At 51.8% G+C, this 57,671-nt stretch carries 48 protein-coding genes, 2 pseudogenes and 1 riboswitch; of the genes and pseudogenes, 24 read left to right on the plus strand and 26 right to left on the minus strand.

The window, feature by feature from the left end; all coding sequences use genetic code 11:
* The 8 genes and pseudogenes from QWJ10_RS22190 to QWJ10_RS22215 all read left to right on the plus strand — a co-directional run.
* Positions 1-911 (plus strand): annotated as a pseudogene (locus QWJ10_RS22190) (glycoside hydrolase family 5 protein); the annotation flags it as partial.
* 197 nt (positions 912-1,108) lie between these two features.
* Positions 1,109-1,231, plus strand: coding sequence for a hypothetical protein (locus QWJ10_RS22195; RefSeq protein WP_258019980.1), 123 nt, complete (start codon positions 1,109-1,111; stop codon positions 1,229-1,231).
* Between the two features lie 623 nt (positions 1,232-1,854).
* Complete coding sequence (locus QWJ10_RS22200) at positions 1,855-2,103, plus strand: hypothetical protein (protein ID WP_010798589.1); 249 nt, start codon at positions 1,855-1,857, stop codon at positions 2,101-2,103.
* Between the two features lie 162 nt (positions 2,104-2,265).
* Positions 2,266-2,781, plus strand: coding sequence for a cupin domain-containing protein (locus tag QWJ10_RS22205; protein ID WP_289929687.1), 516 nt, complete (start codon positions 2,266-2,268; stop codon positions 2,779-2,781).
* A 426-nt stretch (positions 2,782-3,207) separates the two neighbouring features.
* Positions 3,208-3,807: a GAF domain-containing protein gene (locus tag QWJ10_RS23210; protein ID WP_354669639.1), complete on the plus strand. Its 600-nt coding sequence runs from the start codon at positions 3,208-3,210 to the stop codon at positions 3,805-3,807.
* Positions 3,780-3,854 (plus strand): annotated as a pseudogene (locus tag QWJ10_RS23215) (hypothetical protein); the annotation flags it as partial. The gene QWJ10_RS23210 and the pseudogene QWJ10_RS23215, both read left to right, overlap by 28 nt.
* A gap of 24 nt (positions 3,855-3,878) precedes the next feature.
* The gene (locus QWJ10_RS23220) at positions 3,879-4,391 is read left to right on the plus strand and encodes a HAMP domain-containing sensor histidine kinase (protein ID WP_354669640.1); all 513 of its coding nucleotides are present in this window, start codon (positions 3,879-3,881) and stop codon (positions 4,389-4,391) included.
* A 102-nt stretch (positions 4,392-4,493) separates the two neighbouring features.
* Positions 4,494-4,730 (plus strand): hypothetical protein, encoded by a 237-nt coding sequence (locus QWJ10_RS22215; RefSeq protein WP_010798593.1) that lies wholly within the window; start codon positions 4,494-4,496, stop codon positions 4,728-4,730.
* A gap of 47 nt (positions 4,731-4,777) precedes the next feature.
* On the opposite strand, the gene QWJ10_RS22220 is transcribed toward QWJ10_RS22215, so the two are convergent.
* Complete coding sequence (locus QWJ10_RS22220) at positions 4,778-5,389, minus strand: NAD(P)-dependent oxidoreductase (protein ID WP_289929688.1); 612 nt, start codon at positions 5,387-5,389, stop codon at positions 4,778-4,780.
* Positions 5,390-5,500: 111 nt separating this feature from the next.
* On the opposite strand from QWJ10_RS22220, the gene QWJ10_RS22225 reads away from it, so the two are divergent.
* Positions 5,501-5,875, plus strand: a complete 375-nt coding sequence (locus QWJ10_RS22225; protein WP_010798595.1) for a helix-turn-helix domain-containing protein — start codon at positions 5,501-5,503, stop codon at positions 5,873-5,875.
* 18 nt (positions 5,876-5,893) lie between these two features.
* Here the strand turns inward: QWJ10_RS22225 and QWJ10_RS22230 are convergent, their stop codons facing one another.
* A complete protein-coding gene (locus QWJ10_RS22230) occupies positions 5,894-6,943 on the minus strand; it encodes a DUF1615 domain-containing protein (protein WP_286786864.1) in 1,050 nt (349 codons plus the stop codon).
* Between the two features lie 338 nt (positions 6,944-7,281).
* Here QWJ10_RS22230 and QWJ10_RS22235 point away from each other — a divergent pair, with 338 nt between their 5' ends.
* Together QWJ10_RS22235 and QWJ10_RS22240 are read left to right on the plus strand one after the other, a co-directional pair.
* Positions 7,282-8,433, plus strand: coding sequence for an alpha/beta fold hydrolase (locus QWJ10_RS22235; RefSeq protein ID WP_289929690.1), 1,152 nt, complete (start codon positions 7,282-7,284; stop codon positions 8,431-8,433).
* Positions 8,434-8,452: 19 nt separating this feature from the next.
* Positions 8,453-8,791 carry a YceK/YidQ family lipoprotein gene (locus QWJ10_RS22240; RefSeq protein WP_219653347.1) on the plus strand — a complete coding sequence of 113 codons (339 nt, stop codon included), beginning with the start codon at positions 8,453-8,455 and terminating at the stop codon, positions 8,789-8,791.
* 99 nt (positions 8,792-8,890) lie between these two features.
* Here QWJ10_RS22240 and QWJ10_RS22245 read toward each other — a convergent pair whose 3' ends face one another.
* Positions 8,891-9,064: a universal stress protein gene (locus QWJ10_RS22245; protein ID WP_289929691.1), complete on the minus strand. Its 174-nt coding sequence runs from the start codon at positions 9,062-9,064 to the stop codon at positions 8,891-8,893.
* Positions 9,065-9,693: 629 nt separating this feature from the next.
* Here QWJ10_RS22245 and QWJ10_RS22250 point away from each other — a divergent pair.
* Positions 9,694-9,879, plus strand: a complete 186-nt coding sequence (locus QWJ10_RS22250; RefSeq protein ID WP_074829373.1) for a hypothetical protein — start codon at positions 9,694-9,696, stop codon at positions 9,877-9,879.
* Positions 9,880-9,953: 74 nt separating this feature from the next.
* Here the strand turns inward: QWJ10_RS22250 and QWJ10_RS22255 are convergent, their stop codons facing one another.
* Together QWJ10_RS22255 and QWJ10_RS22260 are read right to left on the minus strand one after the other, a co-directional pair.
* A complete protein-coding gene (locus QWJ10_RS22255) occupies positions 9,954-10,094 on the minus strand; it encodes a hypothetical protein (RefSeq protein ID WP_010798600.1) in 141 nt (46 codons plus the stop codon).
* Positions 10,095-10,248: 154 nt separating this feature from the next.
* The gene (locus tag QWJ10_RS22260; protein ID WP_289929692.1) at positions 10,249-12,306 is read right to left on the minus strand and encodes a UvrD-helicase domain-containing protein; all 2,058 of its coding nucleotides are present in this window, start codon (positions 12,304-12,306) and stop codon (positions 10,249-10,251) included.
* 708 nt (positions 12,307-13,014) lie between these two features.
* On the opposite strand from QWJ10_RS22260, the gene QWJ10_RS22265 reads away from it, so the two are divergent.
* From QWJ10_RS22265 to QWJ10_RS22275, 3 genes are all read left to right on the plus strand, one after another.
* On the plus strand, positions 13,015-14,436 hold the full coding sequence (locus QWJ10_RS22265) for an OprD family outer membrane porin (protein WP_289929693.1): 1,422 nt from the start codon (positions 13,015-13,017) through the stop codon (positions 14,434-14,436).
* A 337-nt stretch (positions 14,437-14,773) separates the two neighbouring features.
* Positions 14,774-16,321, plus strand: a complete 1,548-nt coding sequence (locus QWJ10_RS22270; protein ID WP_289929694.1) for a TerC family protein — start codon at positions 14,774-14,776, stop codon at positions 16,319-16,321.
* A gap of 223 nt (positions 16,322-16,544) precedes the next feature.
* Positions 16,545-17,552: a TerC family protein gene (locus QWJ10_RS22275; RefSeq protein WP_289929695.1), complete on the plus strand. Its 1,008-nt coding sequence runs from the start codon at positions 16,545-16,547 to the stop codon at positions 17,550-17,552.
* A gap of 48 nt (positions 17,553-17,600) precedes the next feature.
* Here the strand turns inward: QWJ10_RS22275 and QWJ10_RS22280 are convergent, their stop codons facing one another.
* Complete coding sequence (locus QWJ10_RS22280; protein ID WP_289929696.1) at positions 17,601-18,908, minus strand: glycoside hydrolase family 5 protein; 1,308 nt, start codon at positions 18,906-18,908, stop codon at positions 17,601-17,603.
* 484 nt (positions 18,909-19,392) lie between these two features.
* Positions 19,393-19,454: riboswitch (Fluoride riboswitch) on the minus strand.
* Between the two features lie 43 nt (positions 19,455-19,497).
* A complete protein-coding gene (blaLUT, locus tag QWJ10_RS22285; protein WP_197873165.1) occupies positions 19,498-20,388 on the minus strand; it encodes an LUT family class A beta-lactamase in 891 nt (296 codons plus the stop codon).
* Between the two features lie 264 nt (positions 20,389-20,652).
* On the opposite strand from blaLUT, the gene QWJ10_RS22290 reads away from it, so the two are divergent.
* From QWJ10_RS22290 to QWJ10_RS22300, 3 genes are all read left to right on the plus strand, one after another.
* The gene (locus QWJ10_RS22290) at positions 20,653-21,672 is read left to right on the plus strand and encodes a 2-hydroxyacid dehydrogenase (protein ID WP_010798608.1); all 1,020 of its coding nucleotides are present in this window, start codon (positions 20,653-20,655) and stop codon (positions 21,670-21,672) included.
* Between the two features lie 12 nt (positions 21,673-21,684).
* Entirely contained in the window at positions 21,685-23,304 is a 1,620-nt protein-coding gene (locus QWJ10_RS22295) for a lactate permease LctP family transporter (protein WP_289929697.1), read from the plus strand.
* A gap of 61 nt (positions 23,305-23,365) precedes the next feature.
* On the plus strand, positions 23,366-23,725 hold the full coding sequence (locus QWJ10_RS22300) for a DUF5064 family protein (RefSeq protein WP_019364975.1): 360 nt from the start codon (positions 23,366-23,368) through the stop codon (positions 23,723-23,725).
* Between the two features lie 94 nt (positions 23,726-23,819).
* On the opposite strand, the gene QWJ10_RS22305 is transcribed toward QWJ10_RS22300, so the two are convergent.
* Complete coding sequence (locus QWJ10_RS22305; RefSeq protein ID WP_010798611.1) at positions 23,820-24,071, minus strand: hypothetical protein; 252 nt, start codon at positions 24,069-24,071, stop codon at positions 23,820-23,822.
* Between the two features lie 322 nt (positions 24,072-24,393).
* Between QWJ10_RS22305 and QWJ10_RS22310 the strand changes: the two genes are divergently transcribed.
* Positions 24,394-25,227, plus strand: coding sequence for an isocitrate lyase/phosphoenolpyruvate mutase family protein (locus QWJ10_RS22310; protein ID WP_019364974.1), 834 nt, complete (start codon positions 24,394-24,396; stop codon positions 25,225-25,227).
* A 6-nt stretch (positions 25,228-25,233) separates the two neighbouring features.
* Here the strand turns inward: QWJ10_RS22310 and QWJ10_RS22315 are convergent, their stop codons facing one another.
* Together QWJ10_RS22315 and QWJ10_RS22320 are read right to left on the minus strand one after the other, a co-directional pair.
* Positions 25,234-25,614 carry a hypothetical protein gene (locus QWJ10_RS22315; protein ID WP_010798613.1) on the minus strand — a complete coding sequence of 127 codons (381 nt, stop codon included), beginning with the start codon at positions 25,612-25,614 and terminating at the stop codon, positions 25,234-25,236.
* 190 nt (positions 25,615-25,804) lie between these two features.
* Positions 25,805-26,704: a LysR family transcriptional regulator gene (locus QWJ10_RS22320; protein WP_289929698.1), complete on the minus strand. Its 900-nt coding sequence runs from the start codon at positions 26,702-26,704 to the stop codon at positions 25,805-25,807.
* A 93-nt stretch (positions 26,705-26,797) separates the two neighbouring features.
* Here QWJ10_RS22320 and QWJ10_RS22325 point away from each other — a divergent pair, with 93 nt between their 5' ends.
* Positions 26,798-28,033: an aspartate aminotransferase family protein gene (locus QWJ10_RS22325; RefSeq protein ID WP_289929699.1), complete on the plus strand. Its 1,236-nt coding sequence runs from the start codon at positions 26,798-26,800 to the stop codon at positions 28,031-28,033.
* Between the two features lie 2 nt (positions 28,034-28,035).
* Positions 28,036-28,788: an SDR family oxidoreductase gene (locus QWJ10_RS22330; RefSeq protein ID WP_019364971.1), complete on the plus strand. Its 753-nt coding sequence runs from the start codon at positions 28,036-28,038 to the stop codon at positions 28,786-28,788.
* Between the two features lie 152 nt (positions 28,789-28,940).
* On the opposite strand, the gene QWJ10_RS22335 is transcribed toward QWJ10_RS22330, so the two are convergent.
* Positions 28,941-30,137, minus strand: a complete 1,197-nt coding sequence (locus QWJ10_RS22335; RefSeq protein WP_289929700.1) for an MFS transporter — start codon at positions 30,135-30,137, stop codon at positions 28,941-28,943.
* 87 nt (positions 30,138-30,224) lie between these two features.
* Here QWJ10_RS22335 and QWJ10_RS22340 point away from each other — a divergent pair, with 87 nt between their 5' ends.
* Entirely contained in the window at positions 30,225-30,722 is a 498-nt protein-coding gene (locus QWJ10_RS22340) for a MarR family transcriptional regulator (RefSeq protein WP_289929701.1), read from the plus strand.
* Positions 30,723-30,856: 134 nt separating this feature from the next.
* Positions 30,857-32,101, plus strand: coding sequence for an alanine transaminase (gene alaC / locus QWJ10_RS22345; protein WP_289929702.1), 1,245 nt, complete (start codon positions 30,857-30,859; stop codon positions 32,099-32,101).
* Positions 32,102-32,128: 27 nt separating this feature from the next.
* Here the strand turns inward: alaC and ddlA are convergent, their stop codons facing one another.
* The 14 genes from ddlA to QWJ10_RS22425 all read right to left on the minus strand — a co-directional run bounded on the left by ddlA (position 32,129) and on the right by QWJ10_RS22425 (position 55,317).
* Entirely contained in the window at positions 32,129-33,223 is a 1,095-nt protein-coding gene (ddlA, locus tag QWJ10_RS22350; protein ID WP_010798620.1) for a D-alanine--D-alanine ligase, read from the minus strand.
* Positions 33,224-33,358: 135 nt separating this feature from the next.
* On the minus strand, positions 33,359-33,550 hold the full coding sequence (locus QWJ10_RS22355; protein ID WP_010798621.1) for a hypothetical protein: 192 nt from the start codon (positions 33,548-33,550) through the stop codon (positions 33,359-33,361).
* Between the two features lie 373 nt (positions 33,551-33,923).
* Complete coding sequence (gene dld, locus QWJ10_RS22360; RefSeq protein WP_289929704.1) at positions 33,924-35,693, minus strand: D-lactate dehydrogenase; 1,770 nt, start codon at positions 35,691-35,693, stop codon at positions 33,924-33,926.
* 533 nt (positions 35,694-36,226) lie between these two features.
* Positions 36,227-37,393, minus strand: a complete 1,167-nt coding sequence (locus tag QWJ10_RS22365; RefSeq protein WP_289929705.1) for a hypothetical protein — start codon at positions 37,391-37,393, stop codon at positions 36,227-36,229.
* 575 nt (positions 37,394-37,968) lie between these two features.
* A complete protein-coding gene (locus QWJ10_RS22370) occupies positions 37,969-39,771 on the minus strand; it encodes a glycoside hydrolase family 15 protein (protein ID WP_289929706.1) in 1,803 nt (600 codons plus the stop codon).
* Between the two features lie 11 nt (positions 39,772-39,782).
* A complete protein-coding gene (locus tag QWJ10_RS22375; RefSeq protein WP_289929707.1) occupies positions 39,783-40,676 on the minus strand; it encodes an SDR family oxidoreductase in 894 nt (297 codons plus the stop codon).
* Between the two features lie 432 nt (positions 40,677-41,108).
* Entirely contained in the window at positions 41,109-44,327 is a 3,219-nt protein-coding gene (locus tag QWJ10_RS23225; RefSeq protein WP_354669641.1) for an EAL domain-containing protein, read from the minus strand.
* Complete coding sequence (locus tag QWJ10_RS22395; RefSeq protein WP_289929708.1) at positions 44,324-44,782, minus strand: response regulator; 459 nt, start codon at positions 44,780-44,782, stop codon at positions 44,324-44,326. Before QWJ10_RS22395 ends, QWJ10_RS23225 begins: the two co-directional genes overlap by 4 nt.
* Positions 44,779-48,564 (minus strand): PAS domain S-box protein, encoded by a 3,786-nt coding sequence (locus QWJ10_RS22400; protein WP_289929710.1) that lies wholly within the window; start codon positions 48,562-48,564, stop codon positions 44,779-44,781. Before QWJ10_RS22400 ends, QWJ10_RS22395 begins: the two co-directional genes overlap by 4 nt.
* Before the next feature lie 6 nt (positions 48,565-48,570).
* The gene (locus QWJ10_RS22405) at positions 48,571-50,811 is read right to left on the minus strand and encodes an ATPase, T2SS/T4P/T4SS family (RefSeq protein ID WP_289929711.1); all 2,241 of its coding nucleotides are present in this window, start codon (positions 50,809-50,811) and stop codon (positions 48,571-48,573) included.
* A gap of 8 nt (positions 50,812-50,819) precedes the next feature.
* Entirely contained in the window at positions 50,820-51,950 is a 1,131-nt protein-coding gene (locus tag QWJ10_RS22410; RefSeq protein ID WP_289929712.1) for an ATP-binding protein, read from the minus strand.
* Positions 51,943-52,608 carry a GTPase domain-containing protein gene (locus QWJ10_RS22415; RefSeq protein ID WP_289929713.1) on the minus strand — a complete coding sequence of 222 codons (666 nt, stop codon included), beginning with the start codon at positions 52,606-52,608 and terminating at the stop codon, positions 51,943-51,945. Before QWJ10_RS22415 ends, QWJ10_RS22410 begins: the two co-directional genes overlap by 8 nt.
* A 99-nt stretch (positions 52,609-52,707) precedes the next feature.
* Positions 52,708-54,051 (minus strand): HD domain-containing phosphohydrolase, encoded by a 1,344-nt coding sequence (locus QWJ10_RS22420; protein WP_289929714.1) that lies wholly within the window; start codon positions 54,049-54,051, stop codon positions 52,708-52,710.
* Positions 54,052-54,063: 12 nt separating this feature from the next.
* Positions 54,064-55,317: an ATP-binding protein gene (locus tag QWJ10_RS22425; RefSeq protein WP_122044069.1), complete on the minus strand. Its 1,254-nt coding sequence runs from the start codon at positions 55,315-55,317 to the stop codon at positions 54,064-54,066.
* 1,442 nt (positions 55,318-56,759) lie between these two features.
* Between QWJ10_RS22425 and QWJ10_RS22430 the strand changes: the two genes are divergently transcribed.
* Positions 56,760-57,158, plus strand: coding sequence for a DUF2809 domain-containing protein (locus QWJ10_RS22430; RefSeq protein WP_289929715.1), 399 nt, complete (start codon positions 56,760-56,762; stop codon positions 57,156-57,158).
* A 23-nt stretch (positions 57,159-57,181) separates the two neighbouring features.
* On the opposite strand, the gene QWJ10_RS22435 is transcribed toward QWJ10_RS22430, so the two are convergent.
* On the minus strand, positions 57,182-57,562 hold the full coding sequence (locus QWJ10_RS22435; protein WP_019364128.1) for a cytochrome c family protein: 381 nt from the start codon (positions 57,560-57,562) through the stop codon (positions 57,182-57,184).
* Between the last annotated feature and the right edge of the window lie 109 nt (positions 57,563-57,671).

Raw genomic sequence — 57,671 nt, forward strand, 5'->3', positions numbered from 1 at the left:
TCGGCGTACCGGATAACAACCCGCGCTGGAACATCCTGATGGACAATATGCTGGCCTACCTGAAAGAGAATTGCGTACCGGCGTCCTACTGGGCGGCAGGTCCGGGTTGGGGCAACTATTTCATGTCAGTTGAGCCGGTAAATGGGCAGGATCGCCCGCAGTGGCCGACGCTCAAGAAATACATGGATAACACCAGCTGTACGGAAATAGGCCCGAAGAAGGCAGGCGCCTCCACGACGCCAACGCCATCCAACCCGTCTGTGGGTACAACTCCGGTTGCGACCACACCGTCTACGGGTACTGGCTCTTCCACAGCACCGTCGACTTCGGTACCACCGGCAGCAACTCCAGTAACCACCACACCTGTTGCTGGAGCAGACGGTGCAGTTAGTAGCGTAATCAACAACTTTACTAACGCCGATTGGCTCAATGGTGTTTATCGCAAGAAAGCCGGTTTCTCGATCCCTGCTACGGCCGCTAATAAGGCTGCCTTCATAGTAGGTGCTTCGGTGCGACTTGCTAACGGAGAGGTCAGAAAGATCTCTGCTGTCCAGATCGGTACCAATATGGCGGTGTACCTGGAAGGCGCTCCGGTAAATGGATCAATCGTAGGCTATCCTAATAAGCTGGCGTTGGTATCGGCAGTACTCGCCACAAGCCCGATCAATGACTTTACCAATGCTGACTGGCTCAACGGCGTGTACCGCAAGAAGGCTGGCTTCTCGATTCCTGGCACCTCAACCAACCAGGCGGCATTCAAGGTAGGAAAATCTGTACGCCTTGCCAATGGCGAGGTTCGCAAGATTACCTATGTCCAGGCCGGTAAAAACCTTGGGGTTTATCTCGAGGGCGCTCCGGTAAATGGATCGACCGTAGGTTATCCCAAGACATTGGCGGCGCTAGCCAACTAATCGGAGCTATGCATCCAGAGCCTCTTTCGCCAAGAGGCTCTGGAACTTAATCGTTGTCCTGCATAGCAATTGATTCGGTTCATCATAAGTCCTTGAAACATAATGAAAGCATTTATAAGCGTAATAATCAGGCATCCTTGTAGTTACTGTCTTTAATGAACCAACACGTTCATAAAATCAGTTAAATGAATCCGCTATTGAATGCTTTTATAGAATGGCTGCTGAGCGAGCCCAAGCGAACCAGTGATTGGGACTGGTTAGGTGATCTGGAAGCACGTAGCGCTGAAGAGGAGCGTGACGATACAGATGTTACGTTTTAAGCATATTGAGGCGTTATCGGTATGCTTCATTTTCTGCAGCTTGCCGCCGTGTTAAAAGCCTTTATCCGCTTAATATAACGTTAGCCACCTCCTCCCCATGATGCGATCCGTGAGAGGAAAGCTGCCTCAAGCTTAAAGCTTCTGCTTTAGCGGATAACGCCCTTTCTTTTCGACCGATAAGGTTTGATATACAGAGAAGCCTTATCCTTACAACCGAACACCCGCCTTGTCATGGAATGAAAACCAAGCGCTCTTTACTAGCAGGCAACTGGCTAACAACTGGAAGGAGCGGAGCATACTTTTGCTGGAACGGTAATCCAGAGACAGCAGGCAGCACGAAGCCCTGCATTATCCGGCAAACGTCGTTATGATTGCTTTTGCTTAGATAACCCTTCTCACTTGACCACTCTTCATCAGGCGAAGCCAACTTCCTTCGTTAAGATCTCTCCTTCTTCAGATCACGCCGGTTTTCTGACGGGCCCAGCGCCAAGCGTATCAATCACCATTGCAATTGGCGCCTATCGGCCATAAGTGATCGTTCGGAGGATGATGCTCGGAAAAGCATCGTTGCAATGCTATTAAAGTAGCCAGGCAAGCAATCAGACTTGCCAGGTAGTTGGACTATGGAAACGAGTGATCGCCCCGTGAAACCTGACAATGTGGTTCATGAGTACACGTCTGCATTAGTACTGGGCATTCGCTTCGTCTGTGTATTGGCGCTGTCTGCAATGATTGCCGGTAAGCTTTCCAGGCTTATGGGTACTGACAATGTTGTTGTTTATTTCCTGGTATTTATTGCGCTGGTCGTGCTTTTGAACAAGATTCTGGAAAGCCTGTTTGCGCGCCGCAAGTTGGTGCCGGAAGAGGAATGAAATCTACATTACTGCTTCCTATACGATCGGCACCATTGATCGCTAACGCGGTTAGCGATCGCACTTCATGGTATCGCTTGCACAAAGGAGCAAAAACGGAATCCGTCATCGCTCTATGATTGTCTATGCTGCATAACCAGACGCCCCACGGATCTCGCAGCCATGACAACAATTCCCTCCAACAAGGCAGCCGTACTGGCTCAAGCGCTTATTCGCAACCTGAACAATGCGTCGCTGACGCATGAAACCTACAGCCCTTTGTTTGAAAGTCAGAGCGGCAGCCTTTCTGAAGGAACGGCTGCACAAAAGCTTAGTTTTTCGCTGGATATCGTTCCGCCAGGCAAGCGCTCATGTCCCTATCACTTTCACCATGCTCAGGAAGAGGCATTTCTCATTCTGGAAGGCACAGGTACGCTGCGGGTGGCAGGCGAGTATGTGCCGATACAGGCCGGCGATGTGCTTTTTATTCCTGCCGGTCCTGACTATCCACATCAGATCATCAATACGTCTCACGCTGAGTTGAAATACCTATCAATCAGCACGAAAGAGTCGCCCGAAGTCGTGGAGTATCCAGATTCGGGTAAGTACCTTACGACTGCCAGTGCCAAGGGAATCAAGGCGTTTCGCGCCCTACAGAGGACCGAGGCCAACTTGGACTATTGGGAAGGTGAAATCTGAAGACGGCTGTGTTCTGGAGGCCTCTCTATGCCCGAGGTTATGTCGTTAGAGAGGCATTGCTTGCTGCCGTGACCTGTATGGGCGTGCGCTTTTTCCATTTCCAGCCAGCAGCCATCCTGCTACAGGCACGGTCGTTATAGAACGCCGTTCTGCTGATACGGCAGCGCTTCACGCTCAACAGCGCCCTACCGTGTATACCTCCGGGCGCGCCTAAGCCAGGGATGTGTCATGCAGGCGGCTCTTGAGCCATCCGAGGGTAAAAGACGGCAATGGCAAACGACTTTGAAAGTCGTCTCCCTGGCCAGGAGTCTCACCTGAGTAAACTGTATACGTCCAAAGGTTGTCAACGAAACGATAATCGCGTTCACTACCCTGATCTATCGTCAGGGGCAGCCGTGAAGTACGCCTCGCTTCAAGGTATAACTCATGATGCGTACACTCGAGAATGATCTTTCCATCATCGCTAGAATCAGTGCTGTTGGCGTTATTCTCAAGGTCATATCTGAAAGCACCCTTCTTCGTTTTGTCGCAATCGCACGGGTAACTGAAGATTCCTGGACAACCTGTGCCGTATTGGACCTGATCGGCTTTGGGCTCAAGGTAGGCGATCCTCTGGATGTCACCACAACACTGTGCCGCGAAGTCCATGCAAGCCAGGACTCGATCCTGATCAATAACGCCAGTGCAGATACGCGCTACTGCAGCCACCCAACCCCCAAGCAGTATGGTTTTGAAAGTTATATCTCGGTTCCCATCTTCCGGCGCGATGGCAGTTTCTTCGGCACGTTGTGCGCACTAAATCCAGAGCCCGCGAATCTGGACGAGACGAAAACCTTGGCAATGATGAGTTCGTTTACTCATCTGCTTTCGCTGGAAATAGAAACCCAGGAAAACCTTATCGAAACCGAAAGCAAGCTGCTTGATGAAAAGCTGACGGCCAATCCCGAGAGCATTTTCTTGCCCTGGTTGGCCATGATCTGCGCAATCCACTGTTCTCCATTTGTGCGGGTGCACAGCGGCTGCTGAAAACACCGCGCGAGGATCAGGAGCGCTCGCTGGTCGAACTGATCCACTCTTCTGCCCAGCGAGCCCTACGAATGGTGGAAGACATCTTTGATTTCTCCAGAGGACAGCTGGGTAACGGCATCCCGCTAGCCAAGGAGGAGCGCGGCAACCTGGAACTGCACCTTCGGCAGGTCGTCAATGAGCTACAGGCAACCTACCCTGATCGCTACATTGAAAGCGCGGTAAATACATTGGGGACGGTCTATTGCGATTGCGACCGCCTGGCGCAGCTTCTGTCGAACCTGACAGCCAACGCCATTCAGCACGGCAATCCGCAAAGCCCTATTCTGATCCGTGCAGAGGTGGAGAATGGTTTACTGACGCTATCCGTCCATAACGATGGCGAGCCTCTTTCTGAAAACATCCTGTCCGGCCTGTTCCAACCGTATTGGCGTGCCAGCCGAACGACGCTTCAGACCAACCTGCAACAGGGGCTGGGTATCGGGCTGTACATCGTCAATGAAATTGCCCGCTCCCATGGTGGCCATATGAAGGTAAATTCCAACCGAGACAGCGGGACGGTATTCACCTCACCATGCCAGTAAATCGCTAGCAAGCAAGCGCTCTAGCATCGCCTTTCGAGCCGAATGGTAGGAACATCGGCGGTGCTGTACCTGTCGAAGTGAAAACAACGACAGCATGGTTTTATGACAGTGAACGCCTTGAAATACCGCCTTGCCTCGCTCGATCCACCCGTCAAGTACACACTTGAGAGTCGCGGCGATGTATTTGTCATTACGCTCATCGACCCGCGAACGCCTGCCAAGGTTGAGCGGAGCCTGCTTAATCGTCATGCCGCGAATCAGGAACTCATGAACACCATCATTGAAGATGCCATCCATGAGCTCCGTCGCAAAAGTTCTGCCGTTGCACGGGATCTATAAGCGCAACCGCTTACGAGCAAGCGAACGGTAACGATTCTGTCCTCGTTTTAGTACCCAACGGTAAACCGGTTGCGGAGATGCCTGCCTTGCTCCAGTTCGTCAACCATGGCGATTGCATAATCTTCGAATGAAATGTGGCTCCGTCCCTTCTGATCTACCAGCAGGCTGTCTTCACCCAGTCGAAACGCCCCAGTGCGTGGCCCATGTACGAATTCGGCCGAGGGCGAAAGAAATGTCCAGTCAAGCGCTGGCTCCCTTTGTAACCGCTCGAGAAAGAGCGCACCCGCCGAAGCCTCTGGCTTGTATTCCGCTGGGAAATCAGGCGTATCGATTACTCTGACTCCGGGTGCCACCTCAAGGCTTCCCGCGCCACCCACTACCAGATAACGTCTGACCCCAGCCTTTTTTACCGCTGAGATAAGAGTTTCCGGGTTGCTGCTGGTAAACATGACGGCACTGATAACGGCGTCATGACCCTTTAGGACACCCGTCAATTCAGCTTCGTTATTCGCATCGACCGCTACCGGTAGTACGCCTGCTGCCTTTTTTATACGAGAGGCATTTCTGGCAATTGCAGTCACTTGATGCCCTCGCTTCACTAACTCATCCTGAATGCACGAGCCGGCATTTCCTGACGCGCCAATTAATGCAACCTTCATGTATAGTCTCCTTCCGTTAGTTAGTAACTTTCGGAAACCACGTTAATTGGCGCGGTACGTTCCGACAAGAACGCACTTTTTTCTCACTTGGTTACCCTGAGGTGACTGCCAATGAATCAAGCGGCTCTGGCACCCGACACATTTAGCGCTGACTGTCCAACCCGACGGATACTGGATCGAATTGCAGATAAGTGGACGGTGCTGATACTCGATCTTCTGCTGGAAAGCCCCCTACGGTTCAATGAGCTATTGCGCCGAATCGGCGGGCTTTCCCAGAAGATGTTATCGCAGACATTGAAAACGCTCGAGCGGGACGGTCTGGTCTTGCGTACGGCATTTCCCACCGTTCCGGTCACCGTGGAATACCGGATCACCGAGCTGGGCGTTACCCTCGCCGAGACGCTCAAGCCACTTCGGTTGTGGGCAGAGGCAAATATGGAGGCGATCGATCAGGCCCAACTGCGCTACGACAGCACGCCTCGGTAAACCAAGGCGTGCTGCACGTTACTTCGCACGCGCCAGACAGCGCTGGTAGCGCTCCTCGACACGCTTGGCAAACCAGGCGGTGGTTAGTTTGCGGGTAATCTTGGGGCTTTCGAGCGTAATGCCTGGCAATATGGCCCGAGGTAGCGATTTACCCGCTTTCTTCTCAGCCAGCTCGAAAACGCGGGTGTACAATTTGGATTCCTCGAAATCGAGTGTTTCTCCTTTTTCAAGCGCACGTCGTATGGCCAGTTCACTCATGTCCAGTCGTTTGCCCAGCTTACGGACGGCCAGTTCGGTTGCACTCGGCTCCAGTGAGCCATAGCGGATCAGATCGCCGTCCAGCGCAAGAGAAACGCCTGTCAGACTGCTCACTGCCCGCTGAAACGCAGCATTACGGCTCGAATACCAACCGGCATTGTAATCGGCAAATCGGTAGATCTGTTGGGTGTAGCTGACCGGATAGCCAAGCAGGTGTGCCGTCCCGAAATAGACACCGCCGCGTCGGGTAAAGACCTCGTTACGGATCGATCCGTCAATCGTATAGGGATAACCTCTGGATTGGCGCTCAGCGAACGCTACGCTGACCTGCATCGGCCCGCCAGTTTCAACAGGGTTGAAGCTGCCAAAGAGTGTCTTGCCCAGCGGAACCATGCCAATGAAGTCATCAAAGATATCGCTCAGCTCTTTTTCGGTATGCGCCGCAGCAAGTCGCTCGTTATAGGTTTTGCCGTTGGGTGACCGTAGGCTTAATGCGGTACGGACCAGAAAGGCCGGTATATGCAACTTGCCGGCGCGGCGATCGATTTCCTTTTTCGCAATCGAGCCCATGCCTGGCACTCGAGGGTTTGCCTGAAACGTGGACTCCTGCTCAGTCACCGCCAATACGGAACAGATGTTTTCGGTCGTTGGAGGAATTTTTTGCGCATCGAACGCCGTATAAATATCCCTGGCCCAGCCCTGGCGCTCAGACACACTACCAGGCATGAGCCTGACAATCCTGGCTTGTACTTCAGTTGGGCTGGGCGCAGTTACCTGCTGCGGAGAGTGTGTTCCACATCCTGCCAGCATCAATAGGGCTGTAAGTCCAAGAGCGTACCGGCCATAGCGTAAACCGCTATCCAGGCCCCTGGAAATGGAGTGGAATGATACAAGGAACGTGGCCACCGTGGGTGTGAGACGGAGGGTCTGCAAGGATTATGGTTCCCGTGTCGAGGTGAGATGCGTGTGAGACCTGCCCCCTATCGAAAGAATTCCACCTCGATAGCAAACGTAACGGCCTGCCTCATCCTATCGGATATCGGCCTGAACAGCTGAGATCCGGATTGCCAGAGGGCCCATCCATTTTTAAGTTGTCATACTGCTGTCTATACTCTCGCCTCAATAACAACAACAGCCGGAGTCGCACCTTGAATATTCTGAAATCTCTCGTGCTTTGCGGGATCAGCCTTGCCGCAACGGCAAATGCCCAGGCCCAGTCAGCTTCCGCTCCCATTACGGCCGACGCACTTCCCGGCAATTACCTGCTGCTCAAACAGAAGATGACCTATCCAGATAGCTGGCTGTCAGGTCATTACAAGCACTTTTCAAAATGGCGTACCCATGCCCAAACGCTACTGCGCGAGGCGTTGCTAACGCCAGATTCAAAGCGTGCCTTCAACGCTCAGGTTATTGATCAGCAGCAGCGTTCAGGCTACAGCGCTCAGAAGATCAGGTTCACGCTGACTGATGAAAGTCGTGTCAACGCTTTGCTTCTCTTGCCTGATACGCCCGGCCCTCATCCCGCGGTGCTAATGCTGCATGACCATGGGGCGCGCTTTGATATTGGCAAAGAGAAGATGGTCAAACCATGGGGTGATCAAACAGTATCTGCTTCCGCGCAGCAGTGGGCCGACAAATATTTCTCTGGCCGCTTTCCTGGCGATGAGCTGGCCAAGCGGGGCTATGTTGTGCTTTCGGTCGATGCCCTTGGTTGGGGTGAGCGCGGCCCGGTGACATACGAACAGCAACAGGCGCTTGCCAGCAATTTCTTCAACCTAGGACGTTCTCTTGCTGGAACAATGGCCTATGAGGACATGCGCTCGGTTGATTTTCTGGCAACGCTTCCGATGGTCGACGCACGTCGCATCGGCGTTGTCGGGTTCTCCATGGGGGCCTTTCGCGCTTGGCAGTTAGCAGCCCTTTCAGACAAGGTTGCGGCAACTGCTGCCATTTCCTGGTTTGGGACTTACCAAGGCCTGATGACGCCGGGGAATAACACATTACGCGGCCAGTCATCGTACTACATGCTGCATCCAGGCATACCGGCCCGGCTCGATATTCCAGACGTTGCCGGAATTGCTGCACCCCGTCCGTTGTTGCTTTTCAACGGTGGAAAGGACACGCTGTTCCCTTCAGAAACGGTCGAAGCAGCTTACGCCAAGGTGCACCGCATCTGGCGTTCTCAACAGGCCGAGCTGAATCTCACCACACAGCTGTGGCCCGAACTTGGCCACGTGTTTGTGCAGGAGCAACAGGAAGCCGCTTTTGTCTGGCTTGATCAGTGGCTCAAGCCACGTTGATAGAGAAGGAACGATAGGCATGAAGCTTGACACGATTGCCATTGGCGTCCTGGCGCTGGGCCTGACTGGGTGTGGGACCCTCAATACGGTGTTCCAAGACGATGCGACTACCAGCTACAAGCTCAGGCAGCAGAAAACCTATTGCGAGTCCATAAGCCGGGTCTATAGCGGCGTGGCGTACGATTTCTGCTCACTCAACGCTCCGCCCGTTATCTATCCCCCACCTCAGGAAAAACATGCTGTTCCACTGATTGCGGTAGATATGGCGCTTTCTGGTGTGTTGGATACGTTGGTATTGCCTTACACGATCTATCAGCAGAACAAATACGGCAGTATGGAAATCAAGGGCCAGAAATAGTTTCTCCTTTTCCTTGCAGCCAGTAGTACCCGCTCGTAAGCGTTCGGATCTGCACTCGGTTAACCAGGTGTAATCGAGTACAGATGCTTACAGCGTGAACTATGAATCGACCGAAGAACGGCCCAGGGCCAGAATACTGCACGGGGGCGCAGTCAGCAGTGACTCGGCAAAACTTCCCAGCCAGGGCAAGGGATGGTGCTCCGTACGACCAACTACCAACACATCCACCTCATCACGGCTGCAATAGTTGATCACTGCAGCAATGGGCTGCAATCGCCTCCACATAATCAAACATGACCAGGTGCAATGCCGCTCGGCTGGTTTGCGCCAGCGCCTGGGCACGCTTAAAGGCAGCAGTCCGCTAACAGCTGTTGTCCACCACAAGAAGGAGGCGTTGATAGCGATTCATGCCGCGGCTCTTTGGGGCTCTCCCCTACCTGATGCCACTATCGTCATACGCCTGTAAAGCCAAGGCTTGATACATATCAAGGAAATGAAGCAGACCTGCATGTTGCAGGACACCATAAGTCACGGCACGTGATGTCACCCAGGTAGAAGGTGTTTCTCAGCCTGCCCCCAGTTATGGAGATCGGCAACGCCGATTATCCATACGTCGCCAGGTTTCGCATATGACGCAAAGGAGTGCTTAGCTTGGAGGTACGTTCAAGTGGGGCCTACGGAAGTGACTGACAATGGTCCAGGCTACCGCGCTCCGCTCAAACGACAGTCTGTAGTACAGCACGTCGGTTACCTACGTAACCAAGGCCATGATCGCTGGCGGTGAAATAAGGCTGAAATGAAAAGAGCGGTATGTATACAGCACGCACAAGCCTTGATGTAAATCAGTACCAGACGCTCTACATGAGCGTAACTATGGACGAAACCTTACATGGTCCCTGCCCATGAACATACTTATCAAACAGTCACCAGCCCACTCCCTGCTCCAGCTCATGATTCACGGCTGCGATCTACAAGCCGGAACAATGTTGGCCCAGGAGCGCCAGCATGAGCAGTCAGGCCCCGTTCGCCTGTCCAGACATTTGAGACAGGGCTCCACTGCTTTTTTGGATCTTTATCAAAAGCGTTAATCGCTGTCAGGTGAATGTGTCATCCCTTGTGCTTACGCAACAGCTCGCATCAAGCACGAGGGATGGCACCCGTTTCAACGGACTGGATCAGTAGTACCAGTCGCCTTTTCAAGCTGCACCTGTTTTTGCGTACCCAGCAGAAAAGCCGCTTTTTCGGCAAAACTGGTGTGGATATGCAAGGCATTGGCTGGATTACGAAACAATTGATGAGTCATGGCGCTACCCTCTTTAACTGGTGGGCTCTTCAAGGAAGAGACAGGTTCACCATAGGCAGCGCAGGAACAGGCTAGAAATGTTTTGTAGCACTAGTCATCATCAGCCAAATCGATAATCGGAGAAACAGATTCCTTTTCAAGGGCTTAGCCGCTATCAACATGGCCCTCTCGATTTGGTCGTATACCAGAGTACACGACTAACTCCTCGTGTGATCGCAACATAAGAGAGCCTTGATGACTCATCGGCCATCGCCTGATCATAGGTGTTCTGAAAAAAACCAGACGCTCTATACAATGCGTTGCGCAGCGGATGTGGTAACGCACCGGCTCCGTCGTCCACAACAATGGCTACTTCAGCCTGCAATCCCTTCGCCCGGTGAATGGTATAGCAGCGAACAGGTAGCGCCTTGTCGAGATGGCTTTGAAGGGTCTTGAGCGTCTCATTGCGTCGGCTCAACACCAACACCGCGGTCCGCTCCGAAGAGTTTCGACTTGCAGCGTGGGCGCACTGAGCCTCGATCTCCTTTACCACTTCCGGCAGGCGACTCTTGAAATCGAACCGTGTAACCGCCTGCACGCCATGATCACCTCGCTTGACGGTCCTGGCGGCCTGGCAGGTCTTCTCCTGCTTGAATACTACGCCAGCCAATACTTTCTCAGCGTCCCGAATAATGGGTTCCACGGAGCGATAGTTGGTAGCCAGCGTCAGAACGGTACTTTTTCTGTTTCGTCCCTGGCTTGGAAAATGACGGTCGAAGTTCATGAAGAGTTCGGGAGAGCTTCCTCGCCAGCCATAAATGGATTGCCAGTCATCCCCTATCGCCATAAGACTGATTGCCCGCTTCTGACGGGCCAGATATCCATGGACGGCTTGCAGCCACAATACGATCTGTGGGGAGATGTCCTGAAATTCATCGATCAGCAGATGACTGAAGGGCATCAGCATTTCCGGACGGATACTCCGATCGTTTCGATTGAGCCGATCGGTAAGCTCCTGAAACGCACGGTTGAACGTCAGCAGGCCCCTCTCTTTCAGGCAGGCTTCAAACGTTTTCCAGAAGAGCCCCAGGGCCTCGATAAAGATCTGCTCGCGAACGGAACACTGCAAGTTATCGCTTTGCAGACGATCTACCCGTAGTCCCAGGCTTTCGATAAAGCCCGTCTGAATGTAGAACGCCTCAAAAAGCGGAACCGCTACGAACTCGCCCTCCAGCTTGAACGGCTTGAGTGGAGCGGGCCTGTTTCCTTCGCTTTCATCGCTTTCGTTAGCGATATTCAACAGCTTGTCGACCTTCCTCTTGAACGCCGGGACGTCTGAATAGGCACGCTGGTAGGCCTGTTTGAGCAGGTCCAACTGCACAGGATGAAGACGGCCGCCTGTCAATGGATTGTCCAGCTCGGTAGCCGATGCCTTGCGATCGGACAGCTGCTCAAACCATACCGGCGCACCTAATGCGTCCTTGGCGAGCGTACCCATCGCCGAATGAAAGGTCCGTACGCAGCTGCGCGCCTGCTCAGCCGAAAACGAGAACTTCCAGAAGGACAATACCTTGATAAGCTGCTCGCGCAGCTGCGCGCAGGAGTCGTTAGTAAACGATATGACTGTGAGCTGTTCGGGCTTGATATCCAGATGGCACAGCATGAAGACTACGCGCAGCACCAGCGTAGTGGACTTGCCCGACCCTGCACCTGCAAAGATGCGCGTAGCCGGGCTGCGGCTGACAATCATACCCCACTGCTCGTCTGACGGCGCTCGGATCACTCCCGCTTTGACGGCTTCGGCTACGCGCTCATGCATCGCCTGAACGTGCTGCTCGGTTATAGACAGTAACGCGGGCCCATAGAGTCCTTCCGTGGTAGCTCTATGGGCCTTGGGCTCAGACTCCAGAGGCTTCTTGGCTCGTCCGCTCGGCTTCGTCGATCGCTTGGTCGCAGTCGCACTCTTGCTTTGAGCTTTTTTAGCCGTGGGAGCCGGCTTGCCACGCTTTGGAGAACCTTTTGCACCGATTTCAGGCTTTTTGCGTGGGTTGACTTTCTGGGTGGGCTTACGGGTGACCATGGACTTGAGTTTATTGGTCAGCAACGAGCCCGCCTGCTTGCTTGGCTTGGGATGAGACAGCGGGCCATCACCATTGCTCTGCAGGTATTCCGTGGTACGTGGAAAATAGTTCGATAACGCCCCTGCCAGGTAGCGTTTAACAGCAGACAGCATGTGGATTCTATCCGGTTGAAACTCACCCTCAATGATACGGCGTTTTGGCTCGTTGTGCTGGATAGATAATCAGGGGAATGCTCAGTGTGGCTGCAACGAGCAGAAGTAAACTACCGGCAGCCAAGCACCCTTTTGAAAAACCATGCACCATTACAGAGCACACCTGTGCACAGTCGGTGCGCATTTCATTACCAACATCTTTCTCAGGCGTAACAATGGTTTAGCGACTGTTACCAAATGTATACAGGCTTAATGATATCGAAACTGCCCTGATTTTATGCATTTACGCCATAAATATATGTGTAACGGACAAACATAAACCTGACTAATCAGTCATGTTTCCTTGGGTACAGCTTCTGCATAGAGCCCTGCGACGGGCGTGAAATCCTGGAACTGTTTCCATGGATCTCCATGCCGTTAAACGGCCTGCTTGGTTGCCTTGGCCCTGTCTCGATACGCCATTCGAGAAGTGAGCAAAGCGCAATAGAAGCAGAAACCCATTTTATTCAAATTGACTCGGCGAGACAGGTTTCTAAGCCATGGGCCTAGTACGTCTCGATTGAGGGAGAGCAAATAGGTAAGCGTTGCGTTAATAGTCCTGGCAGAGCGTATAGCGCCGCGCCGCGGACATTTTCCTTCTGCCTGTCAGCAGGAAAAGCACTATGGGGCGTTTCACTCGAACTCCTATAAAAATCATAAGGAAAGCAGATGTCTACTTTGTACCGCGCCGGTTTTACCCTTTCGCTACTTGCACTTTCGCTTGCAGCTCAGGCTCAGTCTCCGGCCCCTGATGACCCTAGTTACATTAATGAGGTCCAGAGCCTTCCCAATGTGCAGAAGCCGGTCAAAGGCCAGGCAGGCGCCAAGGGATTCTTTGGAGACGATACGCTAACGCTGACCACGCGGAACTTTGCTGCTCGGGAGATCGGGCAAGACCGTTTCGGTTTCACCTATCCCAAGAACGGCTCCCGTCACTTCACTCATACTCGTAATACCTGGGTTCAGGGCACAGCGCTCAAATACAGCTCCGGTTATACGCAAGGTACCGTGGGGTTCGGTATCGATGTTGCCGGGTTCAATGCCATCAACCTGGAGCGAGGCAAGGGACGAATCGGTGGTGGCGGCAACCGTACGCTGGCAGACAGTGACGGTCATGGCCACGATGAATGGTCAAAGCTAGGGGTAGCTGATGTCCGTTTGCGTGTGTCCAATACCGAGCTTAAGGTCGGTCGCTTTCTGATTGATACACCCGTGGTCAGCTATAACGACAACCGCGCTCTGCCCTCCAGCTTTACCGGTTTCGGGATCGTCAGCGATGAATGGGACAACCTGTCGCTTCAAGCCGGCAGCTTCCGCCGTGCCAGTCCGCGAACCGGTGCAGGCGATGAGAAATTCACGACCGAATACGGTACACGCGAAGTCATTGGTGATCATTTGAGTTACCTGGGCGGTAACTACAAGCCACTGGACGGATTCGAGATCAGCCTCTACGGCGCACAGTTTGAAGACGTCTGGAACCAGTATTACTTGGGATTGAGCAAGACCGGCGGTGATATCAAGACGTTTGGCTGGAAAGCTGCATTCAATGGCTATCGTACCCTCGATCAAGGCGATGCGAAGGCTGGCAATATAAACAATACTGCCTGGAGCATGGCGCTTACCGGCAGCCATCAGGCTCACAGCCTGACGTTCGTGTATCAGCAGATTGAAGGAAACGAGTACTTCGACTATGCCCATGAGACCGCTGCGATCTACTTGGGCAACTCAATGTTTTCGGACTATAACGGGCCAAACGAGAAGTCCGCCCAGGTCCGGTACGAGACCGACTGGAGCTACTTCGGTGTTCCGGGCCTGACAACGGGCATCTGGTACGTTAAGGGCTGGGACATCGACGGTACGCATTACAATCCCGGCAGTGGCAATTACGCTAACTATGCCGAAGTACTACAACAGGACGGGGAAACCCACCACGAACTCGGGCTGGTCGGCACATACCAGGTCCAGTCCGGCCGGATCAAGGACAGCAAGTTCCGCCTGATGCTGACCCGTCACAAGGCTAGCCAGAATCAGGTAGACGGCAGCTTCAAGGAGATCCGCCTCGTTTCCACATTGCCATTCAACTTCCTGTAATACCGAAGGACGCGCTTCGGCGCGTCCTTTCTCACCCTGCTGGTCCATAGCAAATTGTAATAGTTTCGCTTTACGCAAATGTCTATCGCCCGGTTAAGCTCTAGGCTTTCCACTCTATCCAAGGTGTTATGAACACGTCCTCCGAACCTCCCAGTCGACGCTTCCCTTCCATATCGAGCAGCCCTGCTCAGCGTCACGTTGCCACTTCCTTACGCCCTTTCTGTTTACCTCACAACGCCCTCTCGTTGCCACGGTGCCTGCTTGATCATCCCATCGCGCACACCGACGCTGTACACGTTCGGCTATTCAACTTCCAACAGATAGAGGCCTGATCCACATGGAATGGATTGCTGATCCCACCGCGTGGCTGGGGCTCGCCACGCTGATCGTGCTTGAGCTGGTCCTAGGCATCGATAACCTGGTGTTTATTGCCATTCTGGCAGACAAACTGCCGCCTCACTTACGTGACCGCGCCCGCATCATCGGCCTGTCGCTGGCGATGCTGATGCGTCTGGGTCTGCTGGCCGGCATTTCGTGGCTGGTAACCCTTACCGCTCCGTTGCTCGAGGTATTTGGCAAGAGCTTTTCCGGGCGCGATCTCATTATGCTGTTTGGCGGTATTTTCCTGCTCTTCAAAGCCACGATGGAATTGCATGAGCGCCTTGAAGGACATGTCGTTCAGGCACGAAACAGTAAAACCTACGCGGCTTTCTGGCCTATCGTCGCTCAGATCGTGGTGCTGGACGCGGTCTTCTCGCTGGATTCCGTGATTACCGCGGTCGGCATGGTCGACCATCTCTCCATCATGATGATCGCGGTGATCGTCTCGATCGGGGTAATGATCGTTGCGAGCAAGCCTCTGACCCATTTCGTCAATGCACATCCTACCGTCATCATGCTGTGCCTGGGTTTCTTGATGATGATCGGTTTGAGCCTGACCGCCGATGGTTTGGGCTTTCATATTCCGAAGGGCTACCTGTATGCCGCGATTGGCTTCTCGATTCTGATCGAGCTGCTCAATCAGATCGCACGCCTGCGACGTCGTAAGAAGCTGCACGGAAACCATCCCTTGAGGGAACGCACGGCATATGCGGTCATGCGCCTGTTGGGCGGGCGTAAGTTTGAAACGGACGAGGTGGATGACGAGATCACCGACCTGCTGGATGATGACCATGATCAAAGCGTCTTCCATCGCCAGGAACGCATTATGATCAGCAGTGTATTGAACCTGTCCGAACGGCCGATTCGCAGCCTCATGACGGTACGCTCCGATGTGGACTACATTGACCTTGCCAATACAGATGAGCACAATCGCCAGCGTCTGATGGACTCCCCTCACTCACGCCTGCCGGTCATACGAGACGGTAAAGTTGATGAGCCGCTGGGATTCATTCATAAGAAAGACCTGCTTCGTGAGTTGCTGGCAGGACACGATGTAGCATTCGATAGCGCTGTTCATGTCCCTATCGTATTGCCAGAAACCTGCGGGGCCTTGCATGCATTGGAGCAGCTTCGCCATGCTTCGACGCACATCGCGTTTGTAGTCAACGAATTCGGTGATTTCGTAGGTGTGCTGACCATTACCGATATGCTTGAGGCCATTGCAGGTGATCTTCCAGACGCCAGCGAAATGGAAGTGCCCGATATCCGCAAGGACAAGGACGGCTTTATCGTCAGTGGTGGACTCCCGCTGGATGTTCTCAGGCAGCGCCTGGGCTTTCAGGCCAAGGCTACTCAGGACTATCAGACGCTGGCCGGCCTCGTCATGAGCCTGCTGGATCGGTTGCCTGTCAAAGGTGATCGCGTGGAATGGCTAGATTGGAGTCTCACCGTGACCGACATTGACGAGCGACGCGTTAGCCGCGTTTATCTTCGCAAGCGATAAGGCCACTGACAGGGCTCTTGGAAAAGGCGGCTTCACGCCGCCTTTTCTGTTCGCCCGCATTTGCTCGTTCCCCTCATAAAGTCGCAACGTTTTGTCAAACTTGTCAGTTGAGACGCTGCAGGAAAGGACTTAACGTAATCAGCGTGACGCCGGGCCCCTCTGACGGTACTTGCCGCCATGTCGGAGTCACAGCTGGTACAACTTCGACTGTAAGGAGGGGCTCATGAACACCCTAGAAGCGTTTCTGTTCGCCGATTTTCTTGGTACGGCCACGTGGTTGTGGCTCGCATTTCTGGCTGTCGTCATCACCCTGCTCACGCTTGATCTTGGGGTTCTGCATCGTGACAATCACGAGATAGGGATCAAGGAAAGTCTATTCCTCTCGGCAGGCTATATCAGCATGGGCCTGTTGTTTGCCGTATGGGTATGGTTCCAGAAAGGCGGTGACGCCAGCATGGACTACCTGACCGGCTTTCTAATCGAAAAATCGCTCTCGATGGACAACGTATTCGTCATGGCGATCATCTTCAGCTTTCTTGGCATTCCTCGTCAGTATCAGCACAAGGTGTTGTTCTGGGGAATCATGGGTGTAATCGTCCTCCGTGCACTTATGATTGGCCTGGGCGCAGCCCTTATCCATCAGTTCAGCTGGATCCTTTATGTGTTCGGGGTGTTTCTTGTCGTCACCGGCATAAAAATGCTGTTCGCCAAGGTGGATGAAGCTCCAAATCTGGAAGATAACGTCCTGGTCAAGTTCTTGCGCAGGCGGATGCGCGTTACGAATGAGCTGCACGAGCAGCACTTCTTTGTAAAGAAACCCAATGCTGCCGGCCACACAGTCTGGTGGGCAACACCGTTGTTCCTCGCGTTGATCCTGATTGAGTGTGCTGATCTGGTGTTTGCGGTGGACAGCGTACCGGCGATCTTCTCGATCACACAGGATCCGTTCATTGTCTACACCTCGAATATCTTTGCGATCCTGGGTTTGCGTGCACTCTACTTTGCGCTGGCTGCCCTGATTCATCGCTTCGCCTACCTCAAGTATGCGCTGGCGTTGGTTCTGGTGTTCATCGGGAGCAAGATCTTCCTGGTGGGCATCATTGGCAAAATACCTGCTGCGTTGTCATTGAGTGTAACGCTGGGCTTGCTGGCGGGTGGCGTACTGGTATCACTCTGGAAAACCCGGTCAACGGAACCTGCCAAGATCGAGCGCCCCAACGCTGAGCACTGATCAGGTTAATGCTCAAGCCCTGGCGCCTTACTCGCCAGGGCTTCTGCTTTACCAATGCCACCAATAGGCGTGCGTGTTTGTCTTTGCCTGGCAGATTGGAAGCCATGATGTCAGTGCAAACTGACAAACGAATGGCTTAGGTAGGGGAGCCGGTGCAGGCTGAGGTACTGGCGCGGGCTCAGGTACGGGCTGCGGTTGTGGAGCCGGTACTGGCTGTGGAATAGGCACGGGCTTTGGTTGAGGTTGCGGCTCAGGCCTGGGTTGGGGCACGGGCGGAGTTGGGCTTGCCGCTTTTTGTGGCCCAATAGACACACACGAATTACTAGTCTCCACGTATTTACGCAAGATCGGCCATTGGATGCGGTCCTTGCCGTCAACAGGCTCCACACTCAATACATAGTCGTCACCCCATCCTGGCCCGGCAGCCCAGACAGAAGCTGGGATACAATTTTCAGCGAGGTACTTGAGGGTATTGTCGAGCGCAGGTAACCAGGCAGGATTATTGTTTGGAACGCCGATTTCTCCCAGATAGCCTTTCTTGTTATTGGCTTTCAACCACTCTACAAACGGCCTGACCCGATTGACACCAACCATAGGATCATTCATCCCAGCATCCCGAGGATTGGTGTAAGTGCCAGAGTTGTTGTCGTCCAGGTAGGTATGCGCTGAATAAAGAATCTTGTCGGCCGGATCCTTGACGGAGAGCAGGCCTGCACTTGAAGACGACGACCATAGCCAGGCACTAGAGAAGTTTTCACCTTCCACCAATATGTAATGGGTATTATCGATGCGGCGAATACCATCGATACCCGCCTGCATGATGGACGCCACCGTACCCGACGTCGCATAGGGTTCATTCATCACGTCATAGGCGAACAAGGCAGGATGACTTCCCCATGTCATCGCCATTCGATACGTGACATCACGAAAAGCGTCTAGCGGGACGTTTCGACTGCCAATCAGCTGATTCTTGTACCGTGCAAAGTTATGCAGGTCCAGAATAACCCGCATATTGTATTTGTGGGCGTAGCCCAGCATCTGGGTTACAAGCGCGGCATAGGTTGGATCAAACGATGCGTAGGTGGTTTTCTGCAGACGTTCCCACAGGATGGGGAAGCGAATGGTCTTGATGCCCTTTGCGCTCCACGCCTTGAAATACTGCTCCGTAGGAAAGATGTAGTTAACGCCATTAGCGCCCGGCAGCACCTCGGCTGCAAAACTTGCACCCGACATGTTCAGGCTTACCAGGTCGATGCCTGCTTCGGCCGTTGACAACGCGGATAACAATCCAGCAGCCAGCACTACCTTTATGGCGGCCACGGCAAAACCTCGGGGCTTTAAGATCGCACCCTTCATAGCAGCTTCCTTGCATGAGTTGATGTATCCCTTCCCGCCTCTGTGTAAACAGAATGCGGAGGTAAAGGCCTCTCCAGCGCAGCGCAGGAAGGCCAGGAAGAACTATACGCGCTACGTTTGAAATCAAAGTGATAGCAGCGTCATAGTTATTTAGCTTTCACGATCTGCCTCATGAGATTTGACGCAATCTTGTGCGCCAGATGTACTTTTGGGTTCAGGCGAAGCCCGCCTAGAAGATTGATCACACCTCCATGTGCGACATTCTCTGAATCGCGTATCGATGATCCAGAACCCCAGACCGGTCGTGAATAGCGTTCCAATGGGAAGGAGGGAAACATCCCATTCAGCGTTACACCAAGCCAAAAGTGCAACGCGCAGCTAGGAGAGCTACTGGTTACAATGGCGGGAAAAGCAACGTACATGATTGATCTTTCCTAATATGGACGGAAAGATACAGGCACACGCCTACGAACCCTTCTAGACAGGGTTCTTAGGCATCATTAGCCCAAGAGCAGTTAAAGGAGAAATACCATCTCCTGTACACCAGTTTAACTACCCGCTGCGCATGAGCGTAGCGTATGGGCTGGAATCAGCCTGTCACCCATTCAGCCACAATGCGCGCCGCATCGGCCAGTACGTCATTGCGCGCTTCCGCCTGCTGGTTTTCAAGAGCGGAATAGAGAGCCAGCACAACGGGTGCACGGCGAGGCGGCCAGAGGATAGCCACGTCGTTGGCCGAGCCGTAATCACCCGTACCTGTCTTATCGCCTACCTGCCAGCCAGCCGGTACCCCGGCCCGGATACGCTTGCCACCTGTGGTATTGCCTTTCAACCACGCCTGCAACTGATGCTGTTTATCCGCAGCCAGCATGTCACCCAATGCCAGACGTTGCAGGCTCATTGCCATGGCCTGAGGGGTACTCGTATCACGAGGATCTCCCGGAATAGCCGAATTGAGTTCGGTTTCCCACCGATCGAGGCGAAAATGCGTATCGCCTATCGAACGGGCAAATGCGGTGACCGCTTCAGGGCCCCCCAGCTTTTTCATGAGCACATTGGCCGCGGTGTTATCACTGTACTGAATGCCTGCGGCGCACAATTCGGCAACGGTCATCCCAGTGGAAACGTGCTTTTCCGTCACGGGAGAGTATGTGACCAGATCGGCCCGGGTGTACGTGAGCCGCTCTTCGAGGAGCCCCGGTTCGTCTTGGCTTCGGGCGAGAAACGCTGAGGCGAGCATGACCTTGAACGTGCTGTTCATGGCAAACCGCTCATTGGCGCGATAGCCCAACTGTGCTCCATTTGCGGTATCGATGGCGCATACCCCAAGCCGTCCGTTCAGCTTCTGCTCCAACTTAGCCAGCCGATCTTGAAAGGAAGCATCATCCCGATTAGCGCCAGCCAGCGTACCTAGCGAATAAGACGCAGACACCACAGCGCTAGCCAATAAAAACGTTCGGCGGTTCAGGATGACATTCATGGCGCGGGCTCGTAATCGACTATGTAGTAAAACGGTGCAAGCGTAGCGCTGATGGAAGTCGGCTTACCAGCACAAGGGCTCTCAGGATGTTTGCACAATTCGCAGTTTTCGTGCTCAGGCTCAGTGAACCCCACGTTGAAGTAGCAGCCTAGACGGTTTCGTCTAGGCTTGGGGTATCTGTATCAGACGTGGCATTGCCATACTGGCCGTGCAGTAGCGGACGTCGGACGACCATTTCGTTCTTTTGTGACTTGAGGAGATCGCATGAAAATCACTGTTTTCAGCGCCCAGCCCTACGATCAGCGGTTTCTTGACGAAGCCAATAGACACCATTTCGCCCATCACAACTTCGAGTTCACCTATCAAAATGTCCCGCTCTCGCTTCAAACCGTTGCGCTCGCGCAGGGCAGCGACGCCATTTGTACCTTCGTCAACGATCAACTCGATGCGCCTGTTCTCGAAACACTCAAGGAATATGGGGTCAATGCGATTCTCCTGCGTTGTGCAGGTTTCAATAATGTAGACCTCGACGCTGCCGAGCGACTAGGACTCTTTGTTGCGCGTGTCCCTGCCTATTCACCCGAAGCAGTAGCCGAGCACACCATTGCGCTTATCCTTACGCTTAACCGGCATACGCATCGGGCTTATAACCGCGTCCGCGAAGGTAATTTCATGCTGGAGGGGCTGCTGGGGTTTACGCTGCATGGCAAAACGGTTGGGGTTATCGGCACCGGCAAAATCGGTTTGGCGACGGCCCGCATCCTGAAAGGATTTGGCTGTCGCCTGCTGGGATACGATCCCATGCCTGCGCCTGAATTCAAGACGCTTGGGGATTTCGTTGACCTCGACATGCTACTGGCACAATCGGACATCGTGACGTTGCACTGCCCCTTGATGGACGCAACCCGCCACATCATCAATGAACGCACCTTGGCCGAGATGAAGCCCGGCGCCATGCTCGTTAATACCTCCCGCGGCGGACTGGTGGACACGGCCGCTGTTATAGAGGCACTGAAGAGCCGCCAGTTAGGCGCCCTGGCCATTGATGTGTATGAGCAGGAAAGTTTCCTCTTCTTCCATGATCGCTCATCCGACATCATTGATGACGATGTCTTCCAGCGGCTGATGACCTTTCCCAATGTAATTGTGACTGGACACCAGGGCTTCTTTACCGTCGAAGCGCTACGCGAGATTTCCGAGGTGACACTCCGTAACCTGGAATGCCTGGTGAACGGGACAGCATGCTCCAATGTGCTGATCAATAGGGATCCGGCCGGCCGCTAAGGGAGCCCCGTCATGTGGCAACAACTATACGACCCGCTTGGTAACGCCTATCTCTCGGCTTTGGTGGCCGCTGTTCCTATCTTGTTCTTTCTGGCAGCACTGACGCTTCTCAAGTTGAAAGGGCTGACCGCCTCCCTGTTGACCCTGGGCATTGCCGTGGTCTCCTCTCTGTTTCTGTTCGGCATGCCCCTTGGCAAAATCCTGAGCGCCGCACTGTTGGGCATTGCCAACGGTTTATGGCCGATTGGCTATATCGTGCTGATGGCGGTGTGGCTTTACAAACTGGCAGTCAAGAGCGGCAAGTTTGATGTCATCCGTGGCAGTATTGCCACCATTTCTGAAGATCAACGCATTCAGGTCATCTTGATTGCGTTCTGCTTTGGTGGTTTTCTCGAGGGTGCTGCAGGCTTTGGTGTACCTATTGCCATCTGCGCGGCGCTTCTGGTCGAGTTGGGTTTCAAGCCGCTCAAGGCTGCCATGCTGTGCCTGCTGGCCAATGCTGCGGCCGGCGCCTATGGCGCCATCGGAATCCCGGTAATCGTTGGCGCGCAACAGGGCTCTGTGCCGCTGGATGACATGGCGCTGATGATGATCGCCATTGTTCAGCCAGCCACCCTGCTTATTCCGACGCTCTTGATCCTAGTACTGGATGGGTTGCGTGGCATCCGTGAAACCTGGCCGGTCCTTTTGTTGATCGGCGTGCTATTCAGTGGTCTGCAGACGCTTACGCTGTATCTGCTAGGACCGGAGCTGGTGGATATCATCGCTCCGCTTGTATCCATGGGGGCCCTTGCGCTATTCATGCAGGTCTGGCAGCCCAGGCGTATCTATCGCGAGTCTGACGCACCGCCACGCTCTACACAGCGTTGGTCTCTGATGCAGGTTCTGGCAGCCTGGTCGCCTTTTTATATTCTGACCGGAATCGTGCTGCTGTGGAGCCTGCCCGCATTCAAATCGCTGTTTGCAGCGCAGGGCCCGCTGGCGGCCAGCGTGCTCAAATTGAATGCCCCGTTTCTTCATCAGCAGATCGAAGAAATTCCACCAATTGCCGCTGTAGCTCATACCTTACCCGCTACCTGGAGCGTTGCGCTAATCAGCGCGCCGGGAACAGCCATTCTACTTTCAGTACTGTTAACCACACTGCTTTCTCCTACGCTTTCATGGCAGGGTGCAGGCGAGCAGTTGAAGCAGACCATAAAAGAGCTGTGGCGTCCCTTGATCATGATCTGCCTCATCATGGGTGTTGCCTATATCGCCAATTTTTCAGGTGCCTCTTCTACCATCGGGCTTGCCTTGGCAGAAACCGGACGCATCTTTCCACTGCTTTCTCCTGCTATCGGCTGGCTGGGCGTTTTTATCACCGGCTCGGTGGTCAACAACAACACGCTATTTGCCCATCTGCAATCCGTGACAGCGCTTCAGATTGGCACCAGTCAGGCACTGCTTGTCGCCGCCAATACCAGCGGCGGCGTGATGGCCAAACTGATTTCACCGCAATCGATCGCCATTGCCGCAGCCGCCGTGGATCAGGTAGGCGCTGAATCTTCGATTATGAGAATGGTGCTTCAGTACAGCCTGGCATTGTTGGCGTATGTTTGCGTCTGGACATTCATACTGTCGCTGCTGATTTGACGGTTACATCATCAACCAGCAGCGTTGAAACGTTAGTGATCATTTCTGCAGGAGTTTGCTCATGTTCGTGCCCGGCCGCATCGAAGTCGATCAGGTTGCCAATGGATACCTTCCTGCCATGCATTTGCTGCTGGAATATACGGTCGACCCTGTTTCCTCAAACCAGCATGCTCACTTTCACCTCTCAGGTCACGTGGGCCAACGTGCGGTAGAAGAAAAGTTTTCCATGCACCGAGACGAAGCCTATAACTTCCTGGCGGAAATTGATCATCGCCTGCGCCGCTATGGTGTGCCTCTACCCAAGGCGAGCGTCTTTACGCATCACGAGGATTACGACCAGATGTTTGAAGATTTAAGAGAAAAACTGCATACCCAGCCGGGAGACCCCATAGATCTCGACCGGTTGGTAGGTGGTGAGTAGCTATCAGGGAGCGTTTAACAGCTCCAGCTTTATCGCCTGTGCGAGTCGATGCCTGCCTGAGCTCTAGAACTCAGGCGCATGAGGCGGACTTTTATTACTGCTTGATACGCTCAAGAATCTGATTGGTCGTTGCGATGGCTTGCTTGTTGTTCTTTTCAACATCTTCACGAATCAACATAGCCAGAACGGTCAGAATGGAGGACCGGCAGATCTGAGACATCTCGCCTGACTCTTCCATCAGCAGGCGATAGAGAATCGATGAGGCAAGCTTACGGTCATAGGGTGGCAGTGAGTCGCTGCTGGCTAAAAGGGTAAGCTCTTCATTAAGCACGGCGTAGGCGTCCATTCGGCATATCCATAATGTTGAGCCTGGGCGCGGCTCTGATAAAAATGCCCTGAAAGTGAAGATCCTGACGATGGATCCCCGTACGCGAGCTTTGAGACACGACGTTTAAAAGAGTTTAGTGCCAGCTGTCGCTTCCATAGGCCATTGATGAGATTAGTCGACTCCGTCTCAATCAGTTCAGGAAATCGCATCCCTTCTTTCCGCTGACAGACGGCGGTCTGCTCCAGTAATGACTGCGTCAAGATGCAGGACCCGATTTGACTGCACGTCGTCAAAGCAGCTGCAAGAATTACCTGACTATTGAGCCTGAAAGGACCTAGCCATGGATGTTTTCGAGAAAGCGGCACTCTTCAAGAAGCTTCATACGTATGATCAACCGCTGATCCTGCCCAATCCATGGGATGCCGGTAGCGCCCGCATATTGAGCCGGCTTGGCTTCGAGGCCTTGGCAACGACCAGCGCAGGATTGGCCTTCAGCCTGGGGCGCCAGGATGCGCGCGGGAGCCTTTCCCGTGATTGCGTGTTGGCCAATGCGGAAAGTATCGTTCTGGCAACCGACCTGCCGGTCAGCGCAGACCTGGAAAACGGCTTTGGTGACTCGCCAGAAGCAGTGAGCGAAACGATACAGCGGGCGGCTGAAATAGGACTGGCAGGCGGCTCGATCGAGGATGCCACCGGCAACGCAAGCTCACCGCTCTACGACTTCAACCATGCGGTGGAGCGTATCGCGGCTGCAGCTGAAGCCGTGAAGGAGCTGGGTTACCCTTTCATGCTGGTCGCACGTGCTGAGACCCATACCTGTGGTGGTGCAAGCCTCGATGATACGGTGCGGCGTCTCCAAGCCTACGAAGCAGCAGGAGCAGATGTCTTGTATGCGCCCGGGTTGCCTGATCTGGAAGCCATACGGCTGGTTTGCGAGTCCGTATCCAAGCCAGTCAATGTTGTGATGGGCCTGTCTGGAGCGAACTATAGCGTGAGTGAGCTGGCCGAAGCGGGAGTCAAACGGATAAGTCTGGGTAGCTCATTGGCGCGAGCGGCATGGAGTGGATTTATCGCAGCGGCATTGGAAGCTCGCGACGAAGGCACATTCGGCTTTGCCGAAAGCGCCGTTTCTTTCGCAGAAATCAACAGCTGGATGAACAGAGACGGAGAGTAAAACGCATCATCCTACTGAAGGTACCTCATTGCTTCCAGGCTGGCCCATCAACTGCCCAACCAGGGCACGTGCCAGCTTGAGGCATTCGAGGGCCGCCTGTTCCAGCGTTTCCTGACCGGAAAAAGAGGAAGCATCAATCAGCGTCATGGCAGCATCAAGCATCTGAGCCTGATTGGAAAACTCGTTTCTCAGCTCTGTATCTGAAAGATCAGTCATTAAATTGGCGTCTGTCGCTTGACCATCTGCACGTCCATCATTAGACGCGTGCTCCCTCAGGATCAGATTGATGAACGCATATTCATCCTTTGTAAGATCAAAAGCGCTACCCTCCTGCTGTGCAGCAGGATTTAGCAATCTGTCCGCCGTGCCTGTATAACGTGTTTTCATGATTGATCGTGATGAACTACATCTGAATGTTCAGTATCAATTCGCTCGACCAGTGTTATTGACAAGTCATTAAGCACATGATCCACCTGTTATACGTATCGGTTATCGAGGCGTTAACTTAAGGGCAGCAAGATAAAAGCAACAGTTGTGCCAGTTGGCAACAGCTATGTTTGAGCGGAGAGCAGCCTCCTTACCTAAATGCCTCTAACGCATAGTCAACAAAACTGCGGAGTTTGAGTGAGCGATAACGGTCCTGGGAATAGACTAGGTGCATGGGTCTGCTGGGCAATTGATAATGGTCCAGCAGCTTGACCAACCTGCCCTGCTGCAGATCTTGCCACACGAGGACGTTAGGTAGCATAACGATCCCGATCCCACTGAGCGCGGCCTGCCGAAGCCCCTGGGCACTATTGACTATGACACGGCCACTGATATCGATGGAAACCTCGCCTTCCGGTCCGCTCAAGCACCAACGCTTTTCGGTCCATCGCCACTCCGTGCCGGCAGGATAGGCGAAGGACAAGCATTCGTGGTGGGAAAGCTCTTCCGGCCGCTCTGGGTAACCATGCCGCTGTAGATACTCAGGCGATGCACATATCGTCAGGCCATAGTCCATCAGTGGTCGGGCAATGAGCCGTGACGCATCCAGCGTGCCCAGGCGAATGGCGACATCGAAACCCTCCTCAACCAGATCGACCACTCGATCCGTTAATACCACGTCGAGCCTGATTTCTGGGTACTGGGCCAGATAGTCTGCCAAGACAGGCATCAGGCATTCCGAGCCAAACGTGGGCGGTGCCGTGAGACGTAAGACTCCATGAGGGTTAGCCTGCGCCTGCTCAGCCAGACGCTCCGAATCGGCTACGAGACCCAGCACCTCGACGCAACGCTGATAATAGACCGACCCGAACTCTGTCAGGCTTTGCCGCCGAGTAGTCCTGCGCAAAAGACTCATGCCGAGGCGCTTCTCCAACGCGCGGAGATGGTTGCCGACCATCGTAGTGGACAACCCACACTGTTCACCTGCTGCAGTCATGCTGCCACTTTCGACTACACGTACAAACACCGTCATGGCTTGATAAAGATCCATTTTAAAGCCTGGATTCAAAGTGATAGAACAATCATAGCGTTTATCTCATATTGCTACATAAAGATACTCAAGCCTTCTCTAATAGGAGGCTTTATGACAGCTATCTCTTCAACCTCTACCTTCGGATTTGACCAGACGTCTGCGTTTACAGGCTCATCCCTGCCCTTGATGCAGACATATAGCCCGTTGACGGTCAGCTTTGTAAGGGGCAAGGGAACGCGAGTTTGGGATCAGCAAGGAATTGAATATCTAGATGCTATTGCGGGTGTTGCAGTAACCAATATCGGTCACTCTCACCCGCGGATTACCCAAGTCATTCAGGAGCAGGCCGACCTGCTGATGCACACCTCCAATCACTACAGCATTACCTGGCAGCACGAGTTGGCCGAGCGTCTGACACAACTTACGGGTATGCAGCGCGTGTTCTTTGGCAATTCGGGCTCGGAGGCCAACGAGGCCGCTTTTAAACTTGCCCGTCGGTATGCTCAGCATAAAGGCGTCTTAACACCTAAGGTGGTCGTGATGGAAAATGCATTTCATGGGCGTTCATTCGCCATGATATCCGCCAGCGATAGCCCTAGTGTTCGCAACGGCTTCGGGCCGTTGATCAACGACTTTGTCAGGATACCGTTTGGTGACTTGGACGCACTTGACGCCGTAACCCAACGGTATGGTGACCAGATTGTAGCATTGCTGGTTGAGCCCATTCAGGGAGAAGCCGGCGTGATAGCGCCACCCGTGGGTTACCTTACCGCGTTACGTACGCATTGCACGCGCAACGGCTGGTTGCTCATGCTGGATGAAATTCAGAGTGGCATGGGTCGTACAGGTGCCTGGTTCGCCTATCAACATGAAGGCATCCAACCCGACGTCGTTACAATCGCCAAGGCGCTTGCCAATGGCTTACCTATTGGCGCTTGCCTGGCAGCCGGCATTGCTGCCGATCTTTTCACACCAGGAAGCCATGGCAGTACCTTTGGTGGAAATCCGCTCGTATGCCGAGTGGGATGTGCTGTGCTGGATGTTATCGAGGAAGAAGGCTTGGTCCTGCATGCGGCACAACGGGGTACACAGCTCAAGGACCGCCTCGAGAACCGCTTGAGCCACCTCACACAGGTTCAGGCAATACGCGGCCATGGTCTCCTGCTGGGCATTCAGTTGAATAAGCCCTGCCGATCATTGATGCAACGGGCGCTTGACCGGCATCGCCTGCTAATCAATGTCACGCGGGAAAATACTATTCGCCTGTTACCGCCATTGATCATCAGCGAAGCGGAAGTCGACACGCTTGCGGACGCCATACACGATCTGATTAGCCAGGAGTGGTAATCATGGATATCTGTCTTGACGACAAGACGGCGCTGGTCACGGGTGCAAGCGCTGGTATAGGGGCTGGTATTACAAAGCTATTGGCTGCCGAGGGTGTCAACCTCGTTCTGCTTGCCAGGGATACGGAGCGGTTGCAGGCCGTTGCTTGTGAGGCGTCCATGCTGGGCGCCCCTACCGTAAAGCTTCTTACAGGGGACTTGGCTGACGAAGATGCGTTACACAGTGTGCTTGAAGCGATCGAAGGCAGCGTCATTGATATTCTGGTCAATGCCGCAGGCGCCTCGCGTCCTGTCGCATTGAGGGCAAGCGAAGAGGAGTGGCGCCAAGCCTTTCTGCTCAATTTCATTGCAGCCCGGCGGCTGACTCATGCCGTACTTCCCGCTATGCAGAACAGACGTTGGGGTCGGATCATTTCAATCAGCGGGTCCATGGAGCCGCGCAGCTTGAACGCGGCGAGCGCAGCCAAGGGTGCCCTGCATCTCTGGTCGAAGGGACTGTCCTGTGAGGTCGCCGTGCAAGGCATTACCGTCAACTGTATTGCCCCGGGTCGAATCCATAGCAGGCAGGTCATGACCCAGCTGCACCCTTCTGCTGAAGCCAGGGCCGACTTCGTTCAGCGTCATATTCCGGCCGGTTATTTTGGCGAGCCTGAAGACGTTGCTGCATTGGTCGCGTTTCTCGCCTCACCACTGGCACGCTACATCACCGGCGCGGTTATTCCGGTAGATGGCGGTATGCATTATTTTGCACACTGACATACGAACCTTATCTGATTTTATTTCCAGAGGGTCCAGAAAGGCTTCGTTGCCCCTGCCACGCAGCCGCTCGACTCAAACCGGGATGCGAGTCAGCTACCCTAAATGGAAAGGCGATCGGTGCTGGACCAGACTGACCGCCAAGGTAGCACCTAGCGAGGCTGTAAACGCCAGCTATGAGACTCGAACTGAACGGCAGGCTTAAAACGCATCACGATTGCCATCAGCACCACAATACCGAATGCCATCAGCAGCCATGCCTGGGAAAGATTGGTTGAGTGTTCTCGTATCAACCCCGCCAGGAAGGGCATACCGCTGGCAATGATGTAACCGCCCCCCTGTACGAACCCCATCAACGCGCCAGCGCCTTTGGCATCGCTGATGTGATCCATAGTCACGATCAGGGAGAGCGGAAACAGTGCGCCGATTCCGATACCGAGCAATACGGCGGCGGGAATGGCCATTGACAAGGGCGCGATCACGAGTCCTGCCAACCCCGCCAATATCAGCAGCAACATACCTAATAACGGAACACGCCGATCAGGAAAGCGGCCGATGAACATTGATACGGAAAGCCCTGCAGCTACTTCCGTTAGCGTCAGTGCGCCGAGCAGATAGCCGCTGTCAGCTGCAGACCACCCCAACTGGACATAGAACGGCGGGAGCCAGGCGAGTACCAATGTATACGCACCAGTACCGATACCAAAAGCCGCCATCAGCAACCAGGCTCTACCGGCACCCAACGGGAGCCGGACGGGCACGGTGGCGGTCGGTGCAGTTTCATGTGAGGCAGTCTGCCTCCACGCCAGCGCACCCAGGACTGCAGGAACGGACCACAGGGCAAAAGTGATTTCCCAATTACCGGTGATCTGTGTCAGCGGCGACGCTGACGCTGCAGCAAGCGCGGCCCCACCCATGATACCGGTGGTGTAAAGGCCCATCAGCATACCTACACGGGTAGGAAAATGACGTTTGATATAAGCGGGCAGTAGCGCCTGTACCAACGCGATACCCAGCCCTGCAAGCATGGCCGTCAGGACAAGCCCGGTTGTCGAAGGCAGCAGCCAGCGTAATACACCTGCAAACGCAATCGCCACTACGCCAGCCATAACCCCTTTATATTTCCCCAAAAGCACCTGAAGCCGTGAACCAAACAAGGCACCCACGCCCATTGCGAATACGGGCAATGTCGTCAGCAGACCTGCCGAAGCATTGGTAAGCCCAGTCGTATGCTGGATTTCATCGAGCAATGGTCCAATCGCAGCCAGGATGGGCCTTAGGTTAAGGCTGACCAGCATCAGGGCCAACACTACTGGCCAGGTTCTACAGGTGTGGTTCGAGGCAGTCATGCACAACTCCTTTTTGATTGTCTGGATTGACCTCTCTATAATTACCTTAATGCAAAGTATCTTAACGTCAAGATATTAGGATGAAATATGACTGATCGAGCCCTGCTTGCTGCTCAGCAGTGGAAAACCCAACGGCCGGATATAGACCCCTTCCCTATGCAGGTCCTGGGGAGATTTGGCGAGCTTGCCCAGCTGATTACGCGGGATTACATCAACCCCTTCTTTGCCCGCTATGAATTGCATCCGGGCGAGTTTGATGTATTGGCCACCCTGCGGCGCTCGGGAGAGCCATTTGCACTGACGCCAACGGCGCTTTATGAGGCGGCAATGATCTCTTCAGGTGGCATGACCAACCGCCTGGATCGTCTGGAGCGCGCCGAATTGATAGAACGGCGCAAACACCCCTCTGACCGCCGCGGTACATTGGTCGCCTTGACAGACAAAGGGCGAATGCTGATCAATGAGATGCTGGCGCCACATGTTGAAAACGAGCGCCAGGTATTGGCTGCACTGACCGACGCAGAACAGCATCAACTCGATCAGCTCCTGGGCAAGCTGATCGCAGGCCTTTCGAAGGGTGTGTAATACAGAAGGTCATTAAATAAAAAGAAAACTGTCTATGCCGCTTCGCTGTTCTCTCGGCTACAGTCATGTCACGTCACATGCTGTGACCTGCGTCGCTCGGACGGTTCCGGGCGCTTACGTCTATCGAGGAAAACATGGCTGACTCCAGCTCCATGCGTCGCTTCACGCGTATTGATCGTCTCCCCCCTTACGTTTTCAACATTACCGCTGAACTCAAGCTGGCCGCTCGCCGCCGTGGCGAGGACATCATCGACCTGAGCATGGGTAATCCGGACGGCGCCACACCGCCTCACATTGTAGAAAAGCTGTGCCAGGTCGCCCAGCGTGAAGACACTCACGGCTACTCCAGCTCTAAAGGCATCCCTCGCCTGCGCCGCGCCATCTCGCGCTGGTATCAGGATCGTTATTCAGTCGAAATTGATCCGGAGTCCGAAGCCATCGTCACGATTGGGTCAAAGGAAGGTCTCGCCCATCTTATGCTGGCAACCCTGGACGCCGGCGACACGGTACTGGTACCCAACCCCAGCTATCCGATTCATATCTATGGTGCTGTTATTGCAGGTGCCCAGGTACGCTCCGTACCGCTGGTACCGGGTATGGATTTTTTTGCCGAGCTTGAGCGGGCTATTCGCGAAAGTATTCCCAAGCCAAAGATGATGATCCTGGGGTTTCCATCCAATCCCACGGCTCAATGCGTTGAGCTTGAGTTTTTCGAGCGCGTCATCGCCCTGGCCAAGCAATACAACGTTCTGGTCGTTCACGACCTTGCCTATGCCGACATCGTGTTCGACGGCTGGAAGGCACCCTCCATCATGCAAGTACCGGGTGCCAAGGACATCGCCGTCGAGTTCTTCACTCTGTCAAAAAGCTACAACATGGCCGGCTGGCGAATCGGCTTCATGGTAGGCAATCCCGAGTTGGTCAGCGCGCTGGCGCGTATCAAGAGTTATCACGATTACGGGACATTTACGCCATTACAGGTAGCTGCGATTGCGGCATTGGAAGGCGATCAGCAATGCGTTCGTGATATTGCTACGCAGTACCAGCAACGTCGGGATGTGCTGGTGAAAGGTCTCCATGAAGCGGGCTGGATGGTTGAGAATCCAAAGGCATCGATGTATGTCTGGGCCAAAATTCCTGAAGCCTATGCGCACCTGGGCTCGCTTGAATTTGCCAAGAAGCTGCTGGCGGATGCCAAGGTATCGGTCTCGCCTGGGATTGGATTTGGAGACTACGGCGATGACCATGTCCGCTTCGCGTTGATCGAAAACCAGGACCGTATTCGTCAGGCCGTGCGGGGTATCAAGGCCATGTTCCGGGCCGACGGCATCCTTGCCAAACCCGTGGCTCAAAAGACTGTAAGGCTGAACAAAGGCTAAGGCGGACTGCCTTAGCCTTCTTCTCGACTAACGTGAATGCTTAAGTGCACGCTCCTGGGCATGACGCTCCTGCGCCAGCTCAATCAGCCGAGTGATCAAATCCTGATAAGACAGCCCGCTAGCCTCCCAGAGCTTGGGATACATGCTGATATTGGTAAAGCCCGGGAGTGTATTGACCTCATTTATCAAGACCTCGCCACTGGCTGTCAGAAACACATCGACCCTTGCCAGTCCTGAACATCCCAGCACTTTGAATGCGTCCAACGCCAGTGAGCGTATGCGCTCGCTGATCGCAGATGGTAGATCCGCCGGGACATTGACCTCAGCCGCTGCGTCATCAATATATTTGGTGTCGTATGAGTAGAAACCACTGTGCACAACGATTTCTCCGCACGCACTGGCGACCGGCTCCTCGTTTCCGAGAACTGCACACTCGATTTCACGCCCCTTGACGGCCTGCTCTACCAACACCTTGGTATCGTAGGCAAATGCCTGAGCCATCGCATCAAGGTATTCGGCTTCCGTTTCCGCCTTGCTGACACCTACGGACGAACCTTGATTGGCAGGTTTGACGAACACCGGCGTCCCCAACGCTGCGGTGACCTCACTGAATGAAGTGCGGGCAGCGGTCAGGCGGCTGAATGTCAGGAAGGGAGTAACCGGTAATCCCGCATCACGCAGTAGCCGCTTGGTAACATCCTTATCCATGCAGACAGCAGACCCCAGCACGCCAGACCCCACGAAAGGCAAATCGGCCATGCGGAGAAGCCCTTGAAGAGAACCGTCTTCGCCCAAAGGGCCGTGCACAATCGGGAAAATGACATCAATTTGCCCCAGCGCCTGGGCAGAAGAGGTTTCAATCAGTTGCTGCTCACGCTGTCCTGGCACAAGGGCCAAGGCTCGATTGGACCGATTGAGTGCAATGAGCGCGGGGTTCTCAGCGTGAAGCAGATAATCGGACGCATCATTGAGATGCCATCGGCCTTCCTTGTCGATTCCGATAAGAATGACCTCGAATTTCGCCTTGTCGATGGCGTCGACAATATTTTTGGCGGATTGTAATGAAACCTCATGCTCCGAAGAACGACCGCCAAAGATGACCCCTACTCGCGTCTTGCTCACGACCCTGCTCCTCAAGCGTTATACGCAGCCATAGGATACAGGGCAGAAGCGATTTGAAAATCGGGGCTATTGAATTATCGATTAGAAAACTGATCACGCGAACCAGAATCGCCCAGCCTGAATAAAACACAGTTGTCAGGCACTAACGCCCTGATGCTGCCATTCGGCTTCAAGCTGAGCCTCCAGCAAACTCAAGGTATTATAGGCTTCCGAGTAATCCAGAAAAGTTTTCTGGACGAGCAGGCGGGCCTGGTCTACCTTTATCTGGTACTGACGAATTTCCTTCTGCAGCTCTACGAGCCGTCTCGCCTTATCTCTTTCCGCCACGCCATCACCCTCCATGAGACCTGAAAAGAGGCGGGCTATTATGTGCTGCATATCACATTACGAAAATACCGTCTATCTATCCTTTTAGACCGTTTAGCGGCTTTATCATTGACTAATATCAAAATGATATCTAGCGATATGGCTACGGTCTTTTACCTCTTCTAAGATAAAAACAGACATGCCAATCCTGGGTCTTTGTTCTTGATGATCGGAGACATACTGGTAAGCCGTCATGCTTCCTTCATCGCGCATTCATCATTTCTTAACATTCGATACGTAACATTTATATCGACCGCTTTAGTTTCCCCACGGTTACCCGTTCTAAGGCGGTCATTTATTCTCTTCGCCTGATTTAACTCAGCATCTAATTTCTTTACTCAATCACCCTTCCCGCCTGTATTCCCGGCTCTGCCCAATGGCTGCACTTGCTGGTGTGACCGATGCCTGGGTTGAAGCTATTGCATGGATCGAGCTTGCGGTAGAACGCTTTTAGGCCCGGCTTGGCATGGTAGAGATGGCCCACGTTGTGTTCTGCCGGATACTCTGCACCACGCTGATCCAGTAAGTCCCACATGCGATGCTCAATCGCCAGACAGTCATTACCTTTCTTGACGATGTAATCCTGATGGAAAACATGGCAGAAGAAATGACCGTAGTACAGCTTATGGACAAGCTTGCCATCGAGGTCAGCGGGAAGCGTTTCGAACCACTCCCGGTCATTGCGTCTCAATGCAATGTCCAGCGCCACGATGTCTTCCACCTCCTTAGGGTGAACGTCCCGATAACGTATCGCTGCGCTGGCAGCGGCAAAGCGATGCAGGAACGCCTTGCGCCCCTCCTCAGCGGTACACCTGAAATAGGCACCACGGGCTTGACCGAAAAAGCTGTCCAGGTAACGCTGCGTCTCATCGATCAAAGGGCCCGCGACCTTGAGTATCAAATGATGCTCATACTGATCCCGATACGCTTTCATTCGCTTGGGCAGATGGCTTGGGAACAACCGGCTCAGTGCCTGCAGAACCCGGTCACCCAGGTGCGATGGAAGAAAGCTGAAACGGTTGAATACCTCATCGAAACGGCTCTTGAGCGAGAACAACTTGGGTAGTCGTTCGGTACCCAAGCGGTCGATGATGAGAAAAGTGTCTTTGCCGTAGGCTTCTGCGACATCGAAGGCATCCCGATGCATGTACTCACCGGCAATGGGTAATTGCGGAAAGTTGGCGAGCATATGCCGCCGGATTTCCGTAAGGTCGGCGGTATCGTTAGTGCCGATATAGAAAACCGCGGTATCTTTCTCGATGGGAAAGGTATCCAGCCGAACCGCAAAAACAGCCAGCTTTCCTGCGCTGCCAGAAGCCTCGTACAAGCGGCTCGTGTCGGCGTTGAAGCGCGCCGGGGTATCGGCATCTACCTCCCGCACATGGCTGGTGTAGCCCTTGTCAGAACCGGCCCCTGCGTCACGTTCGATGTCGGCTTCACTGTACTGGTGATTATCCAGCCGCGTCAGGATTTCCTCCGGCGTACTGCCTAGCGCAACACCAAGGTGATTGACCAGATGAAGCTCACCACGCTCATCCAGACGCGCATAAAGCGCCATCTGGGTATACGCCGGGCCGCGCTGGATGAGCGAACCGCCTGAATTGTTACAGACGCCACCCAGCACGGACGCACCGATGCAAGAGGAGCCAATCACCGAATGAGGCTCCCGGCCGTGAACTTTCAGCTCTCGCTCCAGCTGATCAAGGGTGGACCCAGGAAAACAGATCACCTGCTCTCCATTCATGATCAGCTGGATCTTCTTCATGCGCATGGTATTGATGAGCACAATGTCACGGTCGTAATCGTTGCCGTCGGGCGTTGATCCGCCTGTAAGCCCTGTATTGGCCGCCTGCATGATGATGATCGTATTGGCTTTCACACACGCCTTGACCACCTCCCACTGCTCCAGAAGCGAACCTGGCTGAACGACGGCAATCGCATCACCCGTACCAAAGCGATACCCGCTGCGAAATCGCTTTGTGCGAGAGGGCTCGGTCAATACGTGCTGAGGGCCGACCACCCCTTTCAAATGGTGAATAAGCGCCTCCCTGTCATGAGCAATGGCGTCGTCTACAGCAGGAGCGACGGACGATGACGCGTGCATAAGAACTCCAAAGGCAGTAGCTAAAGATTGGCTTCCTCCATGGTAGACCTGACTCCCCCGCGCTTCCACCCACTCGCGGCGAAGGTCTAATTCCAGGAGAAACTGCCGTTATCCTCTAGAGAAGAAGAAATAATCTGGTAACTGCTAGGCTATGCGGTTTGAAGCCGAGGTCTTCAAGAAGACATTAATTACAGGTTTGAGCGGTATGGGATCGTCTAAGGCGACAGGTAGGTATTTAGGGTCTGTCTGGAAAATACTAAATTGCCATCATGAACGGTCTGGAGCACCGCTCTAACGTATTGACTTTTCGTAACGGCAAGACGCTAAAAAGAAGCTATAAGGCCGGTAACAAGACTTTTCAGACAGACCCTGCTAACAAAACCTAACCTCCAGTCAGACCTGTGTAGGCAAGCGCAGGTTAATGCTTACCAAGCTCTGCTATCTCTGGCCTACAGGAGTACCTGCTTTTGTTTACTGGTGAGGTTCTGTTAGCGGGTCTGTAAGCTAATTTCACAATCAGCTTACTTAATTCATCAATTCTGCATAATTACAGAAATATTGCTTCTTCCTGATTGCATAACTGATGCCATGCTTGAGTCTATGTTTTGTATAATTGAGGCTGAGTTAGAGAGTCCCGACTGCGTTAAAGTAACCATATTATGGTTACCTGTCTGTCTAATGTCGCCTATCTGCCTTACATCATATTGGGCTAGTTTTAGGCTATTACCATTACCTTCAGCCCAGCCAGACAATTCGTTTTGTTCACCTGTCTGGGTTGAGTCAAGCGTATTGCTTTCACCCGTTTGCTCATAAATTAGATCATTTTTGTATCCTGCTTGAGTCGCAGCAACGCTATTTCCAACGCCGGTCTGCGTTAGGTAACTAACACCCTCGCCGTGGCCGAATATATGATTAAGTTCGCCTGTCTGATTTGTCACCGCTTTATTATTCCCCCCCTCTTGGCCAATGAGCGAAAGGTTAAGAAGCCCATCTTGCGCTACGGTAATGATGTTAAAGGAGCCATTCAGAACTTGAGCAGTTTGGACCTGATTAAAGTCACCGTTTTGCTTAACCGAGTTTATGGAGTTACTATTATAAGACTGATCAACCCAAGTAGTATTTGAATTTCCTACTTGAAGTATCTCTGTAATGCTTTGAGAGCCAGCTTGAAACTGCCCGGCATCATTATCATTTCCTTCTTGATACATTATAGCTGTTAGATATGAATCTCCAAATTGAGAAATGGCCGCATCATTATTTAACCCTTTCTGGTAAATGTTAGAATAGTTACTATCAGCATCGGTCTGATAACCGGCCGCGCTATTATTGCTCCCATCCTGAGTTATAGTGACTGATGAGTAACTAGTATTACTCTGATTATTATAGGTATAATTATCATTACCTATCTGCTCTGATGTAATCTCGCTCTGATAACTGTTACTGAATGAAGAATTACTCGAATAGTTACCAGAACCATGCTGATAACTTTTTATCGTATTATCTTGACCCTCAGCATGTATTAATGAATTATTATTCTCCCCTTCCTGACCTCCTTCCGCAACAAGCCCTGATCCATTTTGCTCAATGATCAAATTATTTAAATTACCGATCTGATTAGACGTGACCAGATTATTATGTGCATAAGCTTGGCTAGTTAAAGTCCCAGCTATTGCAATAGCTAGCAGACTGGATCTAAACATCAGGAATACCTCAAACAGGTGGTAGGATATCATCTCAACGAAGCCCTCTAGGTGAAGCTGCTGAGTGCTCCTGATCATCGCTGCTTACAAGGAAGATGCAATCCATCGAAAGATGGTTTAAGAAGTTGTTTTTGATTAGTAGGCATTAATTCTATGAGGGTACTAAATTATAGAAATACCTGTGGAGGTTCATCGCTTGATCTTGATAGAGCCAGATACTTAAACTATCCATACAGGAAGAGGCTGGGCAAAATTTTTATATCTATTTTTTTATTAGATTAATTGGATTTTATATTAGCATAGACAAATCCATTGCCAACATATTTTGTGATTAGCTTAGATATCTTTAAAAAGCTTTGAAAAAATATATGACTATAATACCCACATAAAAGAGATAGTAAGCAGCGGACTGGTCACAATCGCTGGGTAGTAAAGCGTACCCAGGCCTGGCTAGCTACTTGGCAAATTGCGTATCCGCTTTAAGTGTAGGCCTGATACTCATCAAGTACTGCTATATTTGGCCTGCAGCGTTATATATCTGCGCTCATTAAAAATCATTTATTAGCCGTTCTTACTTAGGATTCAGTCTTGGCAGGGTCATCAACGGCCAGAATGGCATGGATCATGGCAAGATGACTTAAACCTTGAGGGAAGTTGCCCAGTGCTTCGCCGGTCTGGGGGTCCATCATCTCAGTCATCAACCCTATCCCGTTGGTTGATACTTTCAGCACATCCTCCATCAATGCCTTGGCGCGCTGGTTATCACCCAGCACAGCATAAGATTCAACCAGCCAGAACGAACAGGCCAGAAAAGCGCCCTCTTCTTTCTCCGCACCGCTGTAGCGATATACCAGCGGGCCGCGCGCCAGTTCACGATGAATTGCTTCGCACGTGGTGATCAACCGCTGCTTGCTCTCAAAGCCGAAGCGAATTGCAAGCAGGATGCCGGCGTCCAGCTTGTCAGTACCGGCATAGAAGGTATAAGCCTGCTTGGCCTCGGACCAACAATGTTCATCTATCCAGTCACGAATACGGTCACGCTCACGCTTCCAGCGCTTTTGCATCGTATCGGGAATGTGACCCTTTTCTGCCAACTTGACTGCTCGATCCAAGGCAAACCAGCAGCCTAACTTGGACATGGTGTAATGCTGCTCTTCTTCCAGCTCCCACATCCCGGCGTCCTTGCAATGCCATTGATCAGCGCAGAGACTGGCCAGCTCGACCAGCATTCCGGCGGTATTAAAATCCAGGATATGACCGCCCTCCACATACATGAGGATGGTTTCTAAAAGATCGCCATACAGGCTCAGCTGGTATTGATAACTTGCTCGGTTGCCTACTCGAACAGGGCTGGACTTTCGATAGCCCGGCACATTGATCACCCGCTCTTCCGGCGCCTTATCGCCCTCCAGAGTAAAACAGGTATGTAGACGGTGGCCGTGCCGGCGGATGACGTTCTGCAACCATGCCAGCGCAGCCTGAGCTTCTGCCATGGCACCAATGCGCAGGAATGCTTTGATGGTAAACACCGCATCTCGTACCCATGCATAGCGGTACTCGTAATTCTTGTCGCCTCCCAATCTTTCAGGCAGCCCACACGTAGGTGCCGCCACGATAGCGCCACTTGGCGAATACAAGAGAAGTTTTAGCGCCAGAGCCGAACGAATGACTGCTTCCTTGAACACCCCCTGGTATTGCAGACCTTCAGCCCATTCCCGCCACGCCATGTCACTGCGATCAATACGCTTGTCGACTTCCTCAAGTGTTGGCACAGCCAACGGCTCATTCTCGGTCGCCATCAGCGCCAATACGGTACGGTCCCCTTGTTTCAACGTAACGTGTGCACGCACCAGCCGGTCGGTACATTCATCAATCATCACCTCATCGCCGTAGCACAGCATGGCCATCAGACCATCGATATGCATCACCTCACCGTTCGGTGTCTGGCGAATCCACGGTGAGATGGTCTGGCCTCGCGTACCAGGCACTAACTCGATACTAAGCGTTACCTCACCCTGTACGCCCTCGATACGTCGTCCCAGCTCAGACCAGGGCAACCGGCCTGCAGATCCACTGTTAAGCGACTCGGTCAGGCGGACCTGACCCGAGTCGGTCTCAAATAACGTCTCCAGTACATTGCTGCTTTGCAGATAGGCACGTCGGGCTGTGTACGGTTGGACAGGGGTAATCGAAAAATAACCACCGCTGGGCGCATCCAGCAGACGATCAAACAGAGGGGGTGAGTCCATATTGGGGGCACACCACCAATCGATGGAGCCGTCAGCCGCTACCAGGGCGACCGAGCGGCCATCACTTAACGCGGCATAATTTTCCAGGAGCGCGTACCCCTCAATGCGGTGCGTCTCGAACGTCTGCATGATGCGATCCGTCAGGCCATGCCGCCGGTTGCGCCGTATACTTCACCCGTCACATAGCTGGACTCCTGGGAAGCCAGAATGACGTAGATCGGAGCCAGCTCTGCCGGTTGGCCAGGCCGCTTGAAGACAGTCTCGCTGCCAAACGACGGAATCTTCTCTTGAGGCTGGCCGCCGCTGGGCTGAAGTGGAGTCCAGAAGGGTCCGGGTGCTACCGCATTGACGCGGATACCCTTGGAAATGACCTGTTTGGCCAACGCCTTGGTAAAGGCAGTGATCGCCGCTTTAGTAGGCGCGTAATCCAGTAGGGTTTCCGACGGTTGTACGGCCTGAATGGACGTAGTGTTGATGATCGCGGCACCGGCCGGCATATGCGGAATTGCTGCCTTGCATAGCCAGAACAGCGCATAAACATTGGTCTTGTAGGTGGCGTCAAATTGGTCAGTGGTCAAATTGGCGATGTCTTCAACAGCTGTCTGCTTACCTGCCACGTTGACTAGAATATCCAGGCCACCCAGTGCATCCTTGGCTTTGCCAATCAACTCATTGCAAAAGGCCTCGCTTTTCAGGTCGCCCGGAACGCAAACCGCCTTACGACCTTCCGCTTCGATCAGTTGTACAACTTCTTTCGCATCCGCCTCTTCTTCAGGCAGATAATTCAGCACGATGTCGGCCCCCTCGCGCGCATAAGCGATTGCCGCTGCTCGCCCGATACCCGAGTCCGCGCCGGTAATAAGCGCCTTGCGGCCCGCAAGACGTCCAAATCCCTTGTAACTGGTTTCACCGTGATCAGGGCGTGGCTGCATGTCCTGAGCGAGACCGGGCGGATTTTGAGGCTGCTTCGGAAATTCTGGCTGGGGATATTGGGTCAGGGGATTCTGCATGGTGTACTGGTTATCAGTAGGCATAAAATAGTTCTCTCGTCAGTGACGCCGCGATGAAAAGATGAAGGCGGCTTGGATAAAGACAGCGGACATGTCCAAGTGCTGTCTAAAAATGGGAAACCTTGACTGTGGAGATGGTTCCGTCCGATTTCAGACAGGCATGTGCGCTTCATCTATTAATCACCGGCTGCACACCGAGGCGGTCGCAATAGCGGCGCAAACTTTTGGGCACCGGAGCAGAGAATCCAGAAGATGTTATTAAGCATCTGTCTATCATCGCGATGAGGCGCGCCATAGTCTGGAGAGGAGAAACTATTAAGCCAATGCTGACCAGAAGATTCGTGACGATCCGTTATGCCTGCCTCTTTTTGCCGCAACGGCACTAAGTTAACAAACACAACTTTTCAGAAAAATCTTAAGCGCTAATGACCTCACAAAATTTTTAAACATCTCCTATCAGCTGTCATCCTTTAGCTCACTCAGGCTTTCAGTACGACTGTTCATAAACTCACGGAAAGCCTGGGCTATATTTTGGCGTAACTGCTCATCATCCCAAGGCTTTGTAAGAAACTTGTAAATAGCGCCTTGGTTAATTGCGTCAGTCACTGATTTAAGATCAGTGTAACCAGATAGCACAATACGCATCGTATCTGGATAGAGCTCTTTTACTCTGCTTAAAAACTCTGTTCCGTTCATTTCAGGCATACGCTGGTCAGACAGGATAACTTGCACGTTATGCTTGGCAAGCAATTCAAACGCCTCTTGAGCACGAGTAGCCATCAATATTTGATACCCATCTCGCCGCAGAACACGAGCCAGCGCGCGAAGAATATTTTCCTCATCATCAAGCAAAAGCAGCGTCTGCATCTGCTCTTTGCTGGGAAGGGCCGGTCCATTGGTCAGCAGTGGTTTACGTAGGAAGGCCTCAAGCTCGGTGAAAGGCATAGGCTTGGCAAAGTAATAGCCCTGAAAAAGATCACATTGATTTTTTCTCAAGAAGGCAAACTGCGATTCATGCTCTACTCCTTCGGCTACCACTTTTAACTTCAAATGGTGAGCCATTGAGATAATGCCTTGCGTAATAGCCGCATCACGTTGATCACTGATGATTTCGCTAATAAAAGACCGGTCAATTTTAATCTTATCGATGGGTAAACGTTTTAAATAGCTTAGGCTGGAATAACCTGTTCCAAAATCGTCAATAGAGATACTTAACCCTAATGCCTTCAACTGACGCAGCGTATCAATAGCGCGCTCGGCATTGTTCATTAGAACCGACTCGGTTAACTCAAGCTCTAACTGCTCGGCACCTAACGCATATTTCTGCAGTACACCTTGGACACTATTCACGAAGTTGTTTCGCTGAAAGTGGAGCGGCGAAATATTTACAGCTATCGTCAATCCAGCCATGCCCTGATTGTTTAGGTATCGGATATGTTTACAGGCGGTATCCAAAATCCACAGGCTCAAGGGAACGATTTGCCCTGTATCTTCCGCTACAGGAATAAAGGATGCAGGAGGAATAAAACCTTTTTCAGGGTGCCGCCAGCGCAACAATGCTTCAAGTCCAGCTACTCGGCCACTGCGTCCGTCCACAAGGGGTTGGTAATACAATTCCAACGTTTGATTTTCTATCGCTTTCTGAAGATCGTTGCGGAGCGTAACGCGATCACTTATGCGTAAATTCAGATCATTGGTAAACCACTGATAATTGTTGCGACCTTCCTGCTTAGCCTTATAAAGCGCCCGGTCAGCTTGTTGAATCAATACACTGGGTTGATCTAAACGACCATCACTCAACGTAATACCTATACTAGCCGTAACATGCAACTCTATTGCTTGTACATAATAAGGACGAGCGATATCCGAAAGTAAGCGCTCGGCCACCAGCAGTACATCCTCTTCTCTAGCCAAGTCAGGCAATAAGATTACGAACTCATCACTCCCCATACGAGCAACCGTATCACCAGGTCGTACCTGCTGGCTCATGCGTCGTGCTGCCTCGATAATGATCTGGTCGCCCAAATCATGACCATAGGTATCATTGATAGGCTTAAATCCATCCAGGTCAACATACATAAGAGCAAGGCTGCGATCATAACGCTGCGAAATCTGACATCCTTGGCGGAGGCGGTCCTCTAGTAAGGTTCGATTAGGAAGCCCTGTTAAGTGATCATGGCTTGCGTTATGGCTTAATTCGGTTTCATAGCGCTTCTGCTCGGTGATGTCGTTTTGTACCCCGACAAAATGCGTGACCTCGCCTTTTTCATTAAAAATCGGTGATATATACAAATCGTTCCAGAACGGCGTGCCGTCTTTACGGAAGTTACGTAGTAGCTGACGGACCTCCTGAGCATTGGATAACCGTTTACGAATATCTTCCAAAGAACGAGGGTCTCGCTCCTGGCCTTGCAGGAATCGACAGTTTTTTCCTAGCACTTCAGCCGGGGAGTAACCTGTTATCCGCTCAAAAGCCGGATTGACATACACAAGCGGAAGATCAGGCAGCAGAGCATCAGCAATGGCTACACCGTTATAACTGGACTCAACGCTTCGCTGTAACAACCGTAGCTGCTTTTCCGACTCCTTGCGTTCCGTAATGTCCCGCAATGACAACAAGCTGGCCTGATGACCCTCCCATTCGGTTTTAGATCGATGAATTTCGACATCTACTGTATTGTGTTCAGGTATTGGCAGTGACCATTCATAAAGCGTATCGGATGTTTGAGGAAACGATAGGCACCGCTGTTGCAGCTCCTGCTGTGTAGCTTGAAGCAATGCTTCGGCTGCCGGGTTGGCGTAGTAAAGGGTCCCTTCTTCGCCTATAACAAGTAGAGCATCACGGGTGTCATTAAGCAGTTGTCGAAGCGCTTGCTCCCGCTGCATTAATTCCTTGCGTACCTTTTGCTTCTCGGTGACATCAATCAGCAATGCCCAGCAGCAGGGTTTGTTATCGAAATCAAACTCATGCGCAAAGACTTGGGCATATAAGTAATGGCCTTGTTTATGCCGATAGTTCCAGACGCCTACATCCAGGTTACTGTCCAGCTTATTCCAATTAGCCTCAAAATACTTTTGGAGACGCTTACGCTCTTCAGGGGGTCGTATATCAAGCACCGTCATCGAAAGAAGCTCTTCTCTGCTGTACCCCAAGAAATCAATAGCTGCTTGGTTGACTGTTTGAAAGCGTAGCGTTTCCCGGCTAAACACCCACATCGGGCTAGGGTTGGCATCAAACAACAGCCGATAACGGGCTTCGCTTTCAAACAACTGAACAGTAGATTGGTTACGCTCAACGGCATAACGGATGCTGCGAACAAGCAGCCGTGTATCGAACTGTCCTTTGACTAAATAATCTGCAGCGCCCAACTCAATGGCATTAGCATCGAGCTGGTCGTCCTCCTGACCGGTAAGCAAAATGAACGGTTTATTTACCCCCGCCTTAAGTGCTTGGCCTATCAGCTCGAGGCCTGAGTCCGGTCCTAATCGATAGTCAATGAGATAGAGGTGATGCCGCTGCTCTAAAACCGTTGCTAGCGCCTGGTCATACTCATTTTGCCAGTCCAGTTCGAACGATTCTTTTTTAGCCTGGCGCAAGAGATCACGCGTAATGAGGTAGTCATCTTCATCATCTTCGATCAGAAGCAGACGCAGGGGACGACTCTGGTAATTCATAGCGGATCCTTAGTGCCTGAGAACTGGACCAGATCTGGCCAATTGCGGACAAATGTTCTGACCATATCCAGCAATCCGCTAAAGGTAACTGGCTTGGTCAGAAAGGCATTAACACCAGCGTCCAAGCTATGGGCAATATCCTCTTGAGCAGAAGAGGTACTCAAAATGACAACCGGTAAGGAATGCAACTTTTGATCCGCTCTGATTTCAATCAGACTTTCACGTCCATCTTTCAATGGCATGTTGAGATCCAGCAGAACAAGTCCCGGTAAGGGAAAACTTTCGCTGTCCTCATAAGGTGGACGATGTTTCAGATAATTCATCAACTCTTCACCATTATGAACGAAGCGCAATGGATTAGAGATAGAGGCCTCCTTGAAGGCTTCGCGAATCAGCAAGCAGTCGTCTGGATCATCATCTGCTACAAGTATGTAGGAAGGCTTTTGTTCCATCATGCAGAGACTTTCTCCGGATTAGGGAATGTAATACGGAAAACGCTTCCTTTACCGGGCGTGCTGTTTGCAGTGATATGAGCGTTATGGCGCTCAACTATCTTCTTGACGATCGCTAAGCCTATGCCGGTTCCTTTATAAGTCTCTCGACTATGTAACCGCTGAAAGGGATTAAATATACGATCAAGGTACTTCTCATCAAACCCTATACCGTTATCGGCCACGAATAACGTCCAATCGCCCACTTCACCTTGTTCAGCATAGACGTTAATGACGGGCTTGCTATCAGATGCCTGAAACTTTAATGCATTACTAATGAGATTTTGCAGCACCTGACGCAGTTGAACGGCGTCGCCCATGATCACAGGCAAATTACTGATCTGCACATGAGCTCCCGCCTGCTCAATCGTTGCTTCAATATCATCCAGAACTTCACTAGCCACATCATTCAAGTTTACAGACTGTAAGCTTTGCCCTCGGGTATTAACACGAGAATAATTGAGCAGGTCGATAATCAAAGCCTGCATGCGCGACGCTGCACTGCTCATGCGCTGCAAGTAATCGCGCCCGTCTTCATCGAGAGTGTCAGCACGAGCAGCCAGCCGCTCTGAGAAAGCTTGAATTTTCCTCAAGGGCTCTTGAAGATCATGCGAGGCAACATAAGCGAATTCTTGCAGCTCACGATTACTGCGCTCCAGCTCAACCAGAGTAGCCTGCAGTTGATGCTCAGCTTTTTTACGCTCGCTAATGTCTTGAAACGAACCAACAATTCGGACGATTTGTCCTTCGTCATCGCGTACCGGTTGAGCTGTAATGCGCGCCTGTATCAAGCGGCCTCGGGCAGTATGAATTTCAATGTCATAATCAAGGTTTATGCCTTGCTCGACACACTGCCGCATGGCCTCTTCCGCTCTTGTACGAAAAGGTTCAGGGTGAAGCGGTAGTATGTCATCCCAGACAGGTATCACATCTGAGGGAAATTCCAGCAACGCTCGCGTTTCTTCTGACCAGACCATTGAATGTTCAGGCAGGACTAGCGCCCAGCCGCCCAGTTTGGCGGTATGCCCTGCCATGCTCAGCAAAAGGTTCTTTTGTTGGAGTTGCTCAAGGATAACCCTGCGCTCGGTAATGTCCTTCGCAATACCAAATACGCCAACAATCTGGTTGTTTACCACAATGGGTTGATTCGTGACGTCCATCAGTATTTCGCCATACGGCGTACCAATGCGAACCTCGTAACGCTGTGCCCGCCCCTGGCTAGCGGCCTCGAAGTGTGTCGCTACTCTAGATAGGTCCCGCTCGATGACTAGCGCTGTGTAGTGATTCCCTACAATCTCTTCACGAGATAAGCCGATGATTTTCAGGCCAGCGTCATTAACACTTTGAAAAAACCCTTTGAGATCAAGTGAATAGATAGGGTCAGGATTCAAACTAAACAATGAGCGGAATCGCTGCTCACTTTCCTCCAGGCGTTGCAAACTCTGTGAACGCTCAATGGCTATAGCTGCTAACTGCTCGGCCGTACTTAAAAGTTGCAGCTGCTCTTCATTAGGTTTGTGAGCCTGCCGCTGGTATATGGCAAAAGTACCTATGGCTTCCCCTTCGTTATCAATCAACGGTGTTGACCAGCAGGCTAGAAAGCCATGGCTTAGAGCCAAGTCACGATAATTGTCCCACAAGGGATTTTCTTGGATGCTTTCGGTATAAATGGCCTTACGTAAGAAAGCAGCAGCACCGCAATTACTCGAAGCCGGCCCGATGGGAAGACCATCGATCCCCTTTATGAAATCCAGTGGCAGATTAGGCGCAGCGCCATGGGTAAGGTGCGTTTTTTCCGGGTTGGTCAATAAAATCGAGCAGACACACCGCGGATCCTGTGCCTCAATCATGAGACAAATCTCAGTCAAGATTTTACCCAGGGGCTGCCCTAAGGTAATCATCCGCAGAATTTGGCGTTGGGTATCCGCAAAGACCTCGTTTTGCACTAGCCGAGTAATATCGTGAGCAACCGCAAAACGCGTTTGCTCCTCATCAGACCATGCTGATGTCCAGAGTATATGGATGATACGTCCATCACGATGGCGATAACGGTTACGAAAGAACCGTGTCGGTCGATCATGCGTAATACGGCTAGCCTCTAACTGCGTCTTTTCATAATCATCAGCCAGTACAAAGTCCATGTAGGCTCTGCCAATCATTTCTTCGGGGGCATAGCCAAATACGCGTTCACATGACGGGCTTATTTCCAAAAAGTGCCCATGCGCATCTGTCGAGCAAAGAACGTCATGGCTAAACTCCATGATCCTCTGGTGCAACCTCTGCATGCTCTCCTGATGATGCAGACTCACCTCCAACCGCTTGGAGTGCTCAAGCGCTATCGACCCGAGTCGCTGACTAATCATTAAAAGAAGGCTCAGGCTTAATCCAAACAACATGACCAGCGCAGGCAGATAAGCCGACGCGAAAATACCTTGGGAGGTATCTAAATAGGACACTAGACGCCACTCAAGATCATGGTGTAGTTGTACAGACTGATCGCTTACATGGTTTAAAAAACGCTTTGAAACTTGGGGATTTGAGGTGAATAACTGGGCGTCGCTGTCATAAACCTGGATAACGAAACCATTTAATCCATTGTTTCCTATAAGCTGATCAAAAATACTTTGAACATCAAAGGTAGCGACAAGAAACCAGTTTGACTGCTGACTCTTCAGGTGTAGAGGTATAGCGATCAAAGAGTTATAATTTTTATATACTTCAGAATACCGAATAGAGCTTATATGGGCCTGATTATCCCTCTGTACATGACTTAGCCATTGCTGCTGTACGGGATCAGACAGGAAGTACAATAACCCATCACGATATACAGATCCCCGTGCTTCTAACCAATATGGCTTGGATTCGAGATTTATGACTGCAATTGCACCCAGACTAGGAAAGTCACGCAAGTAACTTTGAGCTTCCTGCTTCAATAATTCAGGATTAAGTGGCCATGAGCGTTTTTCCCATCGCTCAGCCATACGGTGCATTAACTGAAGATGGATACTCAAATCTCTGGTAATGGCGCTCTGAGTCTTGGAAAGCAATAATTTACTTCGCTGGGATACTGCGTCAGCTGCCTGAACACTTAGCAGATACCAACTTATACAAGTCAAGAATGCACTGATTACACCGATGCAAAGAGTTACGCGGTCCAGCATAACCTCTTTTTTACGCACTGGTGATACACCGAGCACAACAAGCGCAACGCCTAACAATACCGTAAACAGGCCTGCAATACTTGATGCATGCTTGAACCCCAGCCTAAAAAGGTCGAGATCTGGATGCCACATTACAATCTGAGAGAAAGTAGCGAGCGAAACCAGTAGGAGACCAATAGCTTGGGCTATTTTCCTGGAAACAGGTCCTCTAAAGCTAAGCGTCAGACCTAAGACCCAAAGCAGCATCGTTACCGCTAGTGAGCTGCGTATTCTCAAAAAGCCGCTTATCCAGGAGATTCCGACATCAGCGCCTCCTGCTAGATAATTATGGATTAACGAGTACAGACAAAGGCCCATGATTGCAGCTGTAGCGCTTCTCAACAGCCAGTCTTGTCGCCGAGATGCAGCTAATAGCGTTAGGCCTAACAATATGCACAGCAGAGCACTATCAGGCAGGAGCACCACTGTATGTACAGTAGGCAGATCGATCCGTTGATAACCTATTAAGCTGATACTGCCGACCATTAGTAAAGCGAACGCTAACAGGTGCAGATAGGCCTGAAAGATGATGTATTTATTCTTCATGTCGCCTCACAATACCTGCGGGCCTAATGTACGTAGGACTTCATCAATGGTGGTTAACCCTTGATGCACCTTTTCTCGAGCATCATTGAGCAAGGTAACCATACCTTGTTCACGAGCAATGGTTTGCAGCTGCATAACCCCTGCCCCTTTAAAGATGGCCTCCCTCAGGCTTTCGGTCATGATCAAGACCTCATGAATACCAATCCGCCCCTGATAGCCCTGGTGGCATTGGCTACAACCCCGACCCTTGAAGAACCTCAGGTCAGGATCCTGAAAATCAAACCCCAGGGTACGAAGACGCTCAACACCCGGGGTCGTAGGCTCGCAACAACATGGACAGATACGCCTCACCAGGCGCTGCGCGATAATGGCTTCCAAAGCAGTAGCGACGACATAGGGTTTAAGCCCTAAATCCAACAGGCGGGCTATGGTCGCAGCGGCGGAATTGGCATGAAGGGTCGAAAAGACCAAGTGACCTGTCAGCGCGGCATGAAAAGCAACCTCTGCCACTTCACCCTCTTGAATTTCACCCAGCACTATGACGTCAGGATCCTGACGAAGAATGGCTCGTAATAAGTTTGCGGAGCCAAGGCCAATCCCTTCACGAACAGGTACTTGCCCTGCCAGATCCATATGAAACTCGACCGGATCTTCAATCGTGACGTAGTTCTTTTCGGAGTTAGCTTGGTGCTGTAGCAAAGCGAACAACGTAGTTGTTTTTCCGCAGCTTGTAGGACCGGTTGCCAGAACGATGCCTTGTGGTTTACTGACCACATGCAGCAAGCGCTGCATGTTATGAGGGGATAGCCCTAGGTTATTCAGAGACGGTGCCTCTGACTGCCGCTCAAATACGCGCATAACCACCTTTTCGCCATTGGTGGTCGGTAATGTAGAAATATGCAGATCAACGATGCGCATAGGCGTTTTGACGGTGATCCGTCCGTCTTGAGGACGCCGCCGCTCGGTAATGTCCAGTTCAGCCATGACCTTGATACGAGAAACCAGCGACATTAGAAGGGCGCTGGGAATCTGTATTTTATCTTGCAGAATACCGTCAATGCGATACCGCACCACAACGTGCTTGGTTCTAGGATGGATGTGAATATCGCTCGCGCGTAAACGCAAAGCCTCAAGAATAATGGCATTGACCAGACGGATAGCAGGTGGATCCTCAGAGCGACTAAGCAACTCCTCCAGGCTTTCAGGGGCGACTTCCTCATCAAGGATGATCTCTATACCCTCATATGGATCGCTGGCCCCAACCACCGTAGCGATTTCCTCAAACTCCTGTTGACTCGGTTCACCGAATAACTCCTTGAGCTTGGCCTGTAGTTGATCAAGCGGACACAGTAAGGAGTCGATACTGTAGCCAGTAACAAAGCCGAGTTCTTCAATGAGTCCTATGTCCATGGGATCGGCCATAGCCAGGCGTAACCGCTTGCCCACCACGCGAAGCGGTAACACAAGCTGACGAGTACATACTGCTTGTGGAATCAGTTCCAGGACACTGGAGTCTGCCTGGAACTCTCGAAGGTCAACCTCTTCGAGCATAATATCTTGTTGTAGAAAGGCGTAGACCTTGCGACTATCGATCCAGTCATGCTGCATCAGTTGATGCATAACCGGAGTTTTATGGCTTTGCATCTCCTTGTGAAGCTGTTGGATCTGTTGAGCGCTAAGTAATCCTTTCTTATGCAGCAAAATGGCCAATTGACTGCGATTCGTTACACTCAGCTTGGCCAGAGTTTCCAGATCCCGATGCTGTTTCTGATTCACCTGCTCAAGGGCACGGTTTCGCTGTAGCAATGAATGTTGCTCCAAGGCCAGAGCTATGGTCAGCCTTAAATCATCGTCATTCCATGGCTTAAGAATGAAGCGGTACACCGCACCTTCCTTAATGGAGCCCATGACTGCTTCTGTATTGGCATGCCCGGTAAGCATGATGCGCAGCGTATCAGGCCAGCGTTCACGTACCTTTCCAAGCAGCTCGCTACCGCTCATGCCTGGCATCATGAAATCACTGATGATTAGATGAACAGGCCTGACCTCAAGAATCTTTAATGCTTCAAGGCCGTTACGAGCAAAGTACAACTCATAATTTTCGCGTTGAAACACTCGCCGTAGCGCTGAAAGAATGCCAGGCTCATCATCTACAAGAAGCAACTGATAAGGGACATGAGGGGGTTGCTGATCCGCGTCGGTACTGATCGGCTCGCCTAGAAAGAGGGACGCATACGGCTTTGTCATAGGGCCCCCTATCGGCTCCAGAAGCGAAGAATAACGCGTGTTCCTCTGCCTTCCTGGCTTTGCAGTTCGATTTCACCGTTATGCGCGGCGACAACATCGCGCGCAACTGTTAACCCAAGCCCACTGCCTGAGCCTACAGGCCGGGTGGTAAAGAACGGCTCAAAAACACGTGTTTGGGTCTCATCAGGAATGCCACAGCCAGTGTCCTCGATAAGGACTTCCTGATGATTGTTGATGTTCTGGCGAGTCGTGATTTTGATTTCGCCTCGCTCATTCAATGACCGGACTGCGTTATCCAAAATGTTGTAAAACGCCTGGGATAGCTTTGCAGGATAACCCGCCAGCTCAGCTAGTTCGCCCAGCTCCATTGTTACAGGTAGAACCTGATTATGTGCTGCTTGCAGTAGGTGACAGGTTGTCTTGAGAAGAGAGTTGAGATCACAAGGCGTAAATTCAGCCTGGTCAATATTTGAGAAGGTCTTTAAATCAGAAACGATAGCTGCAATGCGACTTGTACCACTTTCAGACTCTAACAAGAGGGCACGAAAGTCTTCCAGCATTGAATCAGTGGCTGGACTACTAGGCACCTCGGCACCGAGTTCGTCAAGATAGTCGCTGGCTACCCGCAGATTACTGGTAATAAACCCAACAGGATTATTGATTTCATGAGCGACCCCAGCTGCAAGTTGCCCTACCGCGCGCAGTCGTGCTGTCTCGTATAGCTCTTGCTGCGCCTGCTCGATCACTTTGACCTGAGCATCTACACGCGCCTGAAGCTCTTCGGAAAGCTCCTTGTATCTTGCTTCAGAAGCCTGGAGCGCCTTATGTTGCCGCTGCAATTCCACAAAGTTTGCTTCCGTTACGCTGCGGTGCAAATTGGCGGCTAGTCGATATTTGGCGATATAAAAAATAACAAACTCAACAAGTCTTGCGGCATTGCGCTGAATATCTGCGTTCTCTGGGCTATGTAACCAGCCCAGGCATTCCAGATTGAACTCTACCGGCTCAGCTTTTGGTACAGGACACTCCTCCAGGTAGACAGGGTGCCCGGATAAAGCGCTTATAAGGTCCAATAGCTGTTTCAGACGTGCCTGAGATAAAAGGTCCGAAAGTTTTGGATCATCTTCAAAATTACGCATTATCTGAACCCACCAAGCTCAATTGGGTAACGAAAGTCTCTGCTGAAATGCCTTCTTTCGCGTCCAATCGAAACTCGTGGTCCAGCCGAGGATAAATTCGGTCAAGCAGCAAGCGAAAGCTTTCAACGACACCTATTCCGTTTACCGCAGAGGCCATGCATAGCGGAGCCCAGGGAGTACTTGCCCAGCGAGCCCTCAATTCTGCCTCTTCAACTGCACCGGCCAAGTCGCGCTTGTTGAACTGAACAACCAAAGGGAGGTGCTCTATGGTCATGCCCAGTTTCAACAGGTTCTCAGCAAGATTGTCAAAAGCGTTCGCGTTGTTGTCTTGCTGATTGTGCTGTGAGTCAGCAACAAAAATTACCCCATCAGCCCGTGACAATACGGCTTTGCGTGTACTGTCATGCTGTACCTGACCGGGTACGGTATAGAGCTTCAAGCGAAGGTCCAGGCCCTGCTCTGCTCTTAAACCAATTGGCAAAAGGTCAAAAAAGAGGGTTCTATCGTCCCGGGTTTCCAGGACCATGAGGTCCCCCTTGCGCTGCAATTTCAACTGGCTATGCAGATGAATCAAATTGGTTGTTTTACCGCTCAGTGCAGGCCCGTAATAAACCACTTTGAGTACTAGCTTTCGCTCATGCGGGACGTAATCAACCATGGCTTCTCTGCTCTACTTCACTCGGCACAGCACCAACAACATTTAATGCGGCCAAGGCAGCTAAAGGGTGTATGGCACCCTTTATTCGTTGAGTAATAGTCATCGGTTGCCGCCTTGAGAAACTGATGCGGACTCATCCGATTTACGAACGAACAAGGTATAACGTGCGCCTTCTGAGGCTTCAAACGCGATCAGCTTGTCAATCAACGGGCGTGTTAGCTGCTTGCCTTCATTTAGTAGAAGCATCCCGTTTTGCGCGTGAAGACTACGCGCCAGAACCATGCCGGGTTCCAAACGCCGCGTGTCGACGGCAATGATATTGGTATCAGCCAGGGCTAGATCAGGCGCAAGCGTAGTACACACCTCTAAAAAACGCTTACACAAATCCGGGTCATAAAAGCGGCCGCTGAACTTTCCTATTAAAAGCAGAGCCTCATCGCGACTTAAACGACGATCAAGAATCATCCCACGCTGAAGCTCTATAAAATCTACTGCCAGCTTAAGCAAACGAGCGCCCAAGGGTATGGCCTCGCCCTTTAACCGATCCGGGAAGCCCGTACCATCCCACCGTTCTTGATGATGGCGAATCAAACGCCCTGCATCTTGTACGGGCTCAAGGGTCATAAGAACGCTTTCTCCTACCACGGGATATTGCCGATAACGCTCTTTATCTTCCTTGTAGAGCTGGTCGGAGGGAGAATTTAACAGCTGGTCGTCCCACGTTAACTTGCCCAGGTTATACAGGGCAGCGGCCATCGTTAAATCACCCGTAGAACGTTCATCAAGTTTCACATAGTCGGCATATGCCTTTACAAGTGCAATAACTTGTGTGTTGGTTTGCCGAGCCTTGCTTAGCCGAAGGTTAACGAGATTGGCAAACACTTCCGTTGCCGTCACATAGCTACGCTTGAGTTCCAAATAGGCGAGATCCAGCATGTCTGCGGTTTGCTGAAGCTCAGCAGTCCGCGCCCGTACACGTTGCTCTAGCGTACTATTAAGCTCTTGCAGCCGGATATTTTGCTCATGGGTGAGCCGCTCAAGGCGCTCACGTTCACGCTCTGAATGCTGAAAGGCCAATGCTTGGCGCAAAACCATGCGCAGCTCATCATCATCCCAGGGCTTGCTGATGTAACGGTAGATCTGACCCTCGTTGATAGCCCGAACTGTAGTCGTGATATCGGCATAGCCCGTCAGCAAAATACGAAGGCAAGTGGGCCAGCGCTGCTGGACATGGCTAAGCAGCGTAGCGCCATCCATATTGGGCATACGGGCATCTGACAGTACAAGATCAATGGGCTGACGCTCTAGCAACGCCAGCGCCTCCTCGCCTCCTGAAGCAGTCAATACCTGATAGGGCTCGTTACGAAGGACGCGGCGAAGACTACTGAGGATATTAGGCTCATCATCGACCAACAACAGGGTCGCTGCATTTTCAACGTTCATGGTGCCTCTTTTTTATTGAGACGCTTCAATGGGTTGCTGAACCGGTAACCAGACGCGAAAACGTGTCCCCTGACCGACTTCGCTGAATACTTCGATGCGACCGTGGTGTTTTTGAATAATGCTGTACGAAAGTGCCAGCCCCAAGCCTGTGCCTTTGCCAACAGGCTTAGTAGTAAAGAATGGCTCAAATATGCGATTCAGCAACTTAGGCTCGATGCCCTTACCGGTGTCTTCTATCTCCAGCCAAACCCATTCCTTCTCATGACCACTACGTAAAGTAATGCGGCCAAACTGCTCAATGGCATGAGCTGAATTGACTAGCAGGTTCATGATGACCTGGTTAATTTGAGAGGGAATACATTCGACTTCCGGCAGATTACCGTACTCTTTAACGACCTCAGCCTTATATTTCAGCTCGTTATTGACAACATTCAGCGTGGTATCGATGCCTCGGTGCAGGTTCGCAGGCCGGAACTCTTCCTCTTCGATATGAGAAAAATCTTTTAACGCACCTATAATCCGCTTAACGCGATCAATACCGTCTTCAGACTCGCTAATTACGGCCTCTACATCACTTCGTATGTACTCGTACTCAAGGCTCTTTTTGAGTTGACGGATGTCATCCAACGTAGACGCGCTGTCGACCGCATCAATGATCTTTAAAAGATCATGCACATAACCACCAAGGGTTTTGAGATTTGAAAAAACGTAGCCAATAGGATTGTTGATTTCATGAGCAACACCGGCTGCTAACTGGCCAATAGCCGCTAGCTTTTCTGATTGCAGAAGCTGGTTATTGGCAGCCTCTAGTTTACGAAGAAGTTGGGTCTGCTCATCCTGCTTGTGTCTCAAAGCCTTGAGGGCGGCCTCAAACTGGTCCTTGGTTTCATAAATCGTGTTTGGATCCTGAAGGATCAAACCGTAATGAGGGGTCCCGTCTGGCGCATTAAAAGGAAAAAAAAACGTGCTCTGCAGAAAAGCCAAGCGTTCTTGCTCACCATTCTTTGTTTTCAGCCTTATCAGAGGCATCTGTTGGCTATCCGCTAATGTGGCTTGCTCTTTCTTGATCAACTGCTCAAGGTTTAGAGCCGCTTCAGGAAAAATCTCATCAAAGAAACGTCCCTGAGCATCGCTCAATGCCTTTCCGCTATGCAGCGTCATAAAGGCATTCCAATGCTGGATAGTCAGGGTTGCATCAAAAATGATGAGCCCAAGATCCACTCTTTCTGCTAGAGCACCTAGTAATTGGACTGGGAGCCTTTCCATTTACACTCCTAACGCGGAGACATGATTGTTTGAAGGGAAAGATGCTGCAGCTACGGATAAGGCGGCAGTATTGCTATTCCGATTAAGGCCAGCTAGCGGCTTTGATTCTTAACCTTTATATCGGGCAAACCGCTTTTTTTCTGAGTAGAATTTCAATGACTTGAGTTTCAAGATGTTGCAAAAATATAAGTAATGCCAAATTTTTGAATTCTTGGAAAAGCTATAAAATCAGCCGTCAACTTTTTATCAATTAGATATAATGGCTAGCTAATTAATTTACTACTGAAACACTTCAAAATACGCCAAATCTTTTCAAGCAATCTGACCTAGAGACGACTCATACAGATAATCGCGGCCAGTAAGATACGTACAAGGACACATCATGCAATCTCGTCCTCGCTCTACCAAGCCACCCTTATTCCTGATTTGATAGTTATAGCGCTCGCTTGCCTAGATATTAGGTTTAGGCATATTGCACTTTAGAATTCTAAACCCTGAATCATAGGAAACCAAGGAAAGCAAAGACCAGTCTTTACAATTTTGCATTATTTTCATGCCCAGCACGCTAAAAGATCATTTTAAAAAATAATCTTGTTCTAACTAAGCTAGATTAGCGTGTAGCATTTAATAGTGCGGACGCATTGCAGCCTGATCAACACGCAAATGGTTTAAGCAATAACGAAAAGGCTACCTCAGCTGCATAGCCGTTTAATTTTTGACGAGAACGGACGCTTTATTTCAATATCCACAGATAAAAGCCTTACTAATTAAGACAGCCCAGCCAGACAATTCTTCAACTATGATAAAAGTCACATTAGGTTTTTATGAAAAGTCGCGCTTGTTAGCCTAGTGCCGTTGCGGCAAAAAGAAGCAGGTACGACGGATCGTCACGAGCCTTCTGGTCAGTTGGTCAAAGGAAAGACATTGACTCTATTCCTGCTTCGACAAGCTAACTAGGAGCTTCAAGACCATGGTGACACTGCTCTGTATTGAGCGATGCATGCGGACCAATTTTTCAGACAAGCCCTAAGCGATGGTTGCCCAAGCTCTATATGAACTCATTTATCCCTCGCACATTTCCAACATCGAGTTGTTGGTATCTGATCTCCCGAGCCTACGGATCGGAACGCTGTATTTGACGTTGCGATGAGCTTTAACGGATATGAAGCGCTTGGTTCATTTGAGGCAGCGCCCGAAAAGGCCCAAGCTAAAGAACAAGCAACTTTAAGAGACCTTCGTAATGAGCTGTTCATACATTGTCGGGCCCTAGGACACCGTAATGACAATCACTTTGTATTTATCTACAAAACGCTTAAGCCATTGTTGAAAATAATGATCGAACACAGGGAAAATCATTTAGCAGTCGTCCCGTGTGCCACTCGAACACGCCTATAACAATGCGCTTAAATATTTTACGTTCTCATAGACCAGGCCGTAGCAGAGTGCGGATTGCACTGGCGTTGCTTGCCGTTATTGCCTTAGGGCTAGCCTCTCGCCAGTTTCCTATCATCATCCCTGACGCTCTTGGAAAATACCCAGGCGATGCGCTTTGGGCGCTCATGATCTTTACAGGTCTGGCTTTGATCGCGCTCCGCGCCAATGCTGTATGCCTGGCGGTAACAGCATTTGGTATTTCATGTGCGGTGGAGGCAACGCAGCTTTACCAGGCGCCCTGGATCAATACGATTCGCCATCATCCGTTAGGCCATCTTGCCTTGGGCACTACGTTTTCCTGGATGGATATCGTTGCTTACGGTATCGGCATATTGGCGGGCGTTTTAATCGATAGCCTGACCAGACTCACAGTAAAGGCTAGCCACTCACTCAAAGCAGACGCCTGATATGATTCTGGCGCAGCAAGCGCTTACTGTCCTTTGTTCTGGAAGGTCGCAAGATAGGCAAGCAGGTCGGCAATCTGCTGCTCATTACTGATTCCCCAGAAACGCATCTTTGTGCCGGGTACGACCTTGTCCGGATCCTTTAAGTAGGCAGCGAGGGTTTCCTCATTCCAGACAATTCCTGACGCTTTCATGGCCTCGGAATAGTTGAAGTCTTCAGTAGCCCCTGCCTTGCGCCCGAAAATAGCGTTGAGTTCGGGGCCGAACGAGCCCCTGGCATAAGTCCCCACCTTATGACAGTTACCACACCAGGACGTAAAATACTTTTTCCCTGCCGTTGCGTCACCGGCACCATAGGCGACTCCGTGTACCAGCAAGGCCAACGTCATTAATATCCACTTTCGCATAGCTTCTCCCACACCATTCGCGACGCTTGGAGTTCCATTATGCCTGCGTAAGGCCACAGCGTTTATTGACATAAAACAGAGTGACCAAGCATGACCAGGGTCAAAACGC

Origin of the sequence: Pseudomonas sp. WAC2 (assembly GCF_030403525.1) — a bacterium.
GTDB lineage: Bacteria > Pseudomonadota > Gammaproteobacteria > Pseudomonadales > Pseudomonadaceae > Chryseomonas > Chryseomonas luteola.

Excerpts from the sequence above, each read along its gene's own strand:
- QWJ10_RS22435 (WP_019364128.1), bottom strand. The coding sequence starts at position 57,562 with ATGCGAAAGTGGATATTAATGACGTTGGCCTTGCTGGTACACGGAGTC.
- QWJ10_RS22420 (WP_289929714.1), bottom strand. The coding sequence starts at position 54,051 with ATGAACGTTGAAAATGCAGCGACCCTGTTGTTGGTCGATGATGAGCCT.
- QWJ10_RS22200 (WP_010798589.1), top strand. The coding sequence starts at position 1,855 with ATGGAAACGAGTGATCGCCCCGTGAAACCTGACAATGTGGTTCATGAG.
- QWJ10_RS22225 (WP_010798595.1), top strand. The coding sequence starts at position 5,501 with ATGAATCAAGCGGCTCTGGCACCCGACACATTTAGCGCTGACTGTCCA.
- QWJ10_RS22220 (WP_289929688.1), bottom strand. The coding sequence starts at position 5,389 with ATGAAGGTTGCATTAATTGGCGCGTCAGGAAATGCCGGCTCGTGCATT.
- QWJ10_RS22270 (WP_289929694.1), top strand. The coding sequence starts at position 14,774 with ATGGAATGGATTGCTGATCCCACCGCGTGGCTGGGGCTCGCCACGCTG.
- QWJ10_RS22330 (WP_019364971.1), top strand. The coding sequence starts at position 28,036 with ATGGATATCTGTCTTGACGACAAGACGGCGCTGGTCACGGGTGCAAGC.
- QWJ10_RS22320 (WP_289929698.1), bottom strand. The coding sequence starts at position 26,704 with ATGGATCTTTATCAAGCCATGACGGTGTTTGTACGTGTAGTCGAAAGT.
- QWJ10_RS22205 (WP_289929687.1), top strand. The coding sequence starts at position 2,266 with ATGACAACAATTCCCTCCAACAAGGCAGCCGTACTGGCTCAAGCGCTT.
- QWJ10_RS22255 (WP_010798600.1), bottom strand. The coding sequence starts at position 10,094 with ATGACTCATCAATTGTTTCGTAATCCAGCCAATGCCTTGCATATCCAC.
- QWJ10_RS22240 (WP_219653347.1), top strand. The coding sequence starts at position 8,453 with ATGAAGCTTGACACGATTGCCATTGGCGTCCTGGCGCTGGGCCTGACT.
- QWJ10_RS22375 (WP_289929707.1), bottom strand. The coding sequence starts at position 40,676 with ATGCCTACTGATAACCAGTACACCATGCAGAATCCCCTGACCCAATAT.
- QWJ10_RS23225 (WP_354669641.1), bottom strand. The coding sequence starts at position 44,327 with ATGAATTACCAGAGTCGTCCCCTGCGTCTGCTTCTGATCGAAGATGAT.
- QWJ10_RS22415 (WP_289929713.1), bottom strand. The coding sequence starts at position 52,608 with ATGGTTGATTACGTCCCGCATGAGCGAAAGCTAGTACTCAAAGTGGTT.
- QWJ10_RS22295 (WP_289929697.1), top strand. The coding sequence starts at position 21,685 with ATGTGGCAACAACTATACGACCCGCTTGGTAACGCCTATCTCTCGGCT.
- QWJ10_RS22230 (WP_286786864.1), bottom strand. The coding sequence starts at position 6,943 with ATGCTGGCAGGATGTGGAACACACTCTCCGCAGCAGGTAACTGCGCCC.
- QWJ10_RS22405 (WP_289929711.1), bottom strand. The coding sequence starts at position 50,811 with ATGACAAAGCCGTATGCGTCCCTCTTTCTAGGCGAGCCGATCAGTACC.
- QWJ10_RS22215 (WP_010798593.1), top strand. The coding sequence starts at position 4,494 with ATGACAGTGAACGCCTTGAAATACCGCCTTGCCTCGCTCGATCCACCC.
- QWJ10_RS22340 (WP_289929701.1), top strand. The coding sequence starts at position 30,225 with ATGACTGATCGAGCCCTGCTTGCTGCTCAGCAGTGGAAAACCCAACGG.
- alaC (WP_289929702.1), top strand. The coding sequence starts at position 30,857 with ATGGCTGACTCCAGCTCCATGCGTCGCTTCACGCGTATTGATCGTCTC.
- QWJ10_RS22265 (WP_289929693.1), top strand. The coding sequence starts at position 13,015 with ATGTCTACTTTGTACCGCGCCGGTTTTACCCTTTCGCTACTTGCACTT.
- QWJ10_RS22250 (WP_074829373.1), top strand. The coding sequence starts at position 9,694 with ATGAACATACTTATCAAACAGTCACCAGCCCACTCCCTGCTCCAGCTC.
- blaLUT (WP_197873165.1), bottom strand. The coding sequence starts at position 20,388 with ATGAATGTCATCCTGAACCGCCGAACGTTTTTATTGGCTAGCGCTGTG.
- QWJ10_RS22275 (WP_289929695.1), top strand. The coding sequence starts at position 16,545 with ATGAACACCCTAGAAGCGTTTCTGTTCGCCGATTTTCTTGGTACGGCC.
- QWJ10_RS22325 (WP_289929699.1), top strand. The coding sequence starts at position 26,798 with ATGACAGCTATCTCTTCAACCTCTACCTTCGGATTTGACCAGACGTCT.
- QWJ10_RS22280 (WP_289929696.1), bottom strand. The coding sequence starts at position 18,908 with ATGAAGGGTGCGATCTTAAAGCCCCGAGGTTTTGCCGTGGCCGCCATA.
- QWJ10_RS23220 (WP_354669640.1), top strand. The coding sequence starts at position 3,879 with ATGGTGGAAGACATCTTTGATTTCTCCAGAGGACAGCTGGGTAACGGC.
- QWJ10_RS22400 (WP_289929710.1), bottom strand. The coding sequence starts at position 48,564 with ATGAAGAATAAATACATCATCTTTCAGGCCTATCTGCACCTGTTAGCG.
- QWJ10_RS22315 (WP_010798613.1), bottom strand. The coding sequence starts at position 25,614 with ATGAAAACACGTTATACAGGCACGGCGGACAGATTGCTAAATCCTGCT.
- QWJ10_RS22425 (WP_122044069.1), bottom strand. The coding sequence starts at position 55,317 with ATGGAAAGGCTCCCAGTCCAATTACTAGGTGCTCTAGCAGAAAGAGTG.
- QWJ10_RS22335 (WP_289929700.1), bottom strand. The coding sequence starts at position 30,137 with ATGACTGCCTCGAACCACACCTGTAGAACCTGGCCAGTAGTGTTGGCC.
- QWJ10_RS22395 (WP_289929708.1), bottom strand. The coding sequence starts at position 44,782 with ATGATGGAACAAAAGCCTTCCTACATACTTGTAGCAGATGATGATCCA.
- dld (WP_289929704.1), bottom strand. The coding sequence starts at position 35,693 with ATGCACGCGTCATCGTCCGTCGCTCCTGCTGTAGACGACGCCATTGCT.
- QWJ10_RS22260 (WP_289929692.1), bottom strand. The coding sequence starts at position 12,306 with ATGCTGTCTGCTGTTAAACGCTACCTGGCAGGGGCGTTATCGAACTAT.
- QWJ10_RS22310 (WP_019364974.1), top strand. The coding sequence starts at position 24,394 with ATGGATGTTTTCGAGAAAGCGGCACTCTTCAAGAAGCTTCATACGTAT.
- QWJ10_RS22410 (WP_289929712.1), bottom strand. The coding sequence starts at position 51,950 with ATGCGTAATTTTGAAGATGATCCAAAACTTTCGGACCTTTTATCTCAG.
- QWJ10_RS22290 (WP_010798608.1), top strand. The coding sequence starts at position 20,653 with ATGAAAATCACTGTTTTCAGCGCCCAGCCCTACGATCAGCGGTTTCTT.
- QWJ10_RS22300 (WP_019364975.1), top strand. The coding sequence starts at position 23,366 with ATGTTCGTGCCCGGCCGCATCGAAGTCGATCAGGTTGCCAATGGATAC.
- QWJ10_RS22305 (WP_010798611.1), bottom strand. The coding sequence starts at position 24,071 with ATGGACGCCTACGCCGTGCTTAATGAAGAGCTTACCCTTTTAGCCAGC.
- QWJ10_RS23210 (WP_354669639.1), top strand. The coding sequence starts at position 3,208 with ATGATGCGTACACTCGAGAATGATCTTTCCATCATCGCTAGAATCAGT.
- QWJ10_RS22370 (WP_289929706.1), bottom strand. The coding sequence starts at position 39,771 with ATGCAGACGTTCGAGACGCACCGCATTGAGGGGTACGCGCTCCTGGAA.
- QWJ10_RS22365 (WP_289929705.1), bottom strand. The coding sequence starts at position 37,393 with ATGTTTAGATCCAGTCTGCTAGCTATTGCAATAGCTGGGACTTTAACT.